This is a genomic window from Streptomyces sp. CWNU-52B (assembly GCF_047444975.1).
Classification (GTDB): domain Bacteria; phylum Actinomycetota; class Actinomycetes; order Streptomycetales; family Streptomycetaceae; genus Streptomyces.
The window spans coordinates 1-57524 of the sequence record NZ_JBLFJV010000033.1 but is presented as its reverse complement, the minus strand read 5'-3'; the positions used below and the strand labels follow the sequence as shown (position 1 = coordinate 57524).

At 71.3% G+C, this 57524-nt stretch carries 47 protein-coding genes and 1 tRNA gene (1 of these 48 running past the window's edge); 19 read left to right on the top strand and 29 right to left on the bottom strand.

What is annotated here, in order from left to right; translation table 11 throughout:
• Positions 1-587, top strand: the 3' portion of a protein-coding gene (locus tag ACLVWQ_RS28115; RefSeq protein WP_414111999.1) for a LacI family DNA-binding transcriptional regulator. It extends 469 nt beyond the left edge of the window; only the last 587 of its 1056 coding nucleotides appear in the window; its start codon lies beyond the left edge, outside the window; it ends in the stop codon at positions 585-587.
• Positions 588-711: 124 nt separating this feature from the next.
• Here the strand turns inward: ACLVWQ_RS28115 and ACLVWQ_RS28110 are convergent.
• The 4 genes from ACLVWQ_RS28110 to ACLVWQ_RS28095 all read right to left on the bottom strand — a co-directional run bounded on the left by ACLVWQ_RS28110 (position 712) and on the right by ACLVWQ_RS28095 (position 3662).
• A tRNA-His gene (locus tag ACLVWQ_RS28110) sits at positions 712-784 on the bottom strand.
• Between the two features lie 97 nt (positions 785-881).
• Complete coding sequence (orn, locus tag ACLVWQ_RS28105) at positions 882-1484, bottom strand: oligoribonuclease (protein WP_414111998.1); 603 nt, start codon at positions 1482-1484, stop codon at positions 882-884.
• A 175-nt stretch (positions 1485-1659) separates the two neighbouring features.
• Positions 1660-2922 carry a helix-turn-helix domain-containing protein gene (locus ACLVWQ_RS28100; protein WP_414111997.1) on the bottom strand — a complete coding sequence of 421 codons (1263 nt, stop codon included), beginning with the start codon at positions 2920-2922 and terminating at the stop codon, positions 1660-1662.
• 377 nt (positions 2923-3299) lie between these two features.
• Positions 3300-3662, bottom strand: coding sequence for a hypothetical protein (locus tag ACLVWQ_RS28095; protein ID WP_414111996.1), 363 nt, complete (start codon positions 3660-3662; stop codon positions 3300-3302).
• 390 nt (positions 3663-4052) lie between these two features.
• Between ACLVWQ_RS28095 and ACLVWQ_RS28090 the strand changes: the two genes are divergently transcribed.
• Positions 4053-4577: a universal stress protein gene (locus ACLVWQ_RS28090; RefSeq protein WP_414111995.1), complete on the top strand. Its 525-nt coding sequence runs from the start codon at positions 4053-4055 to the stop codon at positions 4575-4577.
• A 444-nt stretch (positions 4578-5021) separates the two neighbouring features.
• On the opposite strand, the gene glmS is transcribed toward ACLVWQ_RS28090, so the two are convergent.
• The 3 genes from glmS to ACLVWQ_RS28075 all read right to left on the bottom strand — a co-directional run bounded on the left by glmS (position 5022) and on the right by ACLVWQ_RS28075 (position 8329).
• Complete coding sequence (glmS, locus tag ACLVWQ_RS28085; protein ID WP_414111994.1) at positions 5022-6839, bottom strand: glutamine--fructose-6-phosphate transaminase (isomerizing); 1818 nt, start codon at positions 6837-6839, stop codon at positions 5022-5024.
• Positions 6840-6850: 11 nt separating this feature from the next.
• Positions 6851-7108, bottom strand: a complete 258-nt coding sequence (locus tag ACLVWQ_RS28080) for a hypothetical protein (protein WP_414111993.1) — start codon at positions 7106-7108, stop codon at positions 6851-6853.
• A 354-nt stretch (positions 7109-7462) separates the two neighbouring features.
• Complete coding sequence (locus ACLVWQ_RS28075) at positions 7463-8329, bottom strand: DUF4429 domain-containing protein (protein ID WP_414111992.1); 867 nt, start codon at positions 8327-8329, stop codon at positions 7463-7465.
• A 62-nt stretch (positions 8330-8391) separates the two neighbouring features.
• On the opposite strand from ACLVWQ_RS28075, the gene ACLVWQ_RS28070 reads away from it, so the two are divergent.
• Positions 8392-9987: a beta-N-acetylhexosaminidase gene (locus tag ACLVWQ_RS28070; protein ID WP_414111991.1), complete on the top strand. Its 1596-nt coding sequence runs from the start codon at positions 8392-8394 to the stop codon at positions 9985-9987.
• 92 nt (positions 9988-10079) lie between these two features.
• On the opposite strand, the gene ACLVWQ_RS28065 is transcribed toward ACLVWQ_RS28070, so the two are convergent.
• The 10 genes from ACLVWQ_RS28065 to ACLVWQ_RS28020 all read right to left on the bottom strand — a co-directional run bounded on the left by ACLVWQ_RS28065 (position 10080) and on the right by ACLVWQ_RS28020 (position 23653).
• Positions 10080-11894, bottom strand: a complete 1815-nt coding sequence (locus tag ACLVWQ_RS28065) for an IucA/IucC family protein (protein WP_414111990.1) — start codon at positions 11892-11894, stop codon at positions 10080-10082.
• Positions 11891-12487, bottom strand: coding sequence for a GNAT family N-acetyltransferase (locus ACLVWQ_RS28060; RefSeq protein WP_414111989.1), 597 nt, complete (start codon positions 12485-12487; stop codon positions 11891-11893). The genes ACLVWQ_RS28065 and ACLVWQ_RS28060 overlap by 4 nt, the downstream gene beginning before the upstream one ends.
• Positions 12484-13788, bottom strand: a complete 1305-nt coding sequence (locus tag ACLVWQ_RS28055) for a lysine N(6)-hydroxylase/L-ornithine N(5)-oxygenase family protein (protein WP_414111988.1) — start codon at positions 13786-13788, stop codon at positions 12484-12486. The genes ACLVWQ_RS28060 and ACLVWQ_RS28055 overlap by 4 nt, the downstream gene beginning before the upstream one ends.
• Positions 13772-15214 carry a lysine decarboxylase DesA gene (gene desA / locus ACLVWQ_RS28050; protein WP_414111987.1) on the bottom strand — a complete coding sequence of 481 codons (1443 nt, stop codon included), beginning with the start codon at positions 15212-15214 and terminating at the stop codon, positions 13772-13774. The genes ACLVWQ_RS28055 and desA overlap by 17 nt, the downstream gene beginning before the upstream one ends.
• Positions 15215-15362: 148 nt before the next feature.
• Positions 15363-16262 carry a siderophore-interacting protein gene (locus tag ACLVWQ_RS28045; protein ID WP_414111986.1) on the bottom strand — a complete coding sequence of 300 codons (900 nt, stop codon included), beginning with the start codon at positions 16260-16262 and terminating at the stop codon, positions 15363-15365.
• Between the two features lie 93 nt (positions 16263-16355).
• Complete coding sequence (locus tag ACLVWQ_RS28040) at positions 16356-17402, bottom strand: ABC transporter substrate-binding protein (protein ID WP_414111985.1); 1047 nt, start codon at positions 17400-17402, stop codon at positions 16356-16358.
• 265 nt (positions 17403-17667) lie between these two features.
• Positions 17668-18828, bottom strand: a complete 1161-nt coding sequence (locus ACLVWQ_RS28035) for an acyl-CoA dehydrogenase family protein (protein ID WP_414112016.1) — start codon at positions 18826-18828, stop codon at positions 17668-17670.
• Positions 18829-18839: 11 nt separating this feature from the next.
• The gene (locus ACLVWQ_RS28030) at positions 18840-19826 is read right to left on the bottom strand and encodes a hydroxymethylglutaryl-CoA lyase (RefSeq protein ID WP_414111984.1); all 987 of its coding nucleotides are present in this window, start codon (positions 19824-19826) and stop codon (positions 18840-18842) included.
• Positions 19823-22021 carry an acetyl/propionyl/methylcrotonyl-CoA carboxylase subunit alpha gene (locus ACLVWQ_RS28025; RefSeq protein WP_414111983.1) on the bottom strand — a complete coding sequence of 733 codons (2199 nt, stop codon included), beginning with the start codon at positions 22019-22021 and terminating at the stop codon, positions 19823-19825. The genes ACLVWQ_RS28030 and ACLVWQ_RS28025 overlap by 4 nt, the downstream gene beginning before the upstream one ends.
• Before the next feature lie 15 nt (positions 22022-22036).
• Positions 22037-23653 carry a carboxyl transferase domain-containing protein gene (locus ACLVWQ_RS28020; RefSeq protein ID WP_414111982.1) on the bottom strand — a complete coding sequence of 539 codons (1617 nt, stop codon included), beginning with the start codon at positions 23651-23653 and terminating at the stop codon, positions 22037-22039.
• A 117-nt stretch (positions 23654-23770) separates the two neighbouring features.
• Here ACLVWQ_RS28020 and ACLVWQ_RS28015 point away from each other — a divergent pair, with 117 nt between their 5' ends.
• The 3 genes from ACLVWQ_RS28015 (at position 23771) to ACLVWQ_RS28005 (ending at position 26672) form a co-directional block, all read left to right on the top strand.
• Positions 23771-24379 (top strand): TetR/AcrR family transcriptional regulator, encoded by a 609-nt coding sequence (locus ACLVWQ_RS28015; protein ID WP_414111981.1) that lies wholly within the window; start codon positions 23771-23773, stop codon positions 24377-24379.
• Between the two features lie 174 nt (positions 24380-24553).
• Entirely contained in the window at positions 24554-25711 is a 1158-nt protein-coding gene (locus ACLVWQ_RS28010; protein ID WP_414112015.1) for an acyl-CoA dehydrogenase family protein, read from the top strand.
• Positions 25712-25790: 79 nt separating this feature from the next.
• Positions 25791-26672, top strand: a complete 882-nt coding sequence (locus tag ACLVWQ_RS28005) for an acyl-CoA thioesterase (RefSeq protein ID WP_414111980.1) — start codon at positions 25791-25793, stop codon at positions 26670-26672.
• A gap of 4 nt (positions 26673-26676) precedes the next feature.
• On the opposite strand, the gene ACLVWQ_RS28000 is transcribed toward ACLVWQ_RS28005, so the two are convergent.
• Both ACLVWQ_RS28000 and ACLVWQ_RS27995 read right to left on the bottom strand, forming a co-directional pair.
• Positions 26677-27480, bottom strand: coding sequence for a phosphatase (locus tag ACLVWQ_RS28000; RefSeq protein ID WP_414111979.1), 804 nt, complete (start codon positions 27478-27480; stop codon positions 26677-26679).
• 336 nt (positions 27481-27816) lie between these two features.
• Entirely contained in the window at positions 27817-29388 is a 1572-nt protein-coding gene (locus tag ACLVWQ_RS27995) for a PucR family transcriptional regulator (RefSeq protein ID WP_414111978.1), read from the bottom strand.
• A gap of 166 nt (positions 29389-29554) precedes the next feature.
• Here ACLVWQ_RS27995 and ACLVWQ_RS27990 point away from each other — a divergent pair, with 166 nt between their 5' ends.
• The 3 genes from ACLVWQ_RS27990 to ACLVWQ_RS27980 are packed head-to-tail and all read left to right on the top strand — an operon-like array spanning position 29555 to position 33722.
• Positions 29555-31024 (top strand): sodium:solute symporter, encoded by a 1470-nt coding sequence (locus ACLVWQ_RS27990; RefSeq protein WP_414111977.1) that lies wholly within the window; start codon positions 29555-29557, stop codon positions 31022-31024.
• Between the two features lie 44 nt (positions 31025-31068).
• On the top strand, positions 31069-32037 hold the full coding sequence (speB, locus tag ACLVWQ_RS27985) for an agmatinase (RefSeq protein WP_414111976.1): 969 nt from the start codon (positions 31069-31071) through the stop codon (positions 32035-32037).
• A complete protein-coding gene (locus ACLVWQ_RS27980) occupies positions 32034-33722 on the top strand; it encodes a thiamine pyrophosphate-binding protein (RefSeq protein WP_414111975.1) in 1689 nt (562 codons plus the stop codon). Before speB ends, ACLVWQ_RS27980 begins: the two co-directional genes overlap by 4 nt.
• A gap of 105 nt (positions 33723-33827) precedes the next feature.
• Here the strand turns inward: ACLVWQ_RS27980 and ACLVWQ_RS27975 are convergent, their stop codons facing one another.
• The 3 genes from ACLVWQ_RS27975 to ACLVWQ_RS27965 all read right to left on the bottom strand — a co-directional run bounded on the left by ACLVWQ_RS27975 (position 33828) and on the right by ACLVWQ_RS27965 (position 38819).
• Positions 33828-35318, bottom strand: a complete 1491-nt coding sequence (locus ACLVWQ_RS27975) for an FG-GAP and VCBS repeat-containing protein (RefSeq protein WP_414111974.1) — start codon at positions 35316-35318, stop codon at positions 33828-33830.
• A 210-nt stretch (positions 35319-35528) separates the two neighbouring features.
• Entirely contained in the window at positions 35529-36374 is an 846-nt protein-coding gene (locus ACLVWQ_RS27970) for an endonuclease I family protein (protein ID WP_414111973.1), read from the bottom strand.
• Positions 36375-36611: 237 nt separating this feature from the next.
• Complete coding sequence (locus ACLVWQ_RS27965) at positions 36612-38819, bottom strand: ArnT family glycosyltransferase (protein WP_414111972.1); 2208 nt, start codon at positions 38817-38819, stop codon at positions 36612-36614.
• A gap of 207 nt (positions 38820-39026) precedes the next feature.
• Here ACLVWQ_RS27965 and ACLVWQ_RS27960 point away from each other — a divergent pair, with 207 nt between their 5' ends.
• Positions 39027-39173: a hypothetical protein gene (locus tag ACLVWQ_RS27960; protein ID WP_414111971.1), complete on the top strand. Its 147-nt coding sequence runs from the start codon at positions 39027-39029 to the stop codon at positions 39171-39173.
• A 29-nt stretch (positions 39174-39202) separates the two neighbouring features.
• Here the strand turns inward: ACLVWQ_RS27960 and ACLVWQ_RS27955 are convergent, their stop codons facing one another.
• Genes ACLVWQ_RS27955 through ACLVWQ_RS27945 form a run of 3 tightly spaced genes read right to left on the bottom strand, consistent with a single transcriptional unit; the run spans position 39203 to position 40431 of the window.
• A complete protein-coding gene (locus ACLVWQ_RS27955; protein WP_414111970.1) occupies positions 39203-39424 on the bottom strand; it encodes a DUF397 domain-containing protein in 222 nt (73 codons plus the stop codon).
• Positions 39417-39644 carry a DUF397 domain-containing protein gene (locus tag ACLVWQ_RS27950; protein WP_414111969.1) on the bottom strand — a complete coding sequence of 76 codons (228 nt, stop codon included), beginning with the start codon at positions 39642-39644 and terminating at the stop codon, positions 39417-39419. Before ACLVWQ_RS27950 ends, ACLVWQ_RS27955 begins: the two co-directional genes overlap by 8 nt.
• Positions 39637-40431 carry a helix-turn-helix domain-containing protein gene (locus ACLVWQ_RS27945; RefSeq protein WP_414111968.1) on the bottom strand — a complete coding sequence of 265 codons (795 nt, stop codon included), beginning with the start codon at positions 40429-40431 and terminating at the stop codon, positions 39637-39639. Before ACLVWQ_RS27945 ends, ACLVWQ_RS27950 begins: the two co-directional genes overlap by 8 nt.
• A 137-nt stretch (positions 40432-40568) precedes the next feature.
• Between ACLVWQ_RS27945 and ACLVWQ_RS27940 the strand changes: the two genes are divergently transcribed.
• The 8 genes from ACLVWQ_RS27940 (at position 40569) to ACLVWQ_RS27905 (ending at position 50386) form a co-directional block, all read left to right on the top strand.
• Positions 40569-40895 (top strand): hypothetical protein, encoded by a 327-nt coding sequence (locus ACLVWQ_RS27940; RefSeq protein WP_414111967.1) that lies wholly within the window; start codon positions 40569-40571, stop codon positions 40893-40895.
• The gene (locus ACLVWQ_RS27935) at positions 40892-41203 is read left to right on the top strand and encodes a hypothetical protein (RefSeq protein ID WP_414111966.1); all 312 of its coding nucleotides are present in this window, start codon (positions 40892-40894) and stop codon (positions 41201-41203) included. Before ACLVWQ_RS27940 ends, ACLVWQ_RS27935 begins: the two co-directional genes overlap by 4 nt.
• Positions 41204-41650: 447 nt before the next feature.
• Positions 41651-41983: a hypothetical protein gene (locus ACLVWQ_RS27930; RefSeq protein ID WP_414111965.1), complete on the top strand. Its 333-nt coding sequence runs from the start codon at positions 41651-41653 to the stop codon at positions 41981-41983.
• Positions 41984-42331: 348 nt separating this feature from the next.
• Positions 42332-43195 (top strand): calcium-binding protein, encoded by an 864-nt coding sequence (locus ACLVWQ_RS27925; protein WP_414111964.1) that lies wholly within the window; start codon positions 42332-42334, stop codon positions 43193-43195.
• Between the two features lie 133 nt (positions 43196-43328).
• Positions 43329-44384, top strand: a complete 1056-nt coding sequence (locus ACLVWQ_RS27920; RefSeq protein ID WP_414111963.1) for an esterase-like activity of phytase family protein — start codon at positions 43329-43331, stop codon at positions 44382-44384.
• A gap of 94 nt (positions 44385-44478) precedes the next feature.
• Positions 44479-48198, top strand: a complete 3720-nt coding sequence (locus ACLVWQ_RS27915) for an ABC transporter ATP-binding protein (RefSeq protein ID WP_414111962.1) — start codon at positions 44479-44481, stop codon at positions 48196-48198.
• Positions 48199-48383: 185 nt separating this feature from the next.
• Positions 48384-48773: a hypothetical protein gene (locus ACLVWQ_RS27910; protein ID WP_414111961.1), complete on the top strand. Its 390-nt coding sequence runs from the start codon at positions 48384-48386 to the stop codon at positions 48771-48773.
• Between the two features lie 128 nt (positions 48774-48901).
• Positions 48902-50386, top strand: coding sequence for a S28 family serine protease (locus ACLVWQ_RS27905; RefSeq protein WP_414111960.1), 1485 nt, complete (start codon positions 48902-48904; stop codon positions 50384-50386).
• Positions 50387-50469: 83 nt separating this feature from the next.
• Here the strand turns inward: ACLVWQ_RS27905 and ACLVWQ_RS27900 are convergent, their stop codons facing one another.
• The 4 genes from ACLVWQ_RS27900 to ACLVWQ_RS27885 form a co-directional block, all read right to left on the bottom strand.
• Positions 50470-51144, bottom strand: a complete 675-nt coding sequence (locus ACLVWQ_RS27900) for a hypothetical protein (RefSeq protein WP_414111959.1) — start codon at positions 51142-51144, stop codon at positions 50470-50472.
• 135 nt (positions 51145-51279) lie between these two features.
• Positions 51280-53139, bottom strand: coding sequence for a glycoside hydrolase family 3 protein (locus ACLVWQ_RS27895; RefSeq protein ID WP_414112014.1), 1860 nt, complete (start codon positions 53137-53139; stop codon positions 51280-51282).
• Positions 53140-53619: 480 nt separating this feature from the next.
• Complete coding sequence (locus ACLVWQ_RS27890; RefSeq protein ID WP_414111958.1) at positions 53620-54420, bottom strand: sugar phosphate isomerase/epimerase family protein; 801 nt, start codon at positions 54418-54420, stop codon at positions 53620-53622.
• Positions 54421-54580: 160 nt separating this feature from the next.
• Positions 54581-55519: a GNAT family N-acetyltransferase gene (locus tag ACLVWQ_RS27885; protein WP_414111957.1), complete on the bottom strand. Its 939-nt coding sequence runs from the start codon at positions 55517-55519 to the stop codon at positions 54581-54583.
• Positions 55520-55677: 158 nt separating this feature from the next.
• On the opposite strand from ACLVWQ_RS27885, the gene ACLVWQ_RS27880 reads away from it, so the two are divergent.
• Positions 55678-57162, top strand: coding sequence for an oxidoreductase (locus ACLVWQ_RS27880; RefSeq protein WP_414111956.1), 1485 nt, complete (start codon positions 55678-55680; stop codon positions 57160-57162).
• Positions 57163-57524 lie beyond the last annotated feature (362 nt).

The following is a 57524-nucleotide window of genomic DNA, read 5'->3' as shown; positions in this document are numbered from 1 at the left end:
CGGTGATCAGCGGTCGCAGGTCGGCGGACGAGACGCTGCCGTCCGTCGACTCGGACAACTTCGGCGGCGGCCGTTTCGCCGTCGAACACCTCATCGCGCGGGGTCGTCGCACCATAGCCCACCTCGCGGGCCGCCTCGACGTGTTCGGCGCGCAGCGCCGTGTCGACGGCTACCGCGCCGCGCTGCGCGACGCGGGCCATGAGGTCGACGAACGTCTCATCGTGCCCGGGGACTTCACGGAGGAGGGCGGCCGGCGCGCGATGACGGAGCTGCTCGCCGTCTGCCCGACGCTGGACGCGGTCTTCGCCGGGTCGGACGTGATGGCGGCCGGCGCGCGGCAGGTGCTGCGCGAGGCGGGCCGCCGTATACCGGACGACGTGGCCCTCGTCGGGTACGACGACTCGGCGATCGCCCGCCACATGGATCCGCCCCTGACGAGCGTGCGCCAGCCGATCGAGGACATGGGCCGGGCGATGCTCGGCCTGCTGATGGACGAGATCGCGGACCGCCGCCCGGCCGTCTCCCGGGGTCTGGAGCGCCGGCAGCTGGTGCTTCCGACGGAGCTGGTGGCGCGGGACTCGTCGTAGGCGCGGGCGCGGGGCGGTGGCTGGGGTTCCCGTCGCGTCGCCACTGTTCCCGTGGTGTTCCCACGGGAGCCGGACACGAGGAAGGCCCGGCCTGGTTTCCCAGGTCGGGCCTTCGATCGTTCAGGGTGAGTGACGGGACTTGAACCCGCGGCATCCTGGACCACAACCAGGTGCTCTACCAGCTGAGCTACACCCACCATGACCGGCATTTGCTGCACTGACCGGCCGAGAAAAAGTGTACAGGGTCCGAAGGGGTGCTCGCTCCCGCCTTTCTCGCGGGCGCTACCGCGGGAGCTACCGTGCGGGCAGGACGTGCTTGGCGGCGATGGCGCGGGCCGTCTCCGAGTCGGGTCCGGGCTGCGGGACGAAGACCGCCTCGCGGTAGTAGCGCAGCTCCGCGATCGACTCGCGGATGTCGGCCAGCGCGCGGTGGTTGCCGTTCTTGTCGGGGCTGTTGAAGTACGCCCGGGGATACCAGCGCCGCGCCAGTTCCTTCACGGAGGAGACGTCGACGATGCGGTAGTGGAGGTACTCCTCCAGGGTCGGCATGTCCCGCAGCAGGAAGCCCCGGTCGGTGCCCACCGAGTTCCCGCACAGCGGGGCCTTGCCCGGGTCCTTGACGTGCTCACGGATATAGGAGAGGACCTCCTCCTCCGCGGCCGCCAGGGTCGTGCCCGCGGCCAGCTCGTCGAGGAGCCCCGAGGAGGTGTGCATGGTGCGCACCACCTCCGGCATCGTCTCCAGCGCGGCGTCCGGCGGACGGATCACGATGTCCACCCCCTCCCCGAGCACATTGAGCTCGGAGTCGGTCACCAACGCGGCCACCTCGATGAGCGCGTCCTCCGACAGCGAGAGACCGGTCATCTCGCAGTCGATCCACACCATGCGATCGTTCATGGCCTCACCCTACGGCCCCCCACCTCCGCCGGGCAGGCCCGGGACCTCGGCAGTCGTGATCACGGTCGTACTGCGGTCGCCTCGCGGCCGTGACCACGGTCGGGCCCGCGACCGGTACGGCGCCAGCCCCGGACCACAACGGGGTCCGGGGCCGGCGCACGACGCCGTCGCGTGCCTACGGCGCGCTCCGCTGGCCCGGCAGGCTGTGCCGCCCGGCCGCGTACAGTTCCGCACCCGTGCGTCCCGCGTCCATGCGTCCCGCGTCCGGCCGGCCCGCGTCCGTGGGCACGGACGACGTCGCCGGGCCGACCGCGTGGGCGGCCGCCGTACGACGGGTCTGGAACGGCACGGGCGCCTCCGGCTGGAGCACCGGCGGTGCGGGCGGTGGCGGGCCGTCCGGATCCGTCTGCTTCTCACCCTGCGGGCGGCGCGCCCGGTACGCGGCGCGGTACGCCGCCGGTGAGGAGCCGAGCTGGCGGCGGAAGTGCCCGCGCAGCGCCACCGGCGAACGGAAGCCGCAACGCCCCGCGACCTCGTCCACCGAGTAGTCGGACGTCTCCAGGAGCCGCTGCGCCTGGAGCACCCGCTGAGTGATCAGCCACTGCAGGGGAGCGCTCCCGGTGAGCGAACGGAAGCGGCGGTCGAACGTACGCCTGCTCATGTACGCGCGTGCCGCCAGCGTCTCCACGTCGAACTGTTCGTGGAGGTGCTCCAGTGCCCAGGCGACGACCTCCGCGAGCGGGTCGGCGCCGATCTCCTCCGGTAAAGACCGATCGAGATAGCGCTCCTGGCCGCCACTGCGCCGGGGTGGTACCACCAGTCGGCGGGCCAGTGCCCCGGCTGCCTCGTTCCCGTGGTCCGTCCGCACGATGTGCAGACAGAGGTCGATCCCGGCCGCGGTGCCCGCCGACGTCAGCACGTCGCCGTCGTCCACGAACAGCTCGCGGGGATCGACGTGCACCGACGGGTAGCGCTTGGCCAGCGTCGGTGCGTACATCCAGTGCGTCGTCGCGGGACGGCCGTCCAGCAGTCCCGCCGCGGCCAGGACGAAGGCGCCGGTGCACAGCCCGACTATGCGGGCACCTTCCTCATGGGCGCGGCGCAGTGCGTCGAGCGCCTCCTCCGGGGGCGGTGAGGTGATCGACCGCCAGGCGGGCACGACAACGGTGCCCGCCCGGGAGATCGCCTCCAGCCCGTTCGGCGCGGTGAGTTCCAGGCCCCCCGTGGTCCGCAGCGGACCTTCCTCACCTGCGCACACCAGTAGTCGGTACCGCGGCACGCCGGCGTCCTGGCGGTCGATCCCGAACACCGACAGCGGTATGGAACTTTCGAAGATGGGGCCGCCGCTGAACAGCAGCACCGCGACGATCTCCTTGCGGCGTCGCCCGGAAAGTTTCCGGGCCGCGGCTTCTGGCGCGGCAGTGGAGTCGTGGCTCATCCTGCTAAGCCCCCCTCGGTGGTCGCGGCTCCTCGGTTGTGTCGCTCCTGCACGTTTCCCCTCGGTCCTGCACGAGTCCCCCGCCGTAAGACGTCAAGATCGAATCTACTGTGTCGCGTGGTGCCGAGGTGGCCAGTTCAGCACTCGGCAGATTGTCGACATGGCAACTTGGCGTGAAGCATTCGATCACGAAGCGTTGCACTCGTGGGCCGTACAGGGAAGTGCGCCTCGTCCCCGTGGCCGGTCCCAGTAGGGTGCGGGCACCCTACTGGACGCTTTCGGTGCAGGTCGAACGGGGGTTGGGGGCCAGTTCGGCCAAGGGGTGCACAGGGTACAGAAGTTGGCTGAAAAGCAACGGGCGCGTGCGCGCAAACCGGTCAGTCAACCGGCGTATTTCCACCGACGTACCGGCCCTGTCGACGCTCGCCTGCCCCGGTTCCGCCGTGCCACTCCTGATGCGGTGTCCGCTCTTCCGCGCGCAGCCGCGCCGCGCCGCGTTCGGACCGGCGCAGCAGCGCGCGGCAGGCGCCGGTCACGGCGGCGAGGCCGAGGGCCGTGCCGGCGGCGCCCGCCAGGGAGGCGCCGTATCCGACGAGGACGACCGGAACCAGGACACAGCTGAACGCCGCCCAGCGGACCACTTCGCTCACCGTCGCGTCCGGCGCGGGGCGGGCGCCGGTGCCTGCGCCCGTGCCCGTGCCGGCACCGGGGCGGGGGGTGGTCGAGGGGCGTCCGGACACGGTGGGGCCTTTCTGTGTTCCCTGCTTCCCCGCTTCCCTGAAGCGGTGGCTCATCCCGGTTCAACGCGTGTTCGAGCGGGCGGTCACGGGGGATTCCGACGGGGTGTGTGTCGGGGGCGGGGCGCTGGGGGTGGGCGGGGGCCTCTGAGGGGCGTCGCGCTACCCCGTTCGGTGGAAGCCTGGGTAAATCGCCTGTACGAGGCAGCAACCATTGCGTTACGGGCGGGCTCTCGGGCATGCTCCGGGGAACCCTCCCGCGGCGAGAGCGGGATCTGGGCGGAGGAGGCGTGCCGCCGTACCCTTGGGGGTATGGGGTTGGGAAGATGATTCCCGGACACAGCTCCGCTGCTCCTGTCGACCCACCAAGAGGATCCGAACGCCGAGACACCCATGGCCGGTCACGAATTCGAACCTGCGGACCGCAAGCGCCCCGTCGCCGACCCCACGGCGGCCGAGCCCTTGGCGGCGGAAGAGACACGCCAGTCCTGCGACCCAGCCTTCAAGCACGGGGTAGTCGTGGGTTTCGACGGCTCGACGTCCAGTGAGCGCGCCCTCGCGTACGCGATCGGCATGGCGTCCCGCCTGGGGTCCGGCCTGATCATCGTGCATGTCGCCAACCGGCTGCCGACCACGGTGTGGGCGGGCTGCGAGCCCCCGGTCTTCGTCGACGTGCCGGACCATCGCACCGAGGTGCTCGGTCTCGAGCTCGCCTGCGCGGACTATCTGGCCGAGGTTCCCTGGATCCTCGTCGAGCGCGGCGGCGACATCTGCCACGAGCTCGAAGAGGTGGGGCAGGAGTACGAGGCCGACGCGATCGTCGTCGGATCGACCCACGGCATCGTCGGGCGCATCTTCGGCTCGGTCGCGGGCCGGCTCGCGAAGCGCGCGAAGCGGCCCGTGGTCGTCATTCCCTGACGGGGTGTTCAGGCTCTGGGTCAGGGTCTGGGTCGGGTCTGGGGTAGGGGCAGGGGCGCGGGTGTCCGGGATGCAGGTGTCCAGGGATGCGGGTGTTCCGGGACCTCACCTGAGCGCTGGGTGAAGGCCAACTCCCCTTGTGCGGACCGTGTGTGGGCCCATGGGTGGCCCGTTTCGTGGCGCGTTCCGTGCAGCCGAAAACCTACTCACGCGTATAGGTGTTCGTGTACTTGTGAAGGGCATATAGGGGGCACGGTCCTTCGTCGTTCTCACGACGCGCTGCCGGCCGGGGCGTGACGGTCACCGGGCAGCGGCAGCCAGCCGGGGTAATGGGCGACCCCGGCGAGACGGGTCCCCCGTGGCTGGTGGCACACGAGGGGGCCCGTCCTCCTTTTGTTTTGCGCCAGAGCCGGCGCCGTTCCCGGCGGAGGGCTGGCGGGAGTTCTACTCCACCGTCACCGACTTGGCGAGGTTCCTGGGCTTGTCGATGTCGCGGCCCAGGGCCAACGCCGTGTGGTAGGCGAGGAGTTGGAGGGGGATGCCCATCAGGATCGGGTCCAGTTCGTCCTCGTTCTTCGGGACGACGATCGTCTGGTCGGCCTTCTCCTGGTGCCGGTGGGCCACGGCGAGGATCCTGCCGCTGCGCGCCTTGATCTCCTCCAGGGCCGCGCGGTTCTTCTCCAGCAGGTCGTCGTCCGGGACGATCGCGACCGTCGGCAGCGCGGGCTCGATCAGCGCGAGCGGGCCGTGCTTCAACTCCGAGGCGGGGTACGCCTCGGCGTGGATGTACGAGACCTCCTTCAGCTTCAGCGAGGCCTCACGCGCCACCGGATAGCCGCGGACCCGGCCGATGAAGAGCATCGAGCGCGCCTCGGCGTACCCCTCGGCGAGCTTCTTGATCTCCTCCTCCTGGTCGAGGATCTCGGTGATCTGGGCGGGCAGCCGGCGCAGGCCCTCGATGATCCGCTTGCCGTCGGAGACCGACAGGTCACGGGTGCGGCCCAGGTGCAGGGCGAGCAGCGCGAAGGCGACCGTGGTGTTCGTGAAGCACTTGGTGGAGACCACGCACACCTCGGGCCCGGCGTGCACGTACATCCCGCCGTCGGCCTCGCGGGCGATGGCCGAGCCGACCACGTTCACGACGCCGAGGACCCGGGCGCCCTTGCGCTTCAGCTCCTGCACGGCGGCCAGCACGTCGTACGTCTCACCGGACTGGGACACCGCCACGTACAGCGTGTCGGGGTCGACGACCGGATTGCGGTAGCGGAACTCCGAGGCGGGCTCGGCGTCCGCGGGGATACGGGCCAGCTCCTCTATCATCTGGGCGCCGATCATGCCCGCGTGGTACGAGGTGCCGCAGCCGAGGATCTTCACCCGGCGGATCTTGCGGGCCTCCCGGGCGTCCAGGTTCAGCCCGCCCAGGTGCACGGTCGAGAACCGGTCGTCGATCCGGCCGCGCAGCACCCGGTCCACGGCCTCGGCCTGCTCGTGGATCTCCTTGTGCATGTACGTGTCGTGGCCGCCCATGTCGTACGAGGCGGCCTCCCACTCCACGGTGGTCGGCTCGGCCGTCGTACGGGTGCCCTCGGTGGTGTACGTACGGAAGTCGTCGGCCTTCAGCGTCGCCATCTCGCCGTCGTCGAGCGTGACGATCTGGCGGGTGTGGGTGACCAGCGCGGCGATGTCCGAGGCGACGAACATCTCCTTCTCGCCGATGCCGAGGACGACCGGGGAGCCGTTGCGGGCGACCACGATGCGGTCGGCGAAGTCGGCGTGCATCACGGCGATGCCGTACGTGCCCTCGACGAGCCGCAGGGCCTCGCGGACCTTGTCCTCCAGCTTCTCGGCCTGGGAGCGGGCGACGAGGTGGGTGAGGACCTCGGTGTCGGTCTCCGAGAGGAACGCGACGCCCTCCGCCTCCAGCTTCTTGCGCAGGTCGGAGGCGTTGTCGATGATGCCGTTGTGGACGACCGCGACCTTGTTGTCGGCCGACATGTGCGGGTGGGCGTTCTCGTCGGAGGGGGCGCCGTGGGTGGCCCAGCGGGTGTGGGCGATGCCCGTGGTGCCGGCGAAACGCTTGGGGACGCGGGCCTCCAGGTCACGGACGCGGCCCTTGGCCTTGACCATCTTCAGACCGGCCGTCTTCGGCGACGTCACGACGAGCCCCGCCGAGTCGTAGCCGCGGTACTCCAGACGCTGCAGCCCTTCGAGGAGGAGCGGCGCCACGTCGCGCCTGCCGATGTATCCCACGATTCCGCACATACAGAGGGTTCCTAGCCGTAGACGATGCGGCGCACCTGCCTGAGCGTGAGCTCGGGCGGTGCGACCGCGCGGTATTTGAGGTCCGCCGTGATCCGTTCGAAGATCGTCGAGTTGACCAGGCCCTGCGCCTGGAGCTCCCGGTGGCGGCGACGGACGTAGTCCTCGGTCGTCTCGTCGAAGTAGGCGAGCACGTCCTGGACCACCCGCAGCGCCTCGCCCCGGCTGAGGGGTGTGGAGCGCGTCAGGTGATCAACAAGTTCGTCGTGCACCCGTCGATCCTGAGGTAAAGCGCGCGCAATCGCAAGAATCCTGCCCGATATCGGGCAAGAGGCTGTTGAAACTCTCATGGGAACCTGTTCGGGCCCTGTGTGTACCTCGACAGGTCCGCTGGCGGCTCGCTCCGCCGGGGTACGTCGTCGACCGCCGGCCCGGTGGGGGCTGGTCGCGCAGTTCCCCGCGCCCCTGGGGGGTGGGGGTCGAGGTGTGCGGGTCGGGGTGTGCTGTCATTCGTGGCGCCGGTTCTCTCGGGGTGGGGTGAAAGCAGGGGCGTAGCCCCGCTTTCAGGGGCGCGGGGAACTGCGCGGTCAGCCCCCACGGACCCGCGGTCGACGACGCACCCTGCCCTACATCCCCCGCAGGATCGCCTGCTTGGCCAAGGTGAACTCCTCGTCCGTCAGGACACCCGAGCGGTGCAGGTCCCCCAGTTCGCGGAGGCGGCGCAGCAGCACGTCGTGGTCCGCCCCGGCGGGGGCCGGCTGCTCCGGCGAAGGGCCCGGACCCGCGGCGGGCGCCGACGGGTGGGGAAGGCGGGCCTGGACCGCCGCCGCCACCAGGGCCATCAGCGGGTCCTTCTTGAACCCCCACAGCTCCACCGCGTTCGGGTCGTACTTCGGCGGAGCTTTCGTCGGCGCACCCCGGACCGTGAACCGCAGATGTCCGTTCTCCAGGCCGACCGAGGGCTGCCACTCCACGGCCTGGATGTCGCCCAGCGCGAGCGTCCGGGCGCCGGTGGCCGACTTCGCCTCCTCCGTCTTCCAGTTCCACTCCAGCCGGACCCGCTCCCCGTCGAAGCTCGCGGTGCCGTCACCCGCCGAGACCGACAGGGGCACGGCGGGCCCCGGTAGCAGATAGCGGTCGACGGCCCCGGCCGGCACCTCGTCCAGGAGCAGCGCGTTGCGTATCTCGTCCACGAAGTACTCGGCGACGCCGTACCGGTCCGACTCCACCGTCAGGTGGTACGGGTCGGCGGACTCCGCGAGCCGGCCCCCGGTCGCCTGGAGCAGCGGGTCCGCGCCGTCCCGCAGCCGCAGCCTGAGCCGGCCGGACTTCTTGCCCTGCTCGAACGAGATCCCCGCCAACGCGCCGAGCGGGACGGTCAGTTCACCCAGCGTCTTGCGCAGCAGGCCGACGTTCTTGTCGCGGCCCGGCACCAGCCGCAGGGCGTCACCGTCGAAGGTCCACGTGCCGTCCCGCTGGATGATTTCCGCCATGAGGGGGATTGTTTCACCGGCTCTGCGGGAGAGTGGTCTATACCCATTCGAAGGGAGCGCATGTGAGACAGCACAGAACGCCCCGTCTGCTCGGTACGCTGTTGCTCGTGGCAGCCGCCGGTATCTCCGTGGTCGGCGCGGCACCGTCCGCGCCCGGCCCCACCGTCACGCCGCTGAGCCGGGTCGTCCCGGCTCCCGCCTCGGTCGAACTGGGCGGTTCCCCCTACCGGATCACCGGCGGTACGCGCATCCGCGTGGACGACTCCCCGGAGGCCCGCCGCGTCGCCTCGTACCTCGCCGGCGTGCTGCGCCCCGCTACCGGCTACCGGCTCCCGGTCACGGACGACCCCGGCCGCGACGGCATCCGGCTCCACCTCACCCGCAAGGACGCGGCTCTGGGTGCGGAGGGCTACCGGCTGACCAGCGGCAAGGGCGCCGTCACCATCACGGCCAGGGAGCCCGCCGGGCTCTTCCACGGCGTGCAGACCCTGCGCCAGCTGCTGCCCGCCGCCGTCGAGAAGGACTCCGAGCAGCCGGGCCCCTGGCCGGTCGCGGGCGGCACCATCACGGACACCCCCCGCTACGCCTACCGCGGCGCGATGCTCGACGTCTCCCGGCACTTCTTCACCGTGGACCAGGTCAAGCGCTACATCGACCAACTCGCGCTCTACAAGATCAACACGCTGCACCTCCACCTCAGCGACGACCAGGGCTGGCGCATCGCCGTCGACTCCTGGCCACGCCTCGCCCCGTACGGCGGATCCACGCAGGTCGGCGGCGGCGCCGGCGGCCACTACACGAAGGCCCAGTTCAAGGACCTCGTCCGGTACGCCGCCGCGCGCCATCTGGAGGTCGTGCCCGAGATCGACATGCCGGGCCACACCAACGCGGCGCTCGCCTCGTACCCGGAGCTGAACTGCGACGGCGTCGCCCCGCCGCTCTACACCGGCACCGAGGTCGGCTTCAGCTCGCTGTGCGTCGACAAGCCGGTGACGTACGACTTCGTGGACGACGTGATCCGGGAGCTGGCCGCGCTCACCCCGGGCAAGTACCTCCACATCGGCGGCGACGAGGCCCACTCGACGAGCCATGAGGACTACGTGGCCTTCATGGAGAAGGTCCAGCCGATCGTCGCGAAGTACGGCAAGTCCGTGATGGGCTGGCACCAGCTGACCGCGGCGAGCCCGGCGCGGGGCGCGCTGGCCCAGTACTGGGGCCTGGACGGTACGAGCGCCGCCGAGAAGGAGCAGGTCGCGGCAGCCGCACGGGCCGGCACCGGGGTCGTCCTCTCCCCGGCCGACCGGGTCTACCTCGACATGAAGTACACCGCGGACACGCCCCTCGGCCTCGACTGGGCGGGCCTGGTGGAGGTACGGCGGTCGTACGACTGGGACCCGGGCACCTACCTTCCCGGTGTGCCGGGCTCGGCCGTGCGCGGGGTCGAGGCGCCGCTGTGGTCGGAGACCCTCACGACCTCGGCGAACATCGAGTACATGGCGTTCCCGCGGCTGCCCGGGGTGGCCGAGCTGGGCTGGTCGCCGGCCTCGACGCACGACTGGGACGGCTACAAGGTGCGGCTCGCGGCGCAGGCACCGCGGTGGGACGCGCTGGGCATGGAGTACTACCGGTCACCGCAAGTGCCGTGGCCCGCACAGTAGTTGCGGCCGATGGGTGAGAACGGGTAGTTGAGTACGGCGGCGGGCGCCCCCTGGGACCGTACGTGGGGACGCCCGCCTGCTCTCGGGGCCGGCTACAGCCCGGCGATGGGGTTCTTCAGCGTGCCGACGAGCTGGAGGGCCCCCGCCGGGTCGGCGAGGTCCACCATCTGCTCGTTGTCCCGCAGCTGGAGCCGGTTGAGGCACGACAGCGCGAAATCGGGCGCGAACATGTCGAACTGCGCGAACTTGTCCGCGAGTTCGGGCGCGGCCGCCTGGTAGCCGCGTACGCAGTCGGCGACGGCCCGCCAGAAGTCGGTCTCCTCCAGGACGCCCTCGCTCGCCAGGTTCGCCGCCAGGAAGCGGAAGTAGCAGTCGAAGACGTCCGTGAAGATCGACAGGAGCTTCTTGTCCTCGGGGACGTCCACGCGCAGCCGCTCCACCGTCGGCGGCAGCACCGCGTCCGGGTCCAGCACAGCGATCTCCTCGGCGATGTCCTTGTAGATCGCCCGCTCGACCGCGCCGTCCTTGAGCACCAGGATGACGTTCTCGCCGTGCGGCATGAACACCAGGTCGTACGCGTAGAAGCTGTGCAGCAGCGGGGTGAAGTAGGCCCGCAGATAGCGGCGCAGCCACTCCACCGGTGTCAGCCCGGAGCGCTCGATCAGCGCGGTCGCGATCGAGGAGCCCTCGTGGTCGACATGGACGAGCGAGGCCATGGTGGCCAGGGACTCGCCGTCCCGGAGGGAGGGGACCGGGCTCTCGCGCCACAGGGCGGCGAGCATCTTGCGGTACGGGGAGTAGCGGTCGGTGGCGGCCTCGTACTCCAGGTGCCGGTAGCCGACGGCCGCGCGCTCGCGGATGATCGACAGGCCGGTCGACCTGAACAGCGGGTCGTTCGCGATGAGTTGGGCGAGCCAGTCGTTGATGGCCGGGGTCGCCTCCATGTACGCGGCGGACAGGCCGCGCATGAAGCCCATGTTGATGACCGACAGGGCGGTCTTCACATAGTGCTTCTCGGGCTCGCTCCGGTTGAAGAACGTCCGGATCGACTGCTGGGCCAGGTACTCGTCGTCGCCCTCGCCCAGGCACACCAGGTGCCCGCGGGCGATCTCGGCGGCGAAGGTGACCGTGAGCTTGTTCCACCACTGCCAGGGGTGGACCGGGATGAAGAGATAGTCGGCCGGGTCGAGGCCCTGGTCGCGGAGCGTGCCGTGGAAGCGGTCCACGGTCTCCTCGCCCAACTCGCCCCGCAGGAACGACTCGTACTCGATGCCCACGCCCGCCGTGAACGCCGCCCGCGACCGGTGTGCGGCCAGCCAGACCAGCCGCACCGGGCTCGCGGTCTCGGGTGCGTACGAGAGGTACTCGTGGATCCCGAAGCCGAGCCGCCCGTTGTTGGCGACGAAGCACGGGTGGCCCTCGGTCATGCCCGTCTCGATCTCCTGGAAGCCGCTTGCCGCGAGCTCGGCGGCGGTGAGCTGGGGTTTGGTGAGCTTGTAGCAGGTGCCGGAGAGGGTGGAGGAGATCTCCTCCAGGTAGACCGGCAGCACCTTGTCGCTCAGGCCGAGCGATTTCTGCAGCTCGACGAAGAAGTCCAGGGCGGCGAGCGGGAGTTCGGCGCCGTCGCGGCTCCGGGTGATGGACTCGGCGTCGATCTGCCAGTGGTCGAGGGCGCGGCGGGTGGCGGTGAAGCGGTAGCGGGTCAGCCCGTCGTCGCTGCGGACGACGTACGCGCCCTCGTCGCCCTCGCCGTCCTTGTCGCTCCCGGTGCTGTCGACGCTGCCGGTCGCCTCGGGGGTGATCAGCCGCTCGTGGGCGAACTCCGCGAGGGCTTTGCGGACGAGGAGGCGGTTGGCCCGGTCCCAGCGGTGGGGGGACAGATGCGCCACGGCGTCGGACAGGGTCATGGGGAAACTCCTCGTGCTCCTCGATTGGTGTGGCTGCGCCGGTTCAGGAAGCTCTCACGCGTACAGAAGGACAGCAGCGCGCGCTTCTCCGGCTTGTCGATCTCACGCTCGGGGACGAAGCCGACGGCCTCGTTCAGTGCGTGCACCGCCGTGTTGCCGACGTCCGGCTCGACGACGATCCGGCGGGTGCGCGGGTCGGCGAACAGCTCGTCCAGCACGGCGACGATGACGGCCCGGGTGAAGCCGTGCACGGGCCGGTCGGTGGGGGCGACCAGGAAGTGCATCCCGACGTCACCGGGCTCGGGCTCGTACAGCCCCACCAGCTCGATGTACCGGGGGTCGTACTTCTCCATCACGAACGCGGGCCGCCCGTCGTGGAATCCGAGGTACGCGTGATGGTGCTCGCTGGCCGCCACGGCCATGTACTCGCGCTCCACGTCCTCCAGCCTGGCGTCCTGCATCAGCCAGTACGCCCCCTTGGGATGCGTCAGCCAGGAGTGCAGCAGCTCGGCGTCCTTGAGCGGGTCGAGGGGGCGCAGGCTCAGCGCGCCGACGGTGCCGCCCACGGCGTGGCCGGTTCCGGCGGCGCTCATACGGCGAACTCCTGGAACGCGATGGACTTCTCCACCGGGTAGTACTCGGTGCCGAGCAGCTCCCGGATGATGGAGGCGTTGCGGTACGCGCCCATGCCGAGGTCCGGTGAGGTGATCGAGTGGGTGTGGACGCCGGCGTTCTGCAGGAAGATGCCCCGGCCGCTCGTGTCGATGGCGTAGTTGCGCGCCACGTCGTGGTTGCCGTGCTCGTCGTAGCGGATCCGGTCGCGCACCGGCGCCAGGAACGCGGGCTCCACGTACGCGTAGCCGGTCGCCAGGATCAGGCCCTCGGACCGCAGCTCGTACTCCTTCTCCTGCTCCTCCTGGCGCAGGCCCAGGGTGTACGTGCCGTTCTCGTGACGGGCCGTGCGCAGGGCCGAGTTGGTGAGCAGCCGGGTGGGGACCGGGCCGCCGAGGTTCTTCTGGTAGAGCAGGTCGAAGATGGAGTCGATCAGCTCGCCGTCGATGCCCTTGAACAGGTTCTTCTGCTCCGTCTGGAGGCGGTAGCGGGTCCGCTCGGGCAGCGCGTGGAAGTAGTCGATGTACTCAGGTGAGGTCATCTCCAGCGTGAGCTTGGTGTACTCCAGCGGGAAGAACCGCGGGGAGCGGGTGACCCAGTTCAGCCGGTAGCCGTGGACGTCGATCTCGCTCAGCAGGTCGAGGTAGATCTCCGCGGCGGACTGCCCGCTGCCGACGAGCGTGATCGACTCCTTGGCCTGCAGCTCCCGCTTGTGCTGCCGGTAGCGGGAGTTGTGGATGAAGTCACCGCCGAGCTCCGCGCACGCCTCGGGGATGTACGGGGGCGTGCCGGTGCCGAGGACGAGATGCCGGGCGCGGTACTCGTCACCGGTGGCGGTCCGGACGACGTACACCCCGGCCGCTTCGGTCCCGCCGTCCACGCCACCCTCGTACGTCACCTGCGTGACCGTCGTGCTGAAGCGGACACTGGAGAGTTTCGAGGCGGCCCAGCGGCAGTAGGCGTCGTACTCGACGCGCAGCGGGTAGAAGTTCTCGCGGATGTAGAACGAGTACAGACGGCCCGATTCCTTCAGGTAGTTGAGGAAGGAGTACGGGGACGTCGGGTCGGCCAGGGTGACCAGGTCCGACAGGAACGGGGTCTGGAGGTGCGCGCCCTCCAGGAACATCCCGGAGTGCCACTCGAAGTCCGGCTTGGACTCCAGGAAGACACCGTCGAGTTCGTCGATCGGCTCGGTGAGGCAGGCGAGGCCGAGGTTGAAGGGGCCGAGTCCGATACCGATGAAGTCGTGGACCCTCACGGCTGGTTCAGGATGCGCGGTCAAGGGACTCTCCCAGGTACTGCTCGGCATGGCCGGCGATCAGATCGAGTACGGCGGAGATGTCGTCCGTCGTGGTCTCGGGGTTGAGCAGGGTGAATTTGAGGAAGTGGCGGGCGCCGACCTTGGTGCCCGCGACCACCGCGTCACCGGAGGCGAACAGGGCCTTGCGGGCGTACAGGTTGGCGCGGTCGATCTCGGCCGGGTCGGTGACGGCGGCCGGGATGTAGCGGAAGACGAGGGTGGACAGGGACGGGGCGACCACGACGTCGTAGCGCGGGTCGGAGGCCAGCAGCCGCCAGCCGGCCTCCGCCAGGTCGCAGACCTCGTCGAAGAGTTCGCCGATGCCGTCGGCGCCCATCACGCGCAGCGTCATCCACAGTTTCAGGGCGTCGAAACGGCGGGTGGTCTGCAGGGACTTGTCGACCTGGTTGGGGATGCGCTCCTGCACCATGCGGCGCGGGTTGAGGTACTCCGCGTGGTAGGTGGCGTGGCGCAGGGTGGCCGCGTCGCGGACCAGGACGGCGGACGAACTCACCGGCTGGAAGAAGGACTTGTGGTAGTCCACGGTCACGGAGTCGGCGTGCTCGATGCCGTCGATGCGGCGCCGGTTCTTCAGGGAGGTGAGCAGTCCGCAGCCGTACGCCGCGTCCACGTGCAGCCAGGCGCCGAACTGCTCGCACAGTTCGGCGATCTCGGGCAGCGGGTCGATGGAGCCGAAGTCGGTGGTGCCCGCGGTGGCGACGACGGCCATGGGGACCAGGCCGTCGCGGCGGCAGCGTTCCAGCTCGCGGGCGAGTACGACCGTCTGCATGCGCTTGTCGTTGCCGACCGGGACGGTGACCACGGAATCCTGGCTGAGTCCGAGGAGTTTCGCGGACTTCCGCACGCTGAAGTGGCTCGCCTCGGAGGTGAAGATCCGCAGTTTGGCGTGCGAGTCGCTCTTCGCCTCCTCGCGGGCGAGCAGCAGCGCCTGGAGGTTGGACTGTGAGCCGCCGGAGGTGAACACGCCGTCGGCGGCGGGGCCGAACCCGATGCGCTCGTTGGTCCAGTCGATGAGCCTGCGCTCGATGAGGGTGCCGCCGGCCGACTGGTCCCAGGTGTCGAGGGAGGAGTTGACGGCGGAGAGGACCGCCTCGCCGACCACCGCGGGGATGACCACCGGGCAGTTGAGGTGGGCGAGGTAGCGGGGGTGGTGGAAGTAGACCGCGTCCCGGAGGTAGACGTCCTCCAGTTCGTCGAGCACCGCGGTGGTGTCGTGCAGCGGCTTGTCGAGGTCGATCCGTTCGATGCGGGGGGCGAGGGCGTCGACCGTGACACCCGTGAACGGCCGTTCGGTGGTGGCGAGTTTGGCCGCCACCCGCTCTATTCCTTCGGTCACGCAGCGGCGGTACCGCTCCGCGGTCGTGTCGTTGAGCAGGTGCGAGCGCATGGGGGAGTCCTCCGGGGGCGGGAGAGGGACGGGCGCAGGGACGAGGCGTGGGGGCGCCGTGCGACTTGAGGAACTTAGGTTAGCCTAACCTAAGTTCCTGAGGGTGTCCGCCCCACCCGTCACCTCTGTGACACTCACCTCCCCGGCCTCACTCGCCTCTGTCACGCAGCTGCTCCTCGCTCAGTCCGCGCCGCCAGTAGCCGACGAACGTGACCCGCGTGCGGTCGATCTGGCGCTCCCGTACGAGGTGGCGCCGCAGCTCCTTCACACACCCGGCCTCGCCCGCGATCCAGGCGTACGGGGCCTGGGCGGCGGGGAGTTGCGCGGCGCGGATCGCTTCCAGGGCGGTGGGGGAGCCTTCGTCGCGCACGAGCCAGGTGATCTCCAGGTCGGTGGCGTTGGCGGTGGCGTTGGCCGTGGCGGTGACGGCGGTGGGCAGGACGCGGTCGCCGGTGTGCGGGACCTCCAGCCAGACGCGGGCCCTGGTCCCGGCGGGGAGGGACTCCAGGATGGCCGAGGCGGCGGGCAGGGCCGTCTCGTCGGCCCAGAGGAGGACGAGATCGGCGTCGGCGGGCGGCCGGAACCGGATCGCCCCGTTGTCGGCGACGGAGGGGCCGAGCAGGGCGACGCGGTCGCCGGGCCGGGCGTCGGCGGCCCAGCGGGAGGCGGGGCCGGCAGGGGCAGCGGGGCCTGTAGGGGTGCCGGGTTCCGTGCCGTGCAGGACGAAGTCGATGTCGATCTCGGTGGTGGCCCCGTGCGCGTCCTGGCGGAGGGCGCGCAGGGTGTACGAGCGCATGACGGCGCGTACGTCCTCCGCGGTGTCGATCCAGGCCTGGCGCCAGCCGTCGCCGTACTCCATCGGCAGGACGGGCTCGCGCTGCCCCGGGCGCGGGAGGAAGAGGGTGAGGCTCTGGTCCCGGCCGTCGGAGGCGAAGGCGTGGAGGTCGGGACCGGCGAAGGTGACCCGGGCCAGGGACGGGCTCAGCCGCCTCGTCCGTGTGACCTGAAGGGTGAAGATACGGTACGGGGCGGCTGTGGCCGTCGGCATGTTCGGCTCCTTCGCTCCGCCGGGCGGGCGGAGTGGGGGTGCGTGGGGTGCGTTGGGCGGGGTCGGGCCGGTCGGTGTGAAGGCCCGTGACCGTCAGGCGACCTTCTTGGCCTTTTCGATGGCCTCGGCGAGGTTGTCGAGCATGGGGGTGCACTTGTCGTAGGAGAGGATCGGCTCGGGGGTGCGGGCGATGACCTGGCCGGCCTTGACGGCGGGCAGCTTCTTCCAGGTCGCCTCGGTGATGTCGGCGGGCTGGATGGTCGCGGTGCGGTCGTCCATGATGATGATGTCGGCCGGGTACGTGTCGACGTTCTCCCAGCTGAGGTTCTCGAACCAGCCGCCGCTGGCCTTCAGGGTCTTGGCGGGCGGCTCGACGAGGTTCACGCCGAGGGCCTTGAAGTACTCCAGGTCGACGGAGAGGTTCGAGCCGGACACGTAGAAGATGTCCTGGCTGGCGGAACCGGCGAGGACCTTGATCTCCGGGCGGGCCTTGGCGGCCGCGCGCAGTCGCTCGGCGGCGGTCTCGAAGTCCTTCTTGGCCTGGACGGTCTTGGCGGCCTGCACGTCCGCGCCCAGCGACTCGGCGAGCGCGAGCATGCGCTCCAGCGGCTTGGGCAGCTGGCGGTCGTAGACGGAGATGCCCACGCTCGGGGCCAGCTTGAGGATCTTGTCCTTGGACTCCTCCGGGACGTACCAGAGGGTGCCGGCGTCGTCGAACATGGTGGAGAGCAGGACGTCGGGGGCCAGGGCCGCGTACTTCTCGATGTTGAACTGGCCCCACTCGTTGCCGAGGACCGTCAGCTTGCTGATGTCCATGTCGCCGGCCTGGACGTCGGCCTTGCCGTCCTTGGTCCTGGTGGGCCCGAAGACGCCCTTGACCTCGATGCCGTAGTCGAAGAGGGCGGCGGCGACACCGGTGAACGCGACGATGTTCGCCGGGGTCCTGTCGGTCTTGGCCGTCGTACCGCGGTCGTCCTTGAAGCTCCAGGGCCCGGACCCGGCGGCCTTCGTCCCGTCCGCCGAGCCACCGCTTTTCGGCTCGTCGTCACCGCAGGCGGCCAGAACGGCACCGAGGCCGAGGGCCCCGCCGGCGGCGAGAACACCGCGTCGGGTGAGGTGGGTGGCACGGGCGTTGGACATGGCGTGGCTGCTTTCGAACAGGGCGGATGACCCACCGGACAAGTGCGAAGGTAGGTTAGCCTAACCTCATCACTTGTCCAGGAGCCGGGTTCCACCTGCCGAAACGCCCGGAGCGGCCTGCGGGGGTCACCCAGACCCATCGCCTCATGTGCTGAGCTGACCATGCGGCGGAACGTCATGCCTTCAGTCGGACGAGTGACCTTGCCGTCGGGCTGTGACGCGGATGTCGGGCTTCGGGTTGAGGTGTGTCAGGGGTGAGCGGGGCTCAGGTCGGCAGGCCCAGTTCCCTGGCGATCAGCATGCGTTGGACCTCGCTCGTGCCCTCGCCGATCTCCAGGATCTTGGAGTCGCGCCACATGCGGGCGACCGGGTACTCGTTCATGAAGCCGTAGCCGCCGTGGATCTGGGTCGCGTCGCGGGCGTTGTCCACGGCGATCGTGGAGGAGTGGAGTTTGGCGAGTGCCGCCTCCTTCTTGAACGGTTCGCCCGCGACCAGGCGGGACGCCGCGTCGCGCCAGGCCAGGCGGGCCGTGTACGCCTTCATCTCCATGTCCGCGATCTTGAACTGGATCGCCTGGTTCGCGCCGATCGGGCGGCCGAAGGCGTGACGTTCCTTCGCGTACTTGACCGACTCGTCCACGCAGCCCTGCGCGAGGCCCGTCGCCAGGGCCGCGATGGCGATGCGGCCCTCGTCCAGGATGCGGAGGAACTGCGCGTAACCGCGCCCCTCGGTGCCGAGCAGGTTCGCGGCCGGGACGCGGACGTCCACGAAGGACAGCTCGCGGGTGTCCGAGGCGTTCCAGCCGACCTTCGAGTAGGGGGCCGCCACTGTGAAGCCCGGGGTGCCCGACGGGACGATGATCGAGGAGATCAGCGGCCTGCCGTCCGGCTTCCGGTCCGTGACCGCGGTGACGGTCACCAGGCCCGTGATGTCCGTCCCCGAGTTGGTGATGAAGCACTTGCTGCCGTTGATCACCCATTCGTCCGTCGCCTCGTCCAGACGCGCCGTCGTACGCGTCGCGCCCGCGTCCGAGCCGCCGTCCGGCTCGGTGAGACCGAACGCGCCGAGCAGCTCGCCCGAGCAGAGGCGCGGGAGCCACCGCGCCTTCTGCTCCGGCGTCCCGAAGAGATGGATCGGCATCGCGCCGAGCGACACCCCCGCCTCCAGGGTGATCGCCACCGACGAGTCGACCCGCGCCAGTTCCTCCAGCACGATGCCCAGGGCCAGGTAGTCGCCGCCCATGCCGCCGTACTCCTCCGGGAACGGCAGCCCGAACAGGCCCATCCGGCCCATCTCACGGACGATCTCGTACGGGAACTCGTGCCGCTCGTAGAAGTCCCCGATCTTCGGCGCCACGACATCGCGGGCGAACTCCGCGACCGTACGCCGGAGTTCGTCGAGTTCGGGGGAGAGGCGGTGGTCCAGAGGCATGCGGATCAGTCCTTGTGGGAGAGGGCACGGACGGTGCGGGACGGGCTGGGTCGGCCCAGTTGTTCGGCCATCCACCCGCTCGTGGCGGTGAGGAGGCCGAGGTCGACCCCGGTGTCGATGCCGAGGCCCGTCAGCATCCACACGAGGTCCTCGGTGGCGAGGTTGCCGGTGGCGCTCTTCGCGAACGGGCAGCCGCCGAGGCCGCCCGCGGAGGCGTCCACGGTCGTGACGCCGTGCTGGAGCGCCGCCAGGGTGTTGGACAGCGCCTGGCCGTACGTGTCGTGGAAGTGCACGCCGAGGGCGGGAGTGGGGATGCCCTCTTCGCCGAGCGCGGTGAGGAGAGCGCGCACGTGTCCCGGGGTCGCCACGCCGATCGTGTCGCCCAGGCTCAGCTCGTCGCAGCCCATGTCGAGCAGCGCCCGGCAGACCCGTACGACCTGGGGGACGGGCACCGGCCCCTCCCACGGGTCCCCGAAGCACATGGACAGGTAGCCGCGCACATGGGCGCCCTCGGCCCTCGCCCGCTCGACCACCGGCTCGAACATCGCCAGTGACTCGTCGACGGTCCGGTTGAGGTTGGCCTTGGCGAAGGACTCCGTGGCGCTGGCGAACACCGCGACGCGGGTCGCGCCGAGGGCCAGGGCGCGGTCCAGGCCCCGCTGGTTCGGGACGAGGACCGGCAGGCGCACCGTGGCCGCGAGATCCCGTACGAGGGGGAAGAGCTGCTCCGCGTCGGCCAGTTGGGGCACCCACTTGGGGTGCACGAAACTCGTCGCCTCGACGGTGGTGAGGCCCGCGGCGGCCAGCCGGTGGACGAACTCGGCCTTCGTCTCCGTCGGGACGGCCGTCTTCTCGTTCTGCAGGCCGTCGCGGGCGCCGACCTCGTGGATACGGACCCTGGTGGGAAGGCCGTCGGCAGGTACGGCCATGGGCAGCCCGAGGCGGGGTTCGGGCTCGGGTTCGGGGTTGGGGTTGGGGTTGGGGTTGGTCATGCCGACTCCTCCTGCGGTTCCTCCTGTGGTGCGACCACGGCCAGGATCTGGTCCATGGCGACCGTCGTGCCGGGGGTGACGTCCAGTTCGGTGACGGTGCCGGCGTGCGGGGCGGAGACGACGTGCTCCATCTTCATCGCCTCCACCACCAACAGGCTCTGTCCGGCGGTGACGTGGTCCCCGACGGCGACCTTCACGACGGTGACCGTGCCGGGCATGGGCGCGGTGAGGGAGCCCGCGCCCGTGTGCGCGGCGCCGGTGAGGGAGGCGGCGACGGGGTCGTGGTCCAGGACGTTCCACGCGTCGCCGTCCCGGCCGAGCCAGGTGCCGGCGTGGTGGAAGGTGTGGGTCAGGCCGTTCAGGTGGAGGGTGAGGGGGGAGGGGCTTTCTTCTTCCCCAGCCCCGCCCCTTCCCGAAACCGGGGGCAGGCCCCCGGACCCCCACGAGATCCAGGCTGCGCCACCGACCGCACCGACCGCGCCGACCGCGCCGACCGCGCCGCCGGGCGCAGGGTGCGCGGGGGCTGCGCCCTCAGCCCCCTCCACTCCGTCTAGTCGGAACTCCATTCCCTCCGCCGTGTTCCGCACACGCACCGTCACCGCGTCGTGGCCGGGCACCCTCAAGTGGTGCACCGTCCAGGCGGGTTCGCCGCCCAGGCGCCAGCCGCTCGGTACGGAGAAGGGGTCGGTCCAGCCACTCGGTGCGTCCGGCACGGGGGTCTGGGGGCGCAGCCCCCAGTTTCGGGAAGGGGCGGGGCTGGGGAAGAGACCTGCCTGTCGCAGCAACCCACCCGCCACATACACCTCCGGGGGAACCTCCCCCGAGGCCCCCGAGTCCCCCGAGACCAGCCCCTCCACCTCCCGCTCCACCAACCCCGTGTCCAACTCCCCCGCGACCACCGCCGGATGCCCCAGCAACCTCCGGAGGAACCCCGCGTTCGTCTGGACCCCCAGCGTCACCGTCCCCGCCAACGCCCCGCGCAGCCGCCGCAGCGCCGTCGCCCGGTCGGGCCCGTACGCGATGACCTTGGACAGCATCGGGTCGTACAGCGAGCCGACCTCCGTGCCCTCGGTGAGGCCCGAGTCGGTGCGGACCCCGTCGCCCTGGGGCTCGTACAGCCGCAGCACCGTCCCGCCGGACGGCAGGAATCCGCGCGCGGGGTCCTCCGCGCAGACGCGGGCCTCCACCGCGTGCCCGGTGAGCGTGATGTCCTCCTGGGCGAAGCCGAGCCGCTCGCCCGCCGCCACCCGCACCTGCCACTCCACCAGGTCGAGTCCCGTGACCAGCTCGGTGACCGGGTGCTCGACCTGGAGGCGGGTGTTCATCTCCATGAAGTAGTACGAGGCCGGATCGGTGCCGGGGACGATGAACTCCACCGTGCCCGCGCCCGAGTAGCCGCAGGAACGGGCCGCCTGGACAGCGGCCTCGCCCATCGCGGCGCGGGTCTTCTCGTCGAGGAACACGCTCGGTGCCTCCTCGATGATCTTCTGGTGCCGGCGCTGGAGGGAGCACTCGCGCTCGCCCAGGTGCACCACGTTGCCGTGGCCGTCCGCCAGGACCTGGATCTCGATGTGCCGGGGGCGGTCGACCCACCGCTCGACGAGGAGGGTGTCGTCGCCGAAGGAGGCGCGGGCCTCACGCCGGGCGGCGGCGATCTCGTCGCCGAGAGCGGCCGCGTCCCGCACCAGGCGCATGCCCTTGCCGCCACCGCCGGCCGACGGCTTCAGGAGCACCGGCAGGCCGATCTCCCGCGCGGAGTCGGCCAGTTCGGCGTCGGTGAGGCCGCTGCCCGACGAACCCGGGACCACGGGTACCCCGGCCGCCCGTACCGTCTCCTTGGCGCGGATCTTGTCGCCCATCAGCGCGATCGCGTCCGCCGGGGGGCCGATGAAGACAAGCCCGGCGTCGGTGCACGCTCGCGCGAAGTCCGCGTTCTCCGCGAGGAAGCCGTATCCGGGGTGCACCGCCTGGGCGCCGGTGCGGGCGGCGGCCGCCAGCAGGCGCTCCGCCGACAGATAGCTCTCGGCGGCCGGCGCGGGACCGATGCGGACCGCCGTGTCCGCCTCGCGCACGTGCCGGGCGTCGGCGTCCGCGTCGGAGAAGACCGCCACCGAGCGCACGCCGAGCGACCGCAGTGTCCGGATGACCCGGACGGCGATCTCGCCTCGATTGGCCACAAGTACCGTGTCGAACATCGTCGCCTCGTCCTCTCACATCCGGAAGACGCCGAACCGGGGTTCACCCAGGGGCGCGTTGGCACAGGCGGTCAGGGCGAGGCCCAGTACCTGGCGGGTCTCCATCGGGTCGATCACGCCGTCGTCCCAGAGGCGGGCCGTGGCGTAGTAGGCGCTGCCCTGGGTCTCGTACTGCGCGCGGATCGGAGCCTTGAACTCCTCTTCCTCCTCCGCCGGCCAGGACCCGCCACGCCCCTCCAGCTGGTCGCGCTTGACGGTCGCGAGGACCGACGCGGCCTGCTCGCCGCCCATCACGGAGATCTTGGCGTTGGGCCACATCCACAGGAAGCGGGGGGAGTACGCCCGGCCGCACATCGAGTAGTTGCCCGCGCCGTACGAACCGCCGACGACGACCGTCAGTTTCGGTACGCGGGCGCAGGCCACCGCGGTCACCATCTTGGCGCCGTGCTTGGCGATGCCCCCGGCCTCGTACTGGCGGCCCACCATGAACCCGGAGATGTTCTGCAGGAACACCAGGGGGATGCCGCGCTGGTCGCACAGCTCGATGAAGTGGGCGCCCTTCTGCGCGGACTCGGAGAACAGGATGCCGTTGTTCGCGACGATCCCGACCGGGTGCCCGTGGATGTGGGCGAAGCCGGTGACCAGGGTCTGCCCGAACTCCGACTTGAACTCCGCGAACCGCGAACCGTCGACCACGCGCGCGATGACCTCGCGTACGTCATAGGGCGTACGGGAGTCGACCGGCACCGCGCCGTACAGCCCGGCGGGGTCCACCTTCGGCTCGGCGCCCGGGGTGACCGACCAGGGGAGGGGGCCGCGGTCGGGGAGGGTGGAGACGATGGTCCGGACGATCCGCAGGGCGTGCGCGTCGTCCTCCGCGAGGTGGTCGGTGACGCCGGAGACCCGGGAGTGGACCTCGCCGCCGCCCAGCTCCTCCGCCGTGACGACCTCGCCGGTCGCGGCCTTCACCAGGGGCGGTCCGCCGAGGAAGATCGTGCCCTGGCCGCGGACGATGACGGCCTCGTCGCTCATCGCCGGGACGTACGCCCCGCCGGCCGTGCACGAGCCGAGGACGGCCGCGATCTGCGGGATGCCCGCGCCGGACATCCGGGCCTGGTTGTAGAAGATCCGGCCGAAGTGGTCGCGGTCGGGGAAGACCTCGTCCTGCATGGGCAGGAAGGCGCCGCCCGAGTCCACCAGGTACACGCACGGCAGCCGGTTCTCCAGCGCCACCTCCTGGGCGCGCAGGTGCTTCTTCACCGTCATCGGGTAGTACGTGCCGCCCTTGACCGTGGCGTCGTTGGCGACCACCACGCACTCGCGCCCGGCGACCCGGCCGATGCCGGCGATGACGCCGGCCGCCGGGGCCTGGCCCTCGTACAGCCCCTCGGCCGCCAGCGGGGCCAGCTCCAGGAACGGTGAGCCGGGGTCGAGGAGCGTGTCCACGCGGTCGCGCGGCAGCAGCTTGCCGCGGGCGGTGTGCCGGGCGCGGGCCCGCTCGCCGCCGCCGAGGCGGGCCGTGGCGAGCTTGCGCCGCAGCTCGTCGACGAGCGCGTGGTGTGCCGCCTCGTTCTTCCGCCAGGCCTCCGACGCGGGATCGGCCGCGCTGTGGAGCTCCGGTGCCTCGTGCATCCTGCGTTCCCCTCACCGAAGTGGACCGGCGGACCGGGTGGACCGACTCAGTTAATGAGCGTTAACGCGTTTCCTTCAGGTTAACGAGCGCTAACCTCCCTGTCTAGAATCGTCTCCATGGCCACCAGACCCGACGCCCTCACCCGCCGCGAGCAGATCCTCAAGGAGGCGGCCCGGCTCTTCGCCGAGCGCGGCTTCCACGGGGTGGGGGTCGACGAGATAGGCGCGGCGGTCGGCATCAGCGGGCCGGGCCTGTACCGCCACTTCGCGGGCAAGGACGCGATGCTCGCCGAACTGCTGGTGGGGATCAGCGAGCAGCTGCTGACCGGCGGCAAGCTCCGCGTGGCGGAGTCCGACGGGGACCCCCGGGCGCTCCTCGACTCGCTCATCGAGGGGCACATCGACTTCGCCCTGGACGACCGCCCGCTGATCACCCTGCACGACCGTGAGCTGGACCGCCTCCGGGACGCCGACCGCAAGCTCGTGCGGCAGCTCCAGCGCCAGTACGTCGAGCTGTGGGTGACGGTCGTGCGCGAGCTCCACCCGGCGCTGGCCGAACCGAGCGCCCGCTCGGCCGTCCACTCGGTCTTCGGCCTCCTGAACTCGACCCCGCACCTGGGCCGCCCCGGCTCCCTGCCGGGGCGGGCGGCCACGGCGGAGCTGCTGCACCGGATGGCGCGGGGGGCTTTCGCGGCGGCGGGGGCGACCGGGCCCGCCGGGGCGTGACGGTGTCCCGGGGCGTGACGAGCGTCTCGGGGTGCCTGCGAGCCCTGGTCTGGACGACTGTCGTGACTGGCCGGTAACGTAGGACTGAGCAAGCGCTTAGCCGTGGGAACCATCGGCCATGGGAATCTCCGAGCGCTTGGACATGGAATCTTGAGCCAGGCGGAGGTGGCGGCGGTGCGCCGTACGGTGTTCAGCGAGGATCACGAGGCGTTCCGGGAGACCCTGCGCGCCTTCATCGAGTCCGAGGTCGTGCCGGTCTACGACGAGTGGTTCGCGGCGGGGCAGGCGCCCCGTGACTTCTACTACAAGCTCGCCGAGCTGGGCGTCTTCGGTATCCGCGTGGACGAGGAGTTCGGCGGCGCCGGCATCGACTCGTACAAGTTCGAGGCCGTGATGTACGAGGAGACGGCCCGCGCGGGTGTCTCCTTCGGCGGTTCCGGTGTGCACGTGCTGCTCGGCCTGCCCTACATCAAGGCGCTCGCCACCGACGAGCAGAAGAAGCGCTTCCTGCCGAAGTTCGTCTCCGGTGAGGAGATGTGGGCCCTCGCGATGACCGAGCCGGGCACCGGCTCCGACCTCGCGGGCATGAAGACCACCGCGAAGCTCTCCGAGGACGGCACGCACTACGTCCTCAACGGCGCCAAGACGTTCATCACCGGCGGTGTGCACGCCGACCGGGTGATCGTCTGCGCCCGTACCTCCGCGCCCACCGCCGAGGACCGCCGCTTCGGCATATCGCTCTTCGCCGTCGACACCAAGGCCGAGGGCTACTCGGTGGGCCGCAAGCTCGACAAGCTCGGCCTGAAGACCTCCGACACCGCCGAGCTGGCGTTCGTCGACGTGAAGGTGCCCCTTGAGGACCTCCTCGGCGAGGAGAACAAGGGCTTCTACTACCTCGGCGGCAACCTGCCCTCCGAGCGCTGGGGCATCGCCTTCGGCGCGTACGCCCAGGCCGCGGCGGCCGTCCGCTTCGCCAAGGAGTACGTCCTGGAGCGCACGGTCTTCGGCAAGCCGGTCTCCCACTTCCAGAACACCAAGTTCGAGCTGGCCGCCTGCCAGGCCGAGGTGGACGCGGCGCAGGCCGTCGCCGACCGCGCCCTGGAGGCCCTCGACCAGGGCGAGCTGTCCGCGGCCGAGGCCGCGTCCGCCAAGCTGTTCTGCACCGAGGTCGCCCACCGCGTCATCGACCGCTGCCTCCAGCTGCACGGCGGTTACGGCTTCATGAACGAGTACCCGATCGCCCGCCTGTACGCGGACAACCGCGTCAACCGGATCTACGGCGGCACCAGCGAGATCATGAAGTCGATCATCGCCAAGAACATGGGCCTCTAGGCCACGCGCGGCGCCCGGAAGCATGCGGGAAAAAATCCGAGAAAACATCCAAGAAACCACTGCACGGTACAACTGACGCATGAGCCAGGCACTTGAGAGCCTCCTCGATCTGCTCGACCTGGAGCAGATCGAGGAGGACATCTTCCGCGGTCAGTCACGCTTCGCCGTCGTCCCGCGCGTCTTCGGCGGGCAGGTCGCGGCGCAGGCGCTGGTCGCCGCGGGACGCACGGTCCCGGCGGACCGGCCGGCCCACTCCCTGCACGCCTACTTCCTGCGCGCGGGGGACTCGGGCGCGCCCATCGTCTACACCGTCGACCGGATCCGCGACGGGCGTTCCTTCACCACGCGCCGGGTCGTCGCCGTCCAGCACGGCCAGCCGATCTTCCACCTCTCCGCGTCGTTCCAGACGTACGAGGAGGGCATGGACCACCAGGCCCAGATGCCGCCCGCGCCCGACCCCGAGACGCTCGAGACGTCCGACGAGATGCTGCCGCGGTACCTGGAGGCGTACGGGGACCAGGGCGTCGTACAGCGGATGCTGGAGGCCCGTGCCGCCGTCGACCTCCGCTATGTCGACCCGCCGCCGTTCGCCACGGTCGGCGAGCCGCGCGAACCCCGCTCCCAGGTGTGGTTCCGCACCAACGGCAAGCTCGACGGCGCCATCGACGAGCCGCTGCTGCACGTCTGCCTCGCCACGTACGTCTCCGACATGACGCTCCTGGACTCCGTGCTGCTCGCCCACGGGCGCGGCGGCTGGGTCACCGGGGACGTCGTCGGGGCCTCCCTTGACCACGCGATGTGGTTCCACCGGCCGTTCCGCGCCGACGAGTGGCTGCTGTACGACCAGGAGTCGCCGTCCGCGTCCGGCGGGCGGGGCCTGGGGCAGGCCCGTATCTACACGCGGGACGGGCGGCTGGCGATCACGGTGATCCAGGAGGGCGTGGTCCGGATCCCCCGCTAGCGGCTCACTCGCCGCCGGTGAGGCCCGCCGCGTCCAGCAGGTACGCCGTCATCGGGTCGTAGTGCCGGGGGCTGGTGACGTGGTCGTCCATGGGGACGGTCACCTGGACCGTGCCCTCGGCCTCGGCGAGGAAGAGGGCCGGGTCGTTGCAGTCCGCGTAACCGACGGAGTCCACGCCCAGCTGACCCGCGCAGCCCGCCCAGCCGTGGTCGGCGACGACCAGGTCGGGCAGCGGGCTGCCCTCGCTCTGCAGGCCCTTCAGGATCGCCCGCATCGGCTCGCCCGAGTGGGTGTGCCACAGGGTCGCGCCGTGCTCCAGGACCGCGACGTCGGCGAACTGGAAGACGTACCCCTCGTCCGTGGTCAGCCCGTCCGGGATCACCACGATCTCGCAGCCGGCGGCGCGCAGGGCGGCGGCGGTGGCGCGGTGCACGTCGAGGAGGCCGCCGGGGTGGCCCGTCGCGAACAGCACGCGCTGGCGGCCGGCGGCCGCCTTGCGCAGCCGGCCGGCCATCCGCTCCAGCGCGTCGACCGTCAGCTCCGGGTCGATGGTGTCCTGGCCGTACCGGTACTCCGGGTCGTCGTTCACACCGCAGCGCTCGGCCATGACCGCGAGGACGTCCTGCTCGTCGGTCCAGCGGTCGCCGAGCTCCAGGCCGAGCCAGAAGTTGCGGTCGCCGTTGGCGAGCTTGCGGTAGTGGGAGAGGTTGTTCTCGCGGGGGGTGGCCACGTCGCCCGCGATGCGCGTCTGTACGAGGTGGTCCAGGAGGTCGGGGCGGCTGGGGGTGGGGGTCCCGGGTATCGGCATACCCCCATTCTGCCGGTGCGCTCCGCTGGGTGGTGCCGGTGTATCGAACCGTGGGATATGGGTCACTCGGGGGTTTGGGTGGGGGACGGGTGGGGGTGGGTGGGGTTGTGGGGCGGGTGCGGGTCCGGTGGGGGCTGGTCGCGCCGTTCCCCGCGCCCCTGAAAAGCGGGGCTGCGCCCCGGCTTTTCAGCGCCGCCCGGCCGGCACTTTCCGGCCCCGGCCGACGGCTGGGTTTTTTCAGCCCGTCCGGCGTTTGAGGACGAGCGCGTTCAGCGCGATGCGGGGGTCTGGGGGCGGCAGCCCCCAGGGACGGGACGGGTAGGGGCGGTGGGGGCGTCAGATGTGTTGGAGGGCGAACCACAGGTTCATGCGGGTGTCCGGGTCGTCGAGGTCCGTGGACAGGAGTGTCGCGCAGCGGGCCATCCGCTGGCGGACCGTGTTGCGGTGGACGGACAGTGCCACCGCAGTACGGTCCCAGCTGCCGTGCAGGGACAGCCACGTGCGCAACGTCTCGGTCAGCGCGGGGTTCCCGGCGAGGGGCGCGAGGACCGTACGGGCATGGGCGGCCGCCTCGTCCGGCGGTACGAGCCCGCCGAGCCCCGGCCGGTCGTCGTGGCGGACCACCGGCGCCCGGGTGGCCCGCGCCCGGACCAGCGCGCGGCCCGCCTGCGGGTCGGCCGACCCCCACTCGTGCGGAAGGACGGGCGCGCTCACGCCGCACGTCCAGCCGGGCTGCGCCGCGAACTCGCGCTGCCCGGCCACCGGTACGGGCACGGGTACGGGCACGAGGACCCGTACGACGTCCCCCGCCACGTCCACCAGCGGAGAGCCCAGCGCCGCCCCGAGGGCCGACGCCGCGACCGCGTCGGGCGGCGCCGGACCGTCCGGCCGCGCGTGCACGACGACCCAGCGCCCGGCTCCGTCCCCGCTCCCGGCCAGGAGCGGAGCCACCTCCTCCGGCGCCGCCCCCAGCAGCATGCGTACGAGCGCGGAGGAGCGGGCCGCGCCGGTGCCGCTCTGGTGCTCCCCGGTGAGGAGGGAGAGCAGCACCGCGCCGACGGACGCGATCGTGTGGTCGCCGGGGTCGCGGCGCGGGGCCGCCACGCCCAGCACGAAACCCTGGCCGCTGCCGAGGGCGTACGCGGCGAGATGGACCCCGTCGACGGTGTCGCTCGCGGAGGTGGGGGTGGGCCCCGCACCGGAGCCGGAGCCGGACGCCGAGCCGCCGTCGTGGGCGGCGGGGCGCACCACCGCCGCCAGCCCGGCCAGCGCCCCGCCCGCATCCGTGCCCGCCCCGGCGCCCGCCGACGCCACCTCCCCGCCGTCCGGGGCGTACAGCGTGGCGCGCCCGCCCACCCGTTGGGCGAGCTGCCGCAGGACCGACGGGATCGGGTCCGGGCGGGCCGCGGCGGCGGCCAGGCTCTGCTGGGCCTCCGTGACCCGGCGCAGTTCGGTGTGCCGGGCCTGGGCCATGAGCTGCCAGACCGCGCGGGCCACCCCGGAGAAGGTCGTACGGGGCGGCACCTCCAGGAGGGGCAGGCCGTAGCGGTCGCAGGCCGCGACCAGGGCGCGCGGCACCGTGTCGTGCACCGGGGCCACCCCGAACCCGAGGGCCGCGCCGCCCGCCTCGACGATCCGGGGCACGTACGCGTCGAAGTACGTGCCCGAGCCCGCCGCCTCCGGGATGTGCACCCCGGCCGTGAGCAGCAGCTCGCCGCCGAGCAGGTACGGGTACGGGTCCGTCATCTCCGAGGTGTGCGCCCAGTGGATCACCGTGGCCGGGTCGCGGGGGCCCGCGATCTGCCGCAGCCCGAGATCCTCCCTGGCCAGCAGGGCGGCGAGGGGGACCGGAGGTGTCGGCGGGGCGACAGGGGCGGTGGGGATCGCGGGGGCCGTCGCGTCCGGCATGTGTACGTTTCCTCCATCCGGTCCGGTGACTGTGGATGAAACGTACACTTCAGCGCCGCTTTCCGGACACCTAGGGTCGTGGCGAACCGGAGGCCGCGGGTACGGGCGGCCACCACGCCCCCTCAGCCGCGCGGGACGACTTCGCGGGACAACCTACGGAGGCCCCATGGCCGTCGACTACGCAGTGATCGTCGTCTACCTCGCCGGGATGCTGGCGATGGGCTGGTGGGGCATGCGCCGTGCCAAGTCCAAGAGCGACTTCCTGGTCGCCGGACGGCGGCTCGGCCCGACGATGTACTCCGGCACGATGGCCGCGATCGTCCTCGGCGGCGCGTCCACCATCGGCGGGGTCGGCCTCGGCTACCGGTACGGGCTCTCCGGCGCCTGGATGGTCTTCACCATCGGCCTCGGCCTGCTCGCGCTGTCCCTCTTCTTCTCGGCCCGCATCGCCCGGCTGAAGGTCTACACGGTCTCCGAGATGCTCGACCTGCGCTACGGCGGCCGGGCCGGGGTGATCTCCGGGGTGGTCATGTGGGCGTACACCCTCATGCTCGCGGTGACGTCGACCATCGCGTACGCCACGATCTTCGACGTCCTCTTCGACATGAACCGCACGCTCGCGATCATCCTCGGCGGCTCGATCGTCGTCGCGTACTCCACGCTCGGCGGCATGTGGTCGATCACCCTCACCGACATGGTGCAGTTCGTCGTGAAGACGATCGGTGTGCTGCTGCTCCTGCTGCCCATCGCCGTCGTCAAGGCCGGCGGGTTCGGCGAGATGAGGGCACAACTGCCCACCGGCTACTTCGATCCGCTGGGCATCGGCGGCGAGACGATCTTCACGTACGTGCTGATCTATACGTTCGGCATGCTGATCGGGCAGGACATCTGGCAGCGCGTGTTCACCGCGGGCAGCGACCGGACCGCCAAGTGGGGCGGCACCGTCGCGGGCAGCTACTGCCTGGTGTACGCGCTCGCCGGCGCCGTCATCGGCACGGCGGCCAAGGTCCTCTACCCGAAGCTGGCCAGCCCCGACGACGCCTTCGCGACCATCGTGAAGGACGAACTGCCCATCGGCGTACGGGGACTGGTGCTCGCCGCCGCCCTGGCCGCCGTGATGTCCACGTCCTCCGGAGCCCTCATCGCCTGCGCGACCGTCGCCAACAACGACATCTGGTCGCGGCTGCGGGGCGCCGTCAGGGCGGGCGACGACGAACACGCGGACCGTGACGAGGTGCGGGGCAACCGTGTCTTCATCCTCGTCATGGGGGTCGCGGTGATCTGTACGGCCATCGTGCTCAACAACGTCGTCGAGGCCCTGACCGTCGCCTACAACCTGCTCGTCGGCGGCCTCCTCGTGCCCATCCTCGGCGGCCTGCTCTGGAAGCGCGGCACCGCCCAGGGCGCCCTTGCCGCCGTCGTGGTCGGCGGTCTCGCGGTCGTCGGTCTGATGGCGACGTACGGGATCCTCGCGAACGAGCCCATCTACTACGGGCTCCTGTCCTCCCTCGCCGTGTACGTGGTCGTCTCGCTCGCCACGCCCCCGACCGACGCGGCGGTGCTCGCCGCCTGGCGCGAACGGCTCGCGGGCCGGGGCGCCGAAAACGCGTCCGAACCCGTCCCGGCCCACCAGTGAGCAGAGCCCAACCAGCCGAACCACAGGAAAGAGAGCAGCGGTCCATGAACAGCAGCGAGACACCCCGCGGGCCCGTCGACTCGTCGCGCGTACCGAGGTACGCGGGCCCGGCGACCTTCGCCCGGCTGCCCCGCCTGGACGAGGTCGGGACCACCGATGTCGCCGTGGTCGGCGTGCCGTTCGACGCGGGCGTCTCCTACCGGCCCGGCGCCCGCTTCGGCGGGAACGCGATCCGCGAGGCCAGCCGGCTGCTGCGGCCGTACAACCCGGCGCAGGACGCCTCGCCGTTCGCCCTCGCGCAGGTCGCGGACGCCGGTGACATCGCCGCGAACCCCTTCGACATCAACGAGGCCGTGGCGACCATCGAGGGCGCAGCCGACGAACTCCTCGGCACCGGCGCCCGGCTGATGACCCTCGGCGGCGACCACACCATCGCGCTGCCCCTCCTCCGCGCGGTCGCCAGGAAGCACGGACCGGTCGCGCTGCTGCACTTCGACGCGCATCTCGACACCTGGGACACGTACTTCGGCGCCGAGTACACCCACGGCACCCCGTTCCGGCGGGCCGTCGAGGAGGGCATCCTCGACACCGAGGCGCTCTCCCACGTCGGCACCCGCGGCCCGCTCTACGGGCGGCAGGACCTCACCGACGACGAGAAGATGGGCTTCGGCATCGTCACCTCCGCCGACATCTACCGGCGTGGCGCGGACGAGGTGGCCGACCAGCTGCGGCAGCGCATCGGCGACCGCCCGCTCTACATCTCCGTCGACATCGACTGCCTCGACCCGGCCCACGCGCCCGGCACCGGCACGCCCGAGGCCGGCGGCATGACCTCCCGCGAACTCCTGGAGATCCTGCGCGGCCTGGCCTCCTGCCACCTGGTCTCCGCGGACGTCGTCGAGGTCGCCCCCGCGTACGATCACGCCGAGATCACCTCGGTCGCCGCGTCCCACACGGCGTACGAACTGACCACGATCATGTCCCGCCAGATTGCAGAGGCCCGAGCGCAGTGACCCACGACCACGACCTCGTGCTCCGTCCGACCGCCGAGCAGACGGAAGCCGCGCTCAGCCCGCCGCCCGGCCGCAACGGCGGCGACCTGGTCGTGGAGACCCTCACCGGGCTCGGCGCGACCACCGTCTTCGGACTGCCGGGCCAGCACGCGCTCGGCATCTTCGACGCGCTGCGCCGCTCCGACCTGGCGTACGTCGGCCTGCGGGTCGAGAACAACGCCGGGTTCGCGGCGGACGCGTACGGCCGGGTCACCGGCGAGGCGGCCCCGCTGCTGCTGTCGACCGGACCCGGCGCGCTGACCTCGCTGGCCGCGCTCCAGGAGGCCGCGGCGGCGTCGGCCCCCGTGCTCGCCATCAGCAGCCAGATCCCCCGCGCGGGGCTCGGCGGCGGCCGGCACGGCCACCTCCACGAACTCCCGGACCAGCAGGCCTCGTTCCGGGGCGTCGTGAAGTCCGTCCACACGGCCCGTACGCAGTCGCAGATCCCCTCCGCGATCGCCGAGGCCTGGGAGTCGGCGCTGACCGCTCCGCACGGGCCGGTCTGGGTGGAGATCCCGCAGGACGTGCTGCTCGCCACCACGGCCCTGCCCGTCGTCACGGCCGTGGACGCGGCGCCCCACGACCTGCCGCCGCGCCCCGAACTGACCGCCGTGGCCGCCGACCTGCTCACGAAGGCGGCCCGCCCGGTGATCATCGCGGGCGGCGGGGTCGTACGCGCCGACGCGTCGGGCAAGCTGCGGCAGCTCGCCGAGCGGCTGGACGCGCCCGTCGTCACCACCTTCGGCGGCAAGGGCGCCTTCCCCTGGAACCACCCGCTCTCGCTCCAGTCCTGGCTGGAGGACCGGCACACCACGGACTTCCTTGAGGACGCCGACGTACTCCTCGTCGTCGGCTCCGGGCTGGGCGAACTCTCCTCGAACTACTACACGTTCAAGCCCCGCGGCCGGGTCGTGCAGATCGAGGCCGACCTCGGCAAGCTGGAGTCCAACCACCCGGCCCTCGGCATCCACGCGGACGCCCGCCTCGCCCTGTCGGCGCTCCTCGAAACCATCCCGGAGAAGCGGCAGGACGCGACGGCCGCCGAACGCGTACGGGCCGTGCTCGACCTCGTCCGTGCGCGCATCGACGCCCAGGAACTCACCCTGGAGCGGAAGGTGCTGGCGGCCGTACGGGAAGCCCTGCCCGACCGGTCGGCCAGCTTCTGGGACATGACGATCCTCGCCTACTGGGCCTGGTCCGCCTTCGACGCCCGCCGCCCGAACACCATGCACTCCGCCCAGGGCGCGGGCGGCCTCGGCTACGCCTTCCCGGCGGCGATCGGCGGCGCGGTCGCCGACCCCACCCACCCGGTCCTCGCGGTCTCCGGCGACGGCGGCGCGCTCTACTCCATCGCCGAACTGGCCACCGCCAGGCAGCACAACCTCGACGTGACCTGGCTCATCGTCGACGACGGCGGTTACGGCATCCTGCGCGAGTACATGACGGACGCCTTCGGCCGGTCGACGGCCACGGAACTGTCCCGCCCCGACTACGTGGCGCTCGCGGAGTCCTTCGGCGTCCCGGGCGTACGGACCACGCCGGACACCCTCGCCGACGACCTGGCCAAGTCCCTGGCCACGCCCGGCCCTTCGGTGGTCGTGCTGCCGGCGGTGCTGCGCATGTTCGCACCGACGCACCTGGGCTGAGGCCCGAGTCCCTCGTTTCGGGCTGGACATGACGGTGGGGCGGCACGAGGCCGCCCCACCGTGTTGCTGTGGATCAGTTGTTCAGCGCTGGTGTCAGCGCAGGAGTCAGCGCAGGTACGAGCCGAAGTGCGCGGCCGTCGCGGGGGCGCCGAGGGTGCCCGCGCCGAACGCGAAGGACGAGGTGGCGGTGAGGCCGCTCGCCGTGCCGTTCAGGATCCAGACCGCGCCGTTCTGCTCGTTCTCGGCGGTGGAACCGGCCGCGAGGTCGCGGTGGCCGTCGCCGTTGAGGTCGAGGAGCGCGGTGGTCACACCGAACTCGTCGCTGTTCTCGGCCACTCCGGGAACTCCGGCGGTGTTCTGGTGGAAGACCTGCGTACCGGCGCCCGAGGCACCGGAGGCGCTGCCGGGGACCAGGGCGACCGAGCCGGTGTCGTAGATGTCGCCGACGTCCTCGCCCGGGATGCCGAGCGCGATGTCGGCGTAGCCGTCGCCCGTGACGTCCGCGACCGAGACCGACGCGCCGATCTCGTCCTCCTCTTCCTCGGCACCGGGGAACCCGGGGCTGTCCTGGTTGAAGGTCTGGACGCGGTCCTCGGACAGGCCGGTGGCCGAACCGAGGGCGACCTTGACCTGGCCGCTGCCCCAGTCGTTGCCGACCACGACGTCGTCGAAGCCGTCGTTGTTGACGTCCCCGACGCCGGTGCCCGTCCGGTTGCCGGCGGCCTCACCGGGCACCCAGCCGCTCTTGAAGCCGGTGCTGCCGCCACCGAGGAGCAGGCGGTTGCCGTAGACGCCGTCGCCCTGGTACTCCCAGACGACGATGTCGTCCTTGCCGTCGCCGTTGACGTCACCGGTCTCGGCGGAGGTGTAGGGGCCGCTGATCGAGTCGGCGTCCTCCTCGCAGCCGCCGTTGGTGGCGCAGGAGGCGTCGTCGGCGTCGTAGCCCCACCACAGGGACTTGTCCAGGACGGGCAGGACGGCGGCGGGCGTGCCGGTCCGCGAGATCGGGCCCTTCCACACGGCGGCGGCGCTGCTGGGAGCTTCGTCGCCGAAGGAGGTCACCTGCTCGAACAGCGCGAGGTCCGTCTTGCCGTCGCCGTCGAAGTCGCCGGCCGTGGGGGACTGGCCGTATCCGGCTATCGCCGTGCCGCCGGTGAGTCCGGAGGCGGAGCCCCACAGGACGACGGAGCCGGCCGCGCCGCCCGAGATCACCAGGTCGCCGAAGCCGTCGCCGTCGAGGTCGCCCTTGGTGAAGTTCTCCCCGAAGTGCTGCTTCGCGACGGCGGAGCCGGGAACGCCGGTGGTGGAGCGGCTGACGATCTTCTTGTCGGCGGCGGAGACGCCATCGGCGGAGCCGTACGTGACGGCCACGTAGCCGGCCTGGGCCTTGCTGGAGATCGTGGCGTCCGGGGCTGCCACGACCAGGTCGGCGTAGCCGTCGCCGTTGAAGTCGTCCTGCACGTCCACGGACGCGGTGGCGGCCTGGGCGGAGGCGCCGGTGAGCGCCATGGCGCCGAATCCACCGGCGACCAGCACCGCGGCTGCCAGAGGTGCGGAGAGACGCGCGGTACGGGTCCTGCGGTGTGCTCGGGACATACGTGAGCCTTTCGAGTCGTCGGTCCTGCCGCAGCGGAATGCCGCGTTCAGGTAGTGAGACTCGATGAGGGCGCCACCAGTTGTACGTTCCAATGTCATGGCTTCGTAACCGAGGAGACAGGTGGGGACAGCTGTGGCGCCGAACCCCCCTTTGATCACAGGGGGTTCGGCGCCACTCGCCGTCGGGTTCACCGGGTCCACCGGTGGGATCTACCAGATCGACTCGACCCACTCCGGGTGGTCGATGAACGGGTTCCGGTTGCCCTGGTAGTTGCTGTAGATCAGTTCGTTCCGGCGCTGCTCGCTGGTGCTGGGCGGGTCCTGCTCGTTCCACTGCTTCAGCACCGAGAGGCGGCCGTGGTACGGGACGCTGCCGTTGGTGACGGCGTCGTTGGGCTCCAGGTCGGGCCAGGAGTCGTCACCTTCGTAGCGGACGGCCATGTAGAGGATCATCCGGGCCACGTCGCCCTTGACGGCGGCGCGGGGCTCGAAGGAGTTCGAGTCGGTGAGGCTGCCGCCGCTGTTGGTGAAGCTGCTGCCGCCCAGGTCGAAGTCCTTGTTGCCGCGGATGCTGTTGACCTGGACGTCCTCGGGCCGCAGGTGGTGCAGGTCGGTGCCGGGCCCGGCCGAGGTGCCGAAGTCGCCGTGGGACTGGGCCCAGGTGTGCTCGCGGTTCCAGTCGCCGACGTCGCCGCCGTTGAGCGACTTGCTGCGGGAGATGCCGGAGTAGAGCAGGATCACGTTGTTGCTGTTGTTCGGGTCCTGGTCGGTGACCTTGAGCGCCTCCCAGACCGCGGAGTACGAGATCGTGGACTGGTTCTTGATGATCGTGTGCAGCGAGGACTTCAGAGCCGTACCGGTCTTGCCGATCGCGTTCGCGTAGTACGTGTCGTCGTACGCGGCTGCCGTGGCGGCGGTGGTGGCCGTCGTCGTGGCTGCCGTGGTGGCCGTGGCCGCGGCGGGGGTCGCGGCGACCGTCGGGAGGGTGAGGCCGACGAGGACGGCGGAGACGCCGGCCGCGAGCGCCTTCCAACTGCCAATCTGAGCAACGGACATGTGGGGTGCCCTTTCCCGAGAACGGCACGCGCCGGTACGCGGACCCGGTGCGACGGCTCCGCGTTCTACGCGTGTTGACACTTCGGTCAATCGGGAGAGTGGCATGGACATGAGGGCGGGTGCGTAACGAGAGGGCGTCGTTCTTGTGACGTTCTCGCATACGGCGCAACCCCTGGCCGTTTCCGGTCCAGGGGCTGTGGAGTGATGGGGTTTTCCCCATCCGGCTCAGGGGAGGCCCTAGTTGACGTCCGAGGAGTCGAGGCGGTAGAGCGCCTGGGTGTTCTGCGAGTCGGAGCCGGAGGAGCTGGAGCCGGAGGAGCCGGAGCCGGAGGAATCGGGGGACGTGTCGGACGAGGAGTCGTCGCCGTACTCGCTCGCCTTCACCGCCGTGGCGTGTTCCTGGACCCAGGCGGTCACCTCGGAGCTGACGCTGCCGGAGTCGCCGCCGCCCATGCCGCCGCCTCCGCCCATGCCGCCCCCGCCGAGCATGATGTAGTGCAGCTCGCCCTTCTTCACGAGCTCCTTCAGCTTGGCGAGGGTCATGGCCTTGTCGCTGCCGGACCAGCCCCACATGGAGATGACGGGCTGCTTCGTGCTGACGATCAGCTGGGCCGCGCTCTGCGAACCGGACACCGCGACCAGCCATTTGGCGCCGTCCCGGTGCTGCTCCAGGTACGTGGTCATGGCGCTGTCGGCGCCGCCACCGGAGCCGCCACCGGGACCGCCGCCTTCCTGCTGCCCGCCGGTCGGGGCGCCGCTGGGTGGCGTGCCCTGCCGGCCGCCGCCGGCCGGTGCCTCGCCGGTGCCGCCGGCCTGCCGACCGCCCTGCTGCGGGCCGCCGTTGCCGCCGTTGCCGCCGGGGAAGCCACCCCGGCCACCGCCTCCGCCGCCACCGCCGCCGGGGCCGCCGCCCATGCCGCCGCCGGTGGTGGGCCCGGCCGTCGGATTCGTACCGCTCATGCCGCCGCCCGAACTCGCGGGCACGGAGGCGGCGTAGGCCGCGGGGCCCGCGAGAGAGGCGACGACGGCCGCGGCGACGGCACCGGAGAGGAGCCGCGCCCGGCGCCCGGAACGGAAGAGGAACAGTCCCGCGATCGCCAGGACCATCACAGCCGCGACGGCCGGCCACAGCCAGGTGTTCCAGCCGGTGGCCCGGCGCAGCAGGACGACGGCCCAGACGCCGGTGGCGGCGAACGCCACGGGCAGGACCGAGGACCAGACCCCGGACCAGCGCTTGACGTCACCCGTGCGGAAGGCGCGCAGGAGCATCGCCCCGCCGCCCCCGCACAGTGCCGCGATGCCGGGCGCGAGCGCGGTCGTGTAGTAGGGGTGCATGGTGCCTTCGGCGAGGCTGAACGTGAAGTAGTGCAGCACGGTCCAGCCGCCCCACAGGATCAGCGCGGCGCGCGTGAGGTCCGTACGGGGAGCGCGGCCGCGCAGGACGAGGCCGCCGACGAGGGCGATCCCGGCGAAGGGGAGCAGCCAGGAGATCTGGCCGCCCAGCGTCTCGTTGAACATGCGCCCGATCCCGGCGGCCCCGGAGAAGCCGCCACCTCCGCCACCGCCACCGCCGCCGTTGCCGTCACCGCCGAGAACCCGCCCCAGGCCGTTGTAGCCCATGATCAGATCCCAGGCGCTGCCGTCCGTCGACCCGCCGATGTACGGCCGCTCGGAGGCGGGCACCAGGGACACGGCGGCCGCCCACCAGAAACTGGAGACCGCGAGGGCGACCGCGGCGAGCGCGAGGTTGCGTATCCGGCGCAGCCGGCCGCCCCGGGCCGCGTACAGGTAGACGGCGAAGACGGCGGGCAGGGCGATGTAGCCCTGGAGCATCTTGGTGTTGAAGGCGAGGCCGAAGCACACGGCCGAGCCGATCAGCGGCAGCAGCTTGCCGTTGTGGACGGCGCGCAGGGCCAGGGCGGCGCCCGCGACCATCAGGAGGACGAGGAGGGTGTCCGGGTTGTTGTCGCGGTTGATGGCGACGGTGATCGGGGTGAGCGCGAGGACGAGCGCGGCGACGGCGGCCGCGCCGTGCCCCCAGACCCGCTTGACCGACGAGTGCAGGATCCAGATGGTGCCGAGTGCGGCGGCGACGAGCGGCAGCATCATCTGCCAGGTGCCGTACCCGAAGACACGGCAGGACAGCCCCATCACCATCAGGACGACGGGCGGCTTGTCCACGGTCAGGAAGTTCCCGGCGTCCAGCGAGCCGAAGAACCAGGCCTTCCAGCTCTGCGTACCGCTGAACACGGCGGCGCTGTAGAAGCTGTTCAGGCTGGAGGAGGAGAGGTTCCAGGAGTACAGCACCCCGGCCAGGACGAGGATCGCGCCCAGCACGGGCAGTGACCAGCGGGGTGCCTGGTCCGGCCGCGCGACCGGCTCGACGGGCGACGGAGAGGCGGGGGCCTCGGGGGCGTGGGGGTACGGATCGGTGGCAGATGTCACCAGGGCATCGTGCGCGGGCGGGGTTGGCGGGGGCTGTGGTGAACCTGGGGCTCAGCTGTGAGCGGATGACGTGCCGCGCGCGGCCACGGAAGAGGGGCGGCCCCTGTCCGCGTACGGCCGCGTACGGCCGCTCATGAATGCGCGAGGTCCGCTGACCTGGCGACTGCCCTGAGCCCTGAGAGGAGGACAGCATGCTACTGAGGTTCCGTGTCGCGAACGTACGGTCGCTGCGCGGTGAAGCGGGCCCTCCAGATGAACGCGCGGTACGGCGACCATGTGTCCCTCGTGAACCGGGACCCGTACACCGATGTTCACGAGTTCGTCGAGCAGGGCCTGGGGATCGCCTCGTACTGACCACCGCGCGGACGGTGCCGTCTCCGTGTTCAGCCGGGCAGCCGCCCATGCCTGACGGCTGCGACGAACGACGCCCAGCCGGCGACCGGGATGAGGAGGGCGGGGCCGTGGGGGTTCTTGGAGTCGCGGACGGGGATGCCGGTGGGGTGGCCGTCGAGGACTTCGAGGCAGCTGCCGCCCTCGGGGCCGCTGTAGGACGACTTGCGCCAGTTTTGTGGTGCGGCGGCGTCGGTGACCGCCTGGTCAGTCATGGTGCCCGAGGTGTCCGGTCTTGAGGGCGGTGAGGAAGGCGGTCCACCTGGGGGCCGGGATGAGGAGGGCGGGGCCGTGGGGGACCTTGGAGTCGCGGATGGGGATACCCGAGGGATGCCCGTCGAGGACTTCGAGGCAGCTGCCGCCCTCGTTCCCGCTGTGGGAAGACTTGCGCCAGCCTGTCAGCGCCTCGGCGTCGGGAATGGTGTGTTCAGCCACGGTGTCTGTAGTCCTCTGCTGTAGTCCTCATCAGGGCAAGTGATTCCTTGAGCGGCATCGCGTCGCCTAGCGCGAGATCGTAGATGCCTTGGAGCCGATCGACCATGGCGGGTGTGTCATGGATCTTGCCCATGTGCAGACCCTCGCCGTAGGCAACTGGCGGCTGGTCCTCGAACTTCATCAGCGTCAGCATGCTCTGCATGAGTGGGTGGACGCCGAGTTCGAATGGAAGTACGTAGACGCGTACCCGCCCGCTCTCCACCAGGCGTACGAGGTGGTCGATCTGCTCCGCCATGACCTCCGGGCTGCCCACCACGCGGCGCAACACCGCCTCGTCCAGTAGGGCCCAGACCACCGGGGTCACCGGATCGTCGAGGATTCTTGCCCGCTCCAGGCGTGTGACGACGAGCCTGTCACATTCCTTTTCACCCACCGGAGGGAACGACGTGCCCAGGACCGCACGCGCGTACCTTTCCGTCTGGAGGATGCCCGGGACGAACGACAGGGCGAACTCCCTGATCATCACCGCCTGTTGTTCGAGCAGCCGGGCCGCCTCGAAGTAGTCGGCGACCGCCGCGTCCTCGGCCGGTAGGAAGCTGCTCAGTACATCCCCCGTGTTCAGGGCCTTGTCGAGGCGCCGCGCGTCCTCCTTCGACGGGACCCGCCGGCCCGCCTCGATGTGCGCGATGTGCGAACGCGTCATCACCGTCATGTCGGCAAGTTGCTGCTGTGTCAGCCCCGCCGCTTCCCGCTGCTGCTTCAGCCAGTCACCGTACGTGCTGGTCATGGCCACCCCTTTGTGACGAATGACTGGTCACATCCGACCCTCTGGCGAGCCTAGACCGGACGGTCTCACTCTGTAAGTGGATCGCTACAGAAAGCGAAACCCCCATGACAGCCCACGACAGCTACGGAGTTGACGACGTGAGTCGCCGTATCGCCCGGCTCTTCGAACCGGTGCTGCAACTGCTCTTCCCCGGAACAGGGCGCAGGCGCCGCCCGGTCGACGCCGACGCCCCGGTGGACGGGTGGTGCTCGTGTCCCCCTTGCATGTGCGGCAGCGTCGCCGAGGGGCCTACCACCGCCCGGGTCGGCTCCCGCCCCCTGCGGGGTGAGGACCACGCGATGGTCCGCCCGTACCTCGTCGACCATGAGCGGCGCCGCCGGGGGCGACAGCGGGCGCTGCGGCTCGCCGTGCACGGTGTCGACCTCGGGCCGCGTCCGGGTCACGGTGTGGAGGTGACCGTATGAGCGGCGAGGGTTGGACGAAGGCGCGACTGCTGCCGTGGGACGGTCTGGAGGGCAAGCCCTGCTACCTCGTCGGTGACGGGACCGGGCACCTCTCCCGCATGGCCGACACCATGGAGAGCGTGCAGCTCGGTATGGCCGCCGAACTCCTCGACCACGCCGCCGACATGCTCGACGACGAGGACGTCACCTCCCCGCAACTCCGGTTCCTGGCGGCCCGGATGGGCGAGGCGCTGCGGGACGTACACCGCATCGCGGAGAGCCGGGGCGCCCGCCTGCCCGAGCCCGCGAACGACGACCTTGAACCTTGACGGGATCGACGACTCCGGCGATCCTCAGCGCCGCTGAGAGCCCGGACCGGGGGCCTGACCCGCCCGCGCCGAACCCGCGCCCAACCCGCCCTGGACACCGGACCACGGGCGTACTCCGCGTACTCCGTGTACTCGCCGTACGCCCCGGTCGACCCGGGTGGTTCCGCCGTACGTCTTCGCTGTCAGCGGGTGAGGGCCTCAAGGATCGACAGGACCGGTGCCCACAGCCTGGTGCCGAGAAGGCGTCACGCAGCTTGTGGCCCGTCGCCGCGCTCTCCTCGTCCGTGACCTCGACTCCGAAGTGTTCTGCACTTCACGGCCTGCCTACTCCTTTGTCACAGGCATGTCTTAACACTTTCCGCGTTGAAACGGGCCTCGCGGCGTTCCTCTCTGCAACGTCAGAGAGGCCGCTCAAACCGGAGCAAGGGCCCGTTCGAAGGAGGATCCATGCGTGTTCGGAAGATCTCGATGCTGACCCTTGCCGCAGTGGCTGTCGGCCTGTCGCTGACCGCCTGTGACCCTACGAGCGACCCGCAGCCCGGCGACTCCGCCTCCAGTTCCGTCTCCGGCACCGTGTCTCCGGGCGGCGCGAACGGCTCGGAGGGCTCCACCCGGTCGCCGGACGGGTCCGGCGACGGGGAGTCGGCGTCGGGCGCTTCGAAGGAGCCCGGGGTGAGTTGCACGGATCAGTTGAACTACGCGGGGGATTCGCGGTCCAACGCCGAGATCAACTCCATCGGTGAGGACACCGGCACCTGCCCGCCGGTCCAGCAGCAGTGAGGTGCACTGACCTGACGGGTGCCGCACCGGGCAGGCGGGCGAGGTCATCAGAGTGTTTTCTCGATGAGGGGAAGTGTTCACGCAGGCGTTGGCCGGTGGTTGTCGTCGGGCGCTAATAGGGTCGCTGACCTGCGGATTCATCGGAAAGAAGTCGGGGCGCGGGTACAACCACCGCCCTGGGTGCCGTGTCTGACTGGGTGAGTGTAAGCAACACCCGTTTCATCAGTCTCACCCGTCTCACCAGTCCCATCCGACATACCTCATCAGCCGACGGTATCCGCGGTCGTGCGGCGTCTCGCCGCGGCCTTGATCGGTGTCGAATCCACGTTCACGAAGGGTCACTTCAGCATGCGCTCTTTGCGTCTCCTCGCCACCACCGGCCTCGCCACCACCAGCCTCGCGCTCACCCTGGGCGGCGCCGTACTGATGGCGCCCGCCGCCCACGCGGCCACGACGGCGGCCACCGCGACCGTCTCCTACGAGGACGGCTCGGTCTGGTACAAAGCCGCTCCCGGCCAGACGAACACCCTCTCGGTCGCCAGTGAGTACATCGACAGCGACCCCGACGGCGACGCGGACGACTACCTCATCACCTTCCGCGACCAGGTCGACATCACCATCGACCACGACAGGTGCGCGTACCCCTCGACGAGCGACCACACCGTCGTCGAGTGCACGGAACCCGTCCCGCTCGGCTCCGACGACCTGAACCAGTACGACGTCGACCTCGGTGACGGCGACGACACCGCGACCGTCGGCGCCGGCAGCGCGCAGGGCACCGTCCGGGGCGGCGACGGCGACGACGTCCTCAAGGGCTCGCACGCGAACCAGTTGAACGGCGACGCGGGCGACGACCGCATCGAGGGTGTCGACGGCGCCTGGATCCGCGGTGCCAACGGCGGTGACGGCAACGACACGATCCTCGCCGGCTGCGACTACAGCTGCAACGGCGGCGCGGGCAACGACACCCTCACCGCGGTCAGCGACGACGAGCGGAACTTCACCACCCTCTACGGCGACGACGGCGACGACATCGTGCGCGGGACGACCGGCGACGACTACCTCTACGGCGGCAAGGGCGACGACACCCTCTACGGCCTGGAGGGCGACGACACCGTCTACGGCAACAGCGGCGACGACGTGCTGTACGGCGGCGCGGGCAACGACACCCTCTCCGGCGGCGCCGGTGTCAACGAGGTCCACCAGGACTGACCGACAGGGCCGGCGGCCGGCACCCGTGCGTGCAGGCCGCCGACCGCAGGCCCCGCCACCGTCCGACCGGAATTCACAGGCAGTCCCCTCCCTTTCCACACCCCCTCAACCCGCCTCCCCCTACCGTGACGTCATGCGTCCGAGACTCGTACTCGCCACCCTCGCCTCCCTCACCGCCGGCCTGGTGGCAGCCACCTGCGTCACCGCCACCGGGACCGCCCACGCCCGGAGCGCCCCGGCCGACCGAGCCTGTTCCTCCGCCGTCTCCATCGAGGGGTTCTCCGACGCCCTCGACAAGACGACGTACGAGGGCGCCTTCGTCGGCAACTTCTCCGCGCTGGCCGTGGACAAGGACGGAGCCGTCGCCGCGCTGTCCGACCGGTCCTCCCTCTTCACCCTCGACCCGCGGACGCTGCGCCCGCGCTCCGTCACACCGCTGGCCGACGAGAGCGGCGCCGCGCTGGACTCCGAGGGGCTCGTCGTCGACCGCGACGGTACGCGGCTGGTGTCGTCCGAGACCGAGCCGTCGGTACGCCGCTACGGCCGCGACGGCGCCCTCCTGGACCGCCTCCCCGTGCCGGACGCCCTGCGCGTCGCCCCGGCGGGCCGCGCCACCGCGAATCAGACCTTCGAGGCGCTGACCCTCCTCCCCGGCGGCGACACCCTGCTGGCCGGCATGGAGGGCTCCCTGTCCGGCGACACCCCCGGCGTCGTACGTCTCCAGACCTGGCAGCGCCATCACCAGCAGCATCAGCACAGTGGCCGGGACTTCCGGCTCGCCGCCCAGTACGGCTACCGCGCCGACACCGGCCTCGGTGTCGCCGAGACCACCGCCACCCCGGACGGCCGCCTCCTCGTCCTGGAACGCGGCTTCACGGCGGGGGTCGGCAACACCATTCGCCTCTACCTGGCCGACCTGCGCCACGCCACGGACACCCGCGGCATCGAGACGCTGACCGGCCATGACGGCGTACGCCTCGTCCGTAAGACCCTCCTCGCCGACCTGGCGGACTGCCCGTCCCTCGGGGCGACGGCCAAGCAGCCGCAGCCCAATCCGCTCCTCGACAACGTCGAGGGCATGACCGTCACCGGCCGCACCCGCGGCGCACTGCGGGTTCTCCTGGTCAGCGACGACAACGAGAACGAGGCCCAGACGACCCGCTTCTACTCCCTGCGCGTACGCCTCTGAAATGTTGCGGAGGGATGAAATCCGCTTCCAGCGGTGTTGGTGCCTTCCGGGCGATCAGGACTGATCGCAGGACCGAAGAGGGAAGGCACCAGGAGTGACGACGCAGCGGGGATGGGCACGACGGCTGGCCGGGTACGCCTGGCGGTACCCGAAGGACGTCGTGCTCGCGCTGGGGGCCTCGCTCGCCGGTATGGCCGTCATGGCCCTCGTCCCGCTGATCACCAAGGTGATCATCGACGACGTCGTCGGCGACCACAGCCGTGACATGGCCCCCTGGGCCGGCGCGCTCATCGGCGCCGGGATCCTCGTCTACGTCCTCACCTACATCCGCCGCTATTACGGCGGCCGGCTCGCGCTCGACGTCCAGCACGACCTGCGTACGGACATGTACGAGACGATCGTGCGGCTCGACGGCCGACGCCAGGACGAGCTGTCGACCGGGCAGGTCGTCGGCCGCGCCACCAGCGACCTCCAGCTCATCCAGGGCCTGCTCTTCATGCTCCCGATGACGGTCGGGAACGTCCTGCTCTTCCTGATCTCGCTGGGGATCATGGCCTGGCTGTCGCCCCCGCTCACCCTGGTCGCCCTGGCCGTCGCCCCCGCCATCTGGTTCATCGCCAGGCGCAGCCGCTCCAGGCTCCACCCGGCGACCTGGTACGCGCAGGCGCAGGCCGCCGCGGTGGCCGGGGTCGTCGACGGCTCGGTCAGCGGCGTACGGGTGGTGAAGGGCTTCGGGCAGGAGGACCAGGAGACCGGGAAGCTCCGTGAGATCGGCCGCCGGCTCTTCGCGGGCCGGATGCGCACCATCCGCCTCAACTCCAAGTACACCCCCGCCCTCCAGGCGGTCCCGGCCCTCGGCCAGGTCGCCATGCTGGCGCTCGGCGGCTGGCTCGCGGTGAAGGGCCAGGTCACCCTCGGTACGTTCGTGGCCTTCTCCTCCTACCTCGCCCAGCTCGTCGGGCCCGTGCGGATGCTCGCCATGGTCCTCACGGTCGGCCAGCAGGCACGGGCCGGCGCCGAGCGCGTCCTGGAGCTGATCGACACCCGCCCGTCGATGGAGGACGGCACGAAGACCCTCCCCGCCGACGTGCCCGCGACCGTCGAGTTCGACCAGGTGTCCTTCGCCTACGACGACGCCCGCCCGGTCCTGGACGGACTCAGCTTCGAAATCCGCTCCGGTGAGACCCTCGCGGTCGTCGGCTCGTCCGGCTCGGGCAAGTCCACGGTCTCCCTGCTCCTGCCCCGCTTCTACGACGTGACCGGGGGCGCGGTCCTCATCGGCGGCCTCGACGTCCGTGAGCTGACCCTCGACTCGCTCCGGGCCGCCATCGGGCTCGTCCCGGAGGACTCCTTCCTCTTCTCGGACACCGTCGCCGCCAACATCGCGTACGGGCGTCCCGAGGCCACCCAGGAGGAGATCGAGACGGCGGCCCGCGCCGCCCAGGCGGACCGCTTCATCGACGCCCTGCCCGACGGCTACGGCACGAAGGTCGGCGAGCACGGACTCACCCTCTCCGGCGGCCAGCGCCAGCGCGTCGCGCTCGCCCGCGCCATCCTCACCGACCCGCGCCTGCTGGTCCTCGACGACGCCACCTCGGCGGTCGACGCCGGGGTCGAGCACGAGATCCACGAGGCCCTGCGCGGTGTCATGGCGGGCCGCACGACCCTCCTCATCGCCCACCGGCGCTCCACCCTGAACCTCGCCGACCGCATCGCCGTCCTGGACGGCGGCCGGCTCGCCGACATCGGCACCCACGAGGAACTGACCGAGCGCTCGCCGCTCTACCGCCGGCTGCTGACCGACCCGGACGAGCTGGGCGGGGCCTCACCCGGCCGCACCCAGCCGGTGTATCCGACGGAGGACACGTCCGTACGGGACGAGCTGGACGCCGAGTTCGACGCCGAGCGGGGTGTCACCCCGCACCTGTGGACCGGTGACCGTGAGCCCAAGGACACCGCGCTGTCCGGCACGCCCGCGACCCCCGAACTCCTCGCCCAGGTCGACGCGTTGCCGCCCGCCACCGACACCCCCGCCATCGACGAGGCACGCGCGGTCGCGGCGGAGGACTCGTACGGGCTGCGGCGGCTGCTGCGGGGCTTCGGGCTGCCGCTCCTGATCAGCCTCGGCCTGGTCGCCGTCGACGCGGGCATGGGCCTGCTGCTGCCCGTGCTGATCCGGCACGGCATCGACGAGGGCGTCTCGCAGCTGGCGCTCGGCGGGGTGTGGGCGGCCTCGGGGATCGCCCTGGTCAGCGTGTTCGTCCAGTGGGCGGCGCAGATCGGCGAGACCCGGATGACGGGACGCACCGGCGAACGGGTCCTGTACTCGCTCCGGTTGAAGATCTTCGCGCAGCTCCAGCGGCTCGGACTCGACTACTACGAGCGCGAGCTGACCGGCCGGATCATGACCCGGATGACGACGGACGTGGACGCGCTGTCCAGCTTCCTGCAGACCGGCCTGGTCACCGCCTTCGTCTCCGTCGTCACCTTCTTCGGCATCATGGCCGCCCTGCTGGTGATCGACGTGCAGCTCGCCCTGATCGTCTTCCTGACGCTGCCGCCGCTGATCGTCGGCACGTTCTTCTTCCGCCGGTCCAGCGTGAAGGCGTACGAACTGGCCCGTGAGCGGGTGTCCGTGGTGAACGCGGACCTCCAGGAGTCGGTGTCCGGGCTGCGGATCCTCCAGGCGTTCCGCCGCGAGGGGGCCGGCGGCAGGCGCTTCGCGGAGGGCAGCGACAGCTACCGCCAGGCGCGGATCCGCGGGCAGTGGCTGATCTCGGTCTACTTCCCGTTCGTACAGCTGCTGTCCTCGGTGGCCGCCGTCTCGGTGCTCGTCGTGGGCGCCGGGCGGGTCGACGCGGGCACCCTCACCACGGGCGCGCTGGTGGCGTACCTCCTCTACATCGACCTGTTCTTCGCCCCGGTGCAGCAGCTCTCGCAGGTCTTCGACGGCTACCAGCAGGCGACCGTCTCCCTCGGCCGGATCCAGGAGCTGCTGCGGGAACCGACGTCGACGAAGGCCGCCGAGGAGCCGCTGGAGGTGCTGTCCCTGCGGGGCGAGATCGCCTTCGAGGACGTGGACTTCGCGTACGGGCCCGCCGACGAGGCGGAGGAGGCGCTCAGCGGGGTGCGGCTGAGCATCCCCGCCGGGCAGACCGTCGCGTTCGTCGGTGAGACCGGCGCGGGCAAGTCCACGCTGGTCAAACTGGTGGCCCGGTTCTACGACCCCACCGGCGGCCGGGTCACGGTCGACGGCACCGACCTGCGCTCGCTCGACCTGACCTCCTACCGGCACCGGCTCGGTGTCGTCCCGCAGGAGGCGTACCTCTTCCAGGGCACCGTCCGGGACGCCATCGCGTACGGCAGGCCGCACGCCACGGACGCCGAGGTGGAGGCGGCGGCCCGCGCGGTCGGCGCGCACGACATGATCGCCACGCTGGACGGCGGCTACCTCCACGAGGTCGCCGAGCGCGGCCGCAACCTCTCCGCAGGCCAGCGCCAGCTGATCGCGCTGGCCCGCGCCGAACTGGTCGACCCGGACATCCTGCTGCTCGACGAGGCCACGGCCGCGCTCGACCTGGCCACCGAGGCCCAGGTCAACCAGGCCACCGACCGCATCGCGGGCCGCCGCACGACGTTGGTCGTGGCCCACCGGCTGACCACGGCAGCGCGGGCCGACCGGGTCGTGGTGATGGCCGACGGGCGGGTCGCGGAGGACGGCACGCACGCCGAACTGCTCGCGCGGGGCGGCCGGTACGCGCGGCTGTGGCGGACGTTCGTGGGGGAGCCGGACCCGGTCGGCACGGCCACCTGACCGCCGGCGCCGGCCGGCGTCCCGAACCCGCAGAAAAGCCGCAACCGGTGGGTAGGGCAACCTCATGCCGTACGTCATGCGTCCGTTCAGCAGTACGTACATCGGCATCGGTCCTTCCATCGGCATCGGTGCGTGCGTCGGTACGTACTCGGTACGCCCATCGCTGCGGCCTTGGAGGGACACCAGTGGACAAGGGCGCGATACGCCGACGCCTGGCGCTCGGCACGGCCGTGCTGACCGCGTCCGGGCTGCTGGCGCTCGGGGTCCCGGCGGGTGACGCGTCGGCGGCGGCGCTGTGCTCCGGGCGGAAGGTGCGCACGCTGGCCTTCTCCACCGGTCACGTGGACGTCCACAAGGCGCGCGGCTACGTGTGCGCGGTGACCTACCCCAAGAAGGTGGGCGCCCGCCGCCACATGATGGTGAGCGTCCAGGCCCGCGGGAGCGAACGCGTGCCGAACGCGGGCCGGTTCACGAGGTACGCGGGTCCGGTACGGGTGCACGCGGGCCACCGCTGCGTACGGATCCAGGGCGCCGTCGGCTCGGGGTCGGTCGCGACGGGCTGGATCCTCTGCTGAGCGGCCCAGTCATGTGATCTTCGTACCTTCCTGACCGAAATGCCCCTCGCGCCCCCCGGCCTGCCCTGGTGTGACGGCTGTTGCTCCGCTAGGTTCCGGCGGACATCTGCGTATTCAGGGGAGAACGCATGCGCAAAACGCTCAGATGGCTGTTGTCTCTCACGGTGCTCATAGGCACTGTGAGCACGGCCGGGGCGGCCACCGCCGCCCAGCCGGACGCCACCGGCTCCACGACCGGCTCCATCACCGGCCTCAGCGCCGGTTCCGGTCTTGTCACGGACGAGACCGCGGACATCAAGGACCGGCTCCTCGCGATCCCGGGCATGAGCCTGATCGAGGAGAAGCCCTACACCGGCTACCGCTTCTTCGTCCTCAACTACACCCAGCCGGTCGACCACCGGCACCCGTCCAAGGGCACCTTCCAGCAGCGCATCACCGTGCTGCACAAGGACACCGCCCGCCCGACGGTCTTCTACACCGGCGGCTACAACGTCTCCACGACGCCGAGCCGCCGCGAGCCGACCCAGATCGTGGACGGCAACCAGATCTCGATGGAGTACCGCTACTTCACTCCGTCCCGGCCGCAGCCGGCGGACTGGTCGAAGCTCGACATCTGGCAGGCGGCCAGCGACCAGCACCGCATCTTCACGGCCCTCAAGCCGGTCTACGACAAGAAGTGGGTCTCCACCGGCGGTTCGAAGGGCGGCATGACCGCCACGTACTTCGAGCGCTTCTACCCGCGTGACATGGACGGCGTCGTCGCGTACGTCGCCCCCAACGACGTGGTGAACAAGGAGGACTCGGCGTACGACCGGTTCTTCGCGCAGGTCGGCACCGAGGAGTGCCGCACCCGGCTGAACGCGGTCCAGCGCGAGGCGCTCGTCCGCCGTGCGCCGCTGGAGGCGAAGTACAAGGAGCTGGCCGCCGCCGAGGGATACACCTTCACCACCATCGGCAGCCTGGACCGGGCGTACGAGGCGGTCGTCCTCGACTACGTGTGGGGCTTCTGGCAGTACAGCCTCCTCGCGGACTGCGACACGATCCCGGCGGACGCGAAGAACGCGACGGACGACGAGATCTGGACGTCGATCGACACGATCTCCGGCTTCTCGGCCTACACGGACCAGGGCCTGGAGCCGTACACGCCGTACTACTACCAGGCGGGCACACAGCTCGGCGCGCCGACGATCGCCTTCCCGCACATCGAGAAGAAGTACGTCCGCTACGGCTACCAGCCGCCGCGCAACTTCGTGCCGCGCGACATCTCGATGAAGTTCCAGCAGGGCGTGATGCGTGACGTCGACAGCTGGGTCAAGCGCAACGCGAACCACATGCTGTTCGTGTACGGGCAGAACGACCCGTGGGGCGCCGAGCCGTTCCACCTGGGCAAGGGCGCCCGTGACTCGTACGTCTTCACGGCCCCGGGCCTGAACCACGGTGCCAATGTCGCGGGCCTCGTCCCCGAGCAGAAGGCGCTCGCCACGGCGCGCATCCTGCAGTGGGCGGGCGTCGCCCCGGCCGCGGTCCAGGCGGACCCGCAGAAGGCGAAGCCGCTGGCGAAGTACGACGCGAAGCTGGACAAGCGCACGGTCGAGCGCCGGCTCCGTCCGTAACGAACCCGGCCGCACCGCGCCTACGGAACCTGCTCAAACCTGCTCAAACCTGCTGAGCCGCGCCCGTCCGTCGAGCCCCCGGGCTACAACGGGCGGGCGCAGCCCACGGGTTTCGGTCCGCCGAGTTCGACGTACAGCTGGGTCGACGCGGGGCAGTCGGAGCGCTTCTCCACGGCCTCGGTCACCCGGTACTCCGGGGCCTTGCCGCCCTTGCCCGCGCAGGGCGTCTCGCGCACCTCGCCCTTGCCCGCGCCGTGGACGCAGTCGCCGACGATGGTGCGGGGGCCTCCGCCGCCGCCCGGGTCGCCGGGGTGCGGGGCCTCCAGGTTGCGCATACAGGCGTAGCCCTGCGGGACCGCGCCGTCGCCGTCCTCGTCGGCGGAGGGCCGCTGCTCGCTGATGTGCAGCACGAAGTCCGTGGTGGCGGGGCAGGGCGGGCCCTCGCCCACCTTGCCGTCGTGCCGCGCCACGACCCGCGCCGCCGCCCGCTCACTGCCGCACGGCACCTCGGTGAACGACCCGCGCCCGAACGAGCTGCACTCGTCGATGCCGAGAAACACCACTCCGTACCCCGAGGCCCGGGTCGGCGCCGCCGTCGTCTCCCGCGAGCCGCCGCCCTCGTCGGACCCCGACGACCCCAGGCACCCCGCGAGCGCCACCACCGTCACCACCGCCACCGACGCCAGCGTCAGGGCCCGCGGCGCACCCGTGCCTCGTGGACTCGTGACCTGTGCGCACACGCTTCGTACGTCGCGCATGACACCCCCGATCCCCCCGCCCAGCGTGACCCGCCACGGCGGGCCCCGCCAGACATGCGGGGTGCTTTGCGCAACTCGGGGGCGGTGCGCCGGGTGTGTGCCGTAGGCCGGGTACGCCGACGCCATGACCGGTGACTAGTAGGTCAGGCCGTGCCCCACGGGGTACAGCACCCGCGTCGGGTCGTCCGCGCGCTGTACCGGTACCGGCAGCCTGCCGTTCGGGCGGGCCCGCCCGGCCAGTACCCGTACCGCGGCGCGCAGTTCGACGTCCGTCCAGGAGTACGCCGCCAAGTAGGTCCGCACGTCGGGGAGCTGGGCCACGTCGTACGGGTTGCGCAGGGCCAGCGCGATCACCGGGCGGCCCGTCGCGAGCAGTTGGCCGACGAGGGCGCGCTGGCTGGAGGACGCGGTGACGTTGTACGTCCCCACGAGCACCGCGTCCGCCTCGCCCGCCGCCGCGACGGCCCGCGCGATGACCGCGGCGGAGGGCGCCGTGCCCGTGGACAGCGCGGTCGCGGTGAACCCCAGCTCGCCCAGCGCGTCCGCCAGGACGGTCGTGGGCGGTCCCGTGGTGCCGGACGGCGAGGCCGGATCGGCGCCGACGACGAGCACCTTGCGGTGCGTACGACGGGAGAGGGGCAGCAGGCGTTCGGAGTCGACCAGCAGGGTCGTCGTGCGCTCGGCGACGCGGTCGGCGGCCTTCAGATGAGCGGGGATCCCGACGTCACGGTCCACGTCCCGCCGGGTGACGTACGGGTCCTTCAGCAGCCCCAGCTTCGCCTTCAGGCGCAGGACGCGCAGGATCGACTCGTCGAGGCGGGCCTGGGTCAGCTCGCCGCCGCGGACGGCCTGGAGGACCGCGTTCCAGGCGACGTCCAGGTTCGGCGGGTTGAGGAGCTGGTCGACACCGGCCTTCAGGGCGAGTACGGGCACCCGGTCGTCGCCGTACTTCGTGCGGACGCCCTCCATGCCGAGCGAGTCCGTCACCACGACCCCGTCGTAGCCGAGCCGTTCGCGCAGGATGCCGGTGAGGATCGGGTGCGAGAGGGTGGCCGGGTCGCCGGCCGGGTCGAGCGCCGGGACCATGATGTGCGCGGTCATGATCGAGTCGATGCCGGCGGCGACGGCGGCCCGGAACGGGGGCGCGTCCAGCTCCTCCCACTGCGCCTCGGTGTGCTCGATGACCGGGAACCCGTAGTGGCTGTCGGTCTCGGTGTCGCCGTGCCCCGGGAAGTGCTTGGCGGTGGCCGCGACCCCGGCGCCCTGGTAGCCCTTCACCTGGGCGGCGACCAGGCCCGCCACGGCCTGCGGGTCGGAGCCGAAGGACCGTACGCCGATGACCGGGTTGGCCGGGTTCACGTTCACGTCGGCGACCGGCGCGTAGTCCTGCCGGATGCCCAGGGCGCGCAGCTCGGTGCCGCCGATCCGGGCGGCGGTGCGGGCGTCGGTGCGCGAACCGCCCGCGCCCAGGGCCATCGCGCCCGGGAGGAGCGTCGCGGGTGCGCCCACGCGGGCGACGATGCCGTGCTCCTGGTCGGTGGAGATGAGCACGGGCAGACCGCGGGGCCGGTCCAGGGAGGCCCGCTGGATGCCGTTGCTCAGGTCGGCGATCTGGTGCGGGTCACGGGTGTTGTGCGCCCAGGTGAAGTAGATGATCCCGCCGACGTGGTACTTCGCGATCAGCTCGGCGGCCGTCCGTACGCCGATCTCCGCGAGGTTGGCGTCGATGTCGGCCTGGTCGGGCGCGGTCGCGGAGTGCCCGTACACCCGCATCACGAAGAGCTGCCCGACCTTCTCCTCAAGGGTCATCCGGGAGATGAGGGCGCGGAGCTTCTTGTCGCCGTGCGGTGCGGGGGAGCCCTGGTCGGCCAGTGCGGGGGCGGCGCCGGCGACGACGGCCGCCGCGCCCGCGGTCGCCGCGAGCAGCGTACGTCTGGAGGTGTGCACGTGCGCTCCTTCCGGAGGGGGCCCGGGGGCCCGTGGAGGGGCGAGCATGAAGGAAACTGCCAAGGAGTCACGGATATCCGGGAAATTTCTGCCAGTCAAGAGCCCGGACGGACGACGTCGTGGGTGCGGGGCCGCGGGGCGAGGGGCCGTCACCGGCGCTGTTGGAGGGGGCGCGTCGGTGACGGCGTGCTGCCGGCCGCAGGCGGCGGAGAGGGTGGTCAGCGATCGCAGCCAGCAGCGAGGCCGACACCGCACTGCGGAGACTCGTCCGACAGCATGCGAATTGGACGGGGGTTGGCTGGGATGGGTTCCCCGGATTCCGGCGATTCCCGGAAATCGGTACGAGGTTGAACGGAAGCGCGTACCGGGACCCGAGGTGCATGTCCTCGGGTCGGGCAGCGGGTATTTCTCCGCGGCCGACGCCGCGCAGGGGGCGCCCCGTCAGGGGCGCGGGGAACTGCGCGCCGAGCCACGACGGGCCCGCGCGTATCCGACGAGCTCGCGTGCACCCGGCGTCCCGCGCGTCCCCTACGCCGCGTCGTTGAGCAGCCGGGACAGATAGTCGTGGCCCTCGCCCAGCAGCCCCTCCAGCGGCGCGGCCGACTCGTACCAGCGCTTCTCGTACTCCCAGCACAGCCAGCCGTCCCAGCTCTCGCGGGAGAGCAGGTCGACGCAGTCGGTGAGGGGCAGGACGCCCGCGCCGAGCGGCAGCGGAGTGGTGTCGTCCGCCGAGGCGATGTCCTTGACCTGGACGTAGCCGAGGAACGGGGCGAGCGCCGCGTAGCTGGCCGAGGGCTGCTCCCCGCCGCGCCAGGTGTGCATGACGTCCCAGAGGGAGCCGACCTGGCGGTGGCCGACGAGGCCGAGGACGCGGATCGCGTCGGCGCCGGTCCGGTGCGAGTCGTGGGTCTCCAGCAGGATCCGTACGCCGAGGTCGGCCGCGTACTCGGCGGCCGTGCCCAGCCGCCGGGCGGCCGTCGCGTCGCCCTCCTCGGGGCTCTGGTCGTCACCGGCGCCGGGGAAGACCCGGACAAAGGGTGCGCCCAGGTCCCGGGCCAGGTCGAGGAGTTCGCGCAGGTCGGCGATGACCGGCTCGTCGTCGCCCGGCGCGGCCACCCGGGTGTACCCGGCCACTGCCAGGATCTCGACGCCCGCCGTCTTGAACTCGGCGGCGACGTCGGCGCGTGCGGTGAGGCCGAGCCCGGTGTTCACCGGTTCCTCGGGATGCGCGCGCAGCTCGACGCCGTGGTAGCCGTGGGTGGTGGCGAGCCGCAGCACGTCACTGATCGGGAGTCCGGGTACACCGAGGGTGGAGAAGGCCAGTTTCACGGAGTCGCACCTTCGCTGTCGATTTCCGGTCGGACGGTCGGTGTCTTGCGATCTTGTGGGCCTACGGACCTACGGGCCTACGGGCCATGGAAGCTGAAGCGGACCCTACCCGCCGATCGCGTTCTCTCACCTCTGCTCCCACTCGCGCTCCCACCCGCGCTCACTCCGGTGAGCCGTGCAGGTCCAGACGCCAGTCCTGCCCGACGAGATCGGCGCCGAAGGAACGGTGCGGTTTCTCGTCGAGGAGGACGAACCCCTGCCGCTGGTAGATGTGGCGGGCCGCGGTGAGGACGTCGTTCGTCCACAGGACCAGCTCCCGGTAGCCGACCTCCCTGGCGAACGCGACGCAGGCGCTCACCAGCCGGCCGCCGACGCCGAGGCTGCGCGCGTCCGGCTCGACGAGCAGCAGGCGCAGCCGGGCGGCGCCGGGAGCCTCGTCCCGTACGCACATCACGCAGCCCACCGGACGCCCGTCCAGCTCCGCGATCCACACCCGCTCCAGATGCGGGTCGTGGTCCTCGGCGAAGTCGGCGACGATCCGGGCGACCAGGCCCTCGTAGTCCGTGTTCCAGCCGTACTCGGCGGTGTAGAGCGCCGCGTTGCGCTGCACGATCCAGCCCAGGTCGCCCGGTCCGGGCTCGCGCAGCAGGACGTCCTCGCGGCGCGGCGGGCGGCGCCGCGAGTCGGAGAGGATCGCGCGGATGTCGCGCATCGCCCCGACGAGCCGGGGCCGGTCCTCGGGCGGCACGGTCGACAGGAGCGAGCCGACCGAGTCCCGCGAGCGCTCGTCCAGCAGGCCGGCGGTCTCCCGGCCGCGGACGGTGAGGGTGACCGTGCGGCGCCGGGTGTCCTTCTCGGACGGCGCCCGCTCGATCAGGCCGTCCTTCTCGAACTTGGCCAGCAGCCTGCTCAAGTACCCGGAGTCCAGGGAGAGTTCGACGCGGAGGTCGGCGGTGTCGGTACGGGGGGAGTGGGCGAGCTCGTACAGCAGGCGGGACTCGGTGAGCGTGTACGGCGCGTGGAGGTGGCGGCTGTAGTCGAGCGCGCCGATGAGGTTCGTGTAGAAGCGGTTGAAGGCACGGATCTCCTGAACGGACATGACTCCTGGCACCTGCCTCGCGGGGTGGACGACGGTTCGGCTCTCGTGGATGACTGACTCAGTCAGGGATTATGCCGCTGCGGCCGGCGTCTGGCACGGGTCTTGCCGGACACGGGTTCCGCCGGTTGCCGGAACGGCGGCACGGATAGCCTTCCGGGGTGCTGCAGTACGACGAACTGACGCGTCCGGAACGTGCCGTCTGGGACGCCTTCCCCGAGGGGCGGCTCGTGGACCTGCGCGGCGACGACCCCGAGGAGCAGGACGTCCGCCGGGGGCAGGAGTGGGGGCCCGAGCGCACCGTCCGCGCGGAGGTGCTGGCCGCCCTGCTGCTGGGGGTGAACCCCGCCCCGCCGGGGGCCGTCGCGTCGCTGCGCCTCACGGGAGCGCGGGTGACCGGCGCCCTCGACCTCGCGGGCGCGGACCTCGCCCACACGGTCCGGCTCGACGTCTGCCGCTTCGAGGAGCCGGTGGGGCTGCGCGGGTGCGCCACGCGGTCGTTCCGGATGGCCGGGTGCTGGATACCGGGCGTCGACGCGACGATGGCCCGGATCGAGGGCCGGCTAGATCTGCAGGGAACCACCGTGGAGGGTTCCTGGGTCTCGCTCATCAACACCCACATCTCCGGCGAACTGGCCCTGAACGGGGCCACCTTGTCCACCGACGGCGAGTGGGCGCTGTTCGCGGGCGGGCTGGTCATCGAAGGCGCGGTCTTCTGCCGCGGTCTGACGACCAGGGGAGGGCTGCGGCTGCTGGGCGCGCAGTTGTCCGGCGGCCTGTTCCTGGCCGGGGCGCGGCTGACGAACCCGCGGGGGGAGGCGCTGCTCGCCGACTCGGCGACGGTGTCGACCCTGGAGCTGACCGACGGGTTCAGCACGACCGGCGCGGTCCGGCTGCGCTCGGCGCACGTCACCAGCCGGCTGTCGCTGCGGGGCGCGGCGCTCGGCGAACCGGGGGCCTCGCTCGACCTTGCCCGTGCGCAGGTGACGGAGCTCGACTTCACGCCGGCGGTGGCGCCGCCCGGGGGCTTCGACCTGCGCAGCGTCCGGGTGGAGGTCCTGCGCGACAACGAGGTGAGCCGGACGGCGAGCCTGCGGCTGGACGGGCTGACGTACGGCTCCCTGCACGCGAACGACCTGCACGAGGCGCCGTCGGCGGCCCGGCGGGTGGCGTGGATACGCCGCTCGCCCGGTTACAGCCCGCAGCCGTACGAGCAACTGGCCGGCTGGTACCGGCTGGTGGGGCATGACGACGACGCCCGGCTGGTGCTGCTGGAGAAGCAGCGCCATCGGCGGAGTACGTTGCGGCCGGTCGCGCGGATCTGGGGGCGGGTGTTCGACGCGGTGGTCGGTTACGGGTATCGGCCCTGGCGGGCGGGGGGTTGGCTGATCCTGCTGTCACTGATCGGGACGACGGTCTTCGCGACGCACACCCCCACGCCGGACCAGGAGGGCGAGGGCCCTCGCTTCAGCGCGCCGGCGTACACGCTGGACCTGCTGATCCCGATCGGCGGCTTCGGCCAGCGGGAGGCGTGGCACTGGGAGGACGCGGGGGTGATGTGGCTGTCGTACGGCTTGATCGCGGCGGGGTGGTTGCTGACGACGGCGGTGGTGGCGGGCATAACCCGCTCCTTGAACAAGAGCTGACCCCTGCGGGGCTTGGGCAGGTTTTTGGGTGCGGCTCGGTGGGGGTTGGGTGCGCAGTTCCCCGCGCCCCTGGGTAGGTGGGGGTTCGGCGCCGCTGTTGGGTGCGGGCCCACTGTGGCTGGTCGCGCAGTTCCCCGCGCCCCTGGGTGGGTGGGGGGTGAGGTTCGATGGTGGGTGCGGGTGCGTTGTGGTTGAGCGCGCCGTTCCTCGCGCCCCTGACTGGTGGGGGCTCGGGCCGGTTGTTCGGTGTAGGGGGTGTGGCGGGATGTGTGGCCGCAGCGTACGACGACTCCCACCCACCCTTGCGAACGTGGTCGGGCCGACGCGTTTCCGGCTGCGGACGCATGTCCCGACACGCCCCC

What these genes read in the sequence shown, in the direction of transcription:
- orn (WP_414111998.1), bottom strand. Translation starts at nt 1,484, where the DNA reads ATGAACGATCGCATGGTGTGGATCGACTGCGAGATGACCGGTCTCTCG.
- ACLVWQ_RS28100 (WP_414111997.1), bottom strand. Translation starts at nt 2,922, where the DNA reads ATGAGCCACGACTCCACTGCCGCGCCAGAAGCCGCGGCCCGGAAACTT.
- ACLVWQ_RS28090 (WP_414111995.1), top strand. Translation starts at nt 4,053, where the DNA reads ATGGCCGGTCACGAATTCGAACCTGCGGACCGCAAGCGCCCCGTCGCC.
- glmS (WP_414111994.1), bottom strand. Translation starts at nt 6,839, where the DNA reads ATGTGCGGAATCGTGGGATACATCGGCAGGCGCGACGTGGCGCCGCTC.
- ACLVWQ_RS28075 (WP_414111992.1), bottom strand. Translation starts at nt 8,329, where the DNA reads ATGGCGGAAATCATCCAGCGGGACGGCACGTGGACCTTCGACGGTGAC.
- ACLVWQ_RS28065 (WP_414111990.1), bottom strand. Translation starts at nt 11,894, where the DNA reads ATGACCCTGTCCGACGCCGTGGCGCATCTGTCCCCCCACCGCTGGGAC.
- ACLVWQ_RS28060 (WP_414111989.1), bottom strand. Translation starts at nt 12,487, where the DNA reads ATGAGCGCCGCCGGAACCGGCCACGCCGTGGGCGGCACCGTCGGCGCG.
- desA (WP_414111987.1), bottom strand. Translation starts at nt 15,214, where the DNA reads ATGCGCTCGCACCTGCTCAACGACACGACCGCGGAGCGGTACCGCCGC.
- ACLVWQ_RS28045 (WP_414111986.1), bottom strand. Translation starts at nt 16,262, where the DNA reads ATGCCGACGGCCACAGCCGCCCCGTACCGTATCTTCACCCTTCAGGTC.
- ACLVWQ_RS28040 (WP_414111985.1), bottom strand. Translation starts at nt 17,402, where the DNA reads ATGTCCAACGCCCGTGCCACCCACCTCACCCGACGCGGTGTTCTCGCC.
- ACLVWQ_RS28030 (WP_414111984.1), bottom strand. Translation starts at nt 19,826, where the DNA reads ATGACCAACCCCAACCCCAACCCCAACCCCGAACCCGAGCCCGAACCC.
- ACLVWQ_RS28025 (WP_414111983.1), bottom strand. Translation starts at nt 22,021, where the DNA reads ATGTTCGACACGGTACTTGTGGCCAATCGAGGCGAGATCGCCGTCCGG.
- ACLVWQ_RS28020 (WP_414111982.1), bottom strand. Translation starts at nt 23,653, where the DNA reads ATGCACGAGGCACCGGAGCTCCACAGCGCGGCCGATCCCGCGTCGGAG.
- ACLVWQ_RS28015 (WP_414111981.1), top strand. Translation starts at nt 23,771, where the DNA reads ATGGCCACCAGACCCGACGCCCTCACCCGCCGCGAGCAGATCCTCAAG.
- ACLVWQ_RS28005 (WP_414111980.1), top strand. Translation starts at nt 25,791, where the DNA reads ATGAGCCAGGCACTTGAGAGCCTCCTCGATCTGCTCGACCTGGAGCAG.
- ACLVWQ_RS28000 (WP_414111979.1), bottom strand. Translation starts at nt 27,480, where the DNA reads ATGCCGATACCCGGGACCCCCACCCCCAGCCGCCCCGACCTCCTGGAC.
- ACLVWQ_RS27995 (WP_414111978.1), bottom strand. Translation starts at nt 29,388, where the DNA reads ATGCCGGACGCGACGGCCCCCGCGATCCCCACCGCCCCTGTCGCCCCG.
- ACLVWQ_RS27990 (WP_414111977.1), top strand. Translation starts at nt 29,555, where the DNA reads ATGGCCGTCGACTACGCAGTGATCGTCGTCTACCTCGCCGGGATGCTG.
- speB (WP_414111976.1), top strand. Translation starts at nt 31,069, where the DNA reads ATGAACAGCAGCGAGACACCCCGCGGGCCCGTCGACTCGTCGCGCGTA.
- ACLVWQ_RS27975 (WP_414111974.1), bottom strand. Translation starts at nt 35,318, where the DNA reads ATGTCCCGAGCACACCGCAGGACCCGTACCGCGCGTCTCTCCGCACCT.
- ACLVWQ_RS27970 (WP_414111973.1), bottom strand. Translation starts at nt 36,374, where the DNA reads ATGTCCGTTGCTCAGATTGGCAGTTGGAAGGCGCTCGCGGCCGGCGTC.
- ACLVWQ_RS27955 (WP_414111970.1), bottom strand. Translation starts at nt 39,424, where the DNA reads ATGACTGACCAGGCGGTCACCGACGCCGCCGCACCACAAAACTGGCGC.
- ACLVWQ_RS27945 (WP_414111968.1), bottom strand. Translation starts at nt 40,431, where the DNA reads ATGACCAGCACGTACGGTGACTGGCTGAAGCAGCAGCGGGAAGCGGCG.
- ACLVWQ_RS27935 (WP_414111966.1), top strand. Translation starts at nt 40,892, where the DNA reads ATGAGCGGCGAGGGTTGGACGAAGGCGCGACTGCTGCCGTGGGACGGT.
- ACLVWQ_RS27930 (WP_414111965.1), top strand. Translation starts at nt 41,651, where the DNA reads ATGCGTGTTCGGAAGATCTCGATGCTGACCCTTGCCGCAGTGGCTGTC.
- ACLVWQ_RS27925 (WP_414111964.1), top strand. Translation starts at nt 42,332, where the DNA reads ATGCGCTCTTTGCGTCTCCTCGCCACCACCGGCCTCGCCACCACCAGC.
- ACLVWQ_RS27920 (WP_414111963.1), top strand. Translation starts at nt 43,329, where the DNA reads ATGCGTCCGAGACTCGTACTCGCCACCCTCGCCTCCCTCACCGCCGGC.
- ACLVWQ_RS27905 (WP_414111960.1), top strand. Translation starts at nt 48,902, where the DNA reads ATGCGCAAAACGCTCAGATGGCTGTTGTCTCTCACGGTGCTCATAGGC.
- ACLVWQ_RS27900 (WP_414111959.1), bottom strand. Translation starts at nt 51,144, where the DNA reads ATGCGCGACGTACGAAGCGTGTGCGCACAGGTCACGAGTCCACGAGGC.
- ACLVWQ_RS27895 (WP_414112014.1), bottom strand. Translation starts at nt 53,139, where the DNA reads ATGCTCGCCCCTCCACGGGCCCCCGGGCCCCCTCCGGAAGGAGCGCAC.
- ACLVWQ_RS27885 (WP_414111957.1), bottom strand. Translation starts at nt 55,519, where the DNA reads ATGTCCGTTCAGGAGATCCGTGCCTTCAACCGCTTCTACACGAACCTC.